The 57,671-nt window shown below is 41.6% G+C and carries 16 protein-coding genes and 1 pseudogene (1 of these 17 running past the window's edge); 16 read left to right on the forward strand and 1 reads right to left on the reverse strand.

Translation table 11 applies throughout. The annotated features are described in order from the left end of the window. Positions 1–128 precede the first annotated feature (128 nt). Positions 129–488: pseudogene (locus CDG79_RS13720) on the reverse strand (IS4 family transposase); the annotation flags it as partial. Between the two features lie 406 nt (positions 489–894). Between CDG79_RS13720 and CDG79_RS44830 the strand changes: the two are divergent. The 16 genes from CDG79_RS44830 to gntC all read left to right on the forward strand — a co-directional run. Beyond that, complete coding sequence (locus tag CDG79_RS44830) at positions 895–960, forward strand: transposase family protein (protein WP_262985799.1); 66 nt, start codon at positions 895–897, stop codon at positions 958–960. Next, positions 950–1,420, forward strand: a complete 471-nt coding sequence (locus CDG79_RS43725; RefSeq protein WP_223278135.1) for a transposase family protein — start codon at positions 950–952, stop codon at positions 1,418–1,420. Before CDG79_RS44830 ends, CDG79_RS43725 begins: the two co-directional genes overlap by 11 nt. A gap of 170 nt (positions 1,421–1,590) precedes the next feature. Next, entirely contained in the window at positions 1,591–3,063 is a 1,473-nt protein-coding gene (gene tnpC, locus CDG79_RS13730; RefSeq protein ID WP_094342608.1) for an IS66 family transposase, read from the forward strand. Between the two features lie 324 nt (positions 3,064–3,387). Next, a complete protein-coding gene (locus tag CDG79_RS13735) occupies positions 3,388–4,317 on the forward strand; it encodes a transposase family protein (RefSeq protein ID WP_094342609.1) in 930 nt (309 codons plus the stop codon). 130 nt (positions 4,318–4,447) lie between these two features. Beyond that, complete coding sequence (locus CDG79_RS13740; protein WP_094342610.1) at positions 4,448–4,945, forward strand: helix-turn-helix domain-containing protein; 498 nt, start codon at positions 4,448–4,450, stop codon at positions 4,943–4,945. Between the two features lie 19 nt (positions 4,946–4,964). Further along, positions 4,965–5,651, forward strand: coding sequence for a transposase (locus CDG79_RS13745; RefSeq protein ID WP_223278136.1), 687 nt, complete (start codon positions 4,965–4,967; stop codon positions 5,649–5,651). A 396-nt stretch (positions 5,652–6,047) separates the two neighbouring features. Then, entirely contained in the window at positions 6,048–6,278 is a 231-nt protein-coding gene (locus CDG79_RS13750; RefSeq protein ID WP_094342611.1) for an MbtH family protein, read from the forward strand. A 357-nt stretch (positions 6,279–6,635) separates the two neighbouring features. After that, on the forward strand, positions 6,636–10,532 hold the full coding sequence (locus CDG79_RS45160) for an AMP-binding protein (RefSeq protein WP_189524989.1): 3,897 nt from the start codon (positions 6,636–6,638) through the stop codon (positions 10,530–10,532). Between the two features lie 2 nt (positions 10,533–10,534). Further along, positions 10,535–22,909 carry a hybrid non-ribosomal peptide synthetase/type I polyketide synthase gene (locus CDG79_RS13760; RefSeq protein WP_094342613.1) on the forward strand — a complete coding sequence of 4,125 codons (12,375 nt, stop codon included), beginning with the start codon at positions 10,535–10,537 and terminating at the stop codon, positions 22,907–22,909. Positions 22,910–23,121: 212 nt separating this feature from the next. Further along, positions 23,122–24,177: a TauD/TfdA family dioxygenase gene (locus tag CDG79_RS13765; protein WP_094342614.1), complete on the forward strand. Its 1,056-nt coding sequence runs from the start codon at positions 23,122–23,124 to the stop codon at positions 24,175–24,177. Positions 24,178–24,210: 33 nt separating this feature from the next. Then, entirely contained in the window at positions 24,211–27,468 is a 3,258-nt protein-coding gene (locus CDG79_RS13770; RefSeq protein ID WP_094342615.1) for a non-ribosomal peptide synthetase, read from the forward strand. Positions 27,469–27,601: 133 nt separating this feature from the next. After that, positions 27,602–36,850 carry a non-ribosomal peptide synthetase gene (locus CDG79_RS13775; RefSeq protein ID WP_094342616.1) on the forward strand — a complete coding sequence of 3,083 codons (9,249 nt, stop codon included), beginning with the start codon at positions 27,602–27,604 and terminating at the stop codon, positions 36,848–36,850. 11 nt (positions 36,851–36,861) lie between these two features. Beyond that, a complete protein-coding gene (locus tag CDG79_RS13780; RefSeq protein WP_094342617.1) occupies positions 36,862–47,778 on the forward strand; it encodes a non-ribosomal peptide synthetase in 10,917 nt (3,638 codons plus the stop codon). Positions 47,779–47,971: 193 nt separating this feature from the next. Beyond that, positions 47,972–48,586 carry a glycosyltransferase family 32 protein gene (locus CDG79_RS13785; protein ID WP_094342618.1) on the forward strand — a complete coding sequence of 205 codons (615 nt, stop codon included), beginning with the start codon at positions 47,972–47,974 and terminating at the stop codon, positions 48,584–48,586. A 119-nt stretch (positions 48,587–48,705) separates the two neighbouring features. After that, positions 48,706–57,309: a non-ribosomal peptide synthetase gene (locus CDG79_RS13790; protein WP_223278137.1), complete on the forward strand. Its 8,604-nt coding sequence runs from the start codon at positions 48,706–48,708 to the stop codon at positions 57,307–57,309. A gap of 286 nt (positions 57,310–57,595) precedes the next feature. Continuing rightward, positions 57,596–57,671: the 5' end (the start) of a guanitoxin biosynthesis PLP-dependent (S)-gamma-hydroxy-L-arginine cyclodehydratase GntC gene (gene gntC / locus CDG79_RS13795; RefSeq protein ID WP_094342619.1), read on the forward strand. 1,055 nt of this gene lie beyond the right edge of the window; only the first 76 of its 1,131 coding nucleotides appear in the window; it begins with the start codon at positions 57,596–57,598; the stop codon falls past the right edge of the window.

Below are 57,671 nucleotides of genomic sequence, written 5' to 3' on the forward strand. Positions count from 1 at the left end.
ACAGATATATTTGATAAATCCCAATATTTCCGACATAGCAGCGTCTGCATTCTTCACAGCCTTCAAGGAGTTTCAAAAATCTCAGCAAATCAGAGCATTTTTCTCTCACCAGAGACATAAAAGAGCGCTAATACCCATAACAATTTACTTGTGAGAGTAATAATTGTTGAATCTATTGGACAAATTGCATATTTATCGTGTAACTTTTTTTGAACTTTCTTCTGTACTAATTCATTTAATTTTTGGTAAATGTCTTGAAAAGGTTTTTGGCTTCGATGTAAGTTTGCTTTAGAGAAAGTAGAAATATCTACCTCAAATCCTGTGTTGTTTAATCTGTTAAACAAATCTCGCATACTTGTTAAGCTGTTATCCATAGCATAAGATAGCCAGCATTCAAAGAACAGACGACTGTTCAATACTGGATAATCGTTTTTTGGCAGTCCTCTCAAGATATCTTTGACAATCTTGGGAAATGAATTTATAATCACTATCAAATAGATATACTTTAATCTTCCGCCCAAAATTTAACATATTTTGGGCTGTTCTTATCGGATTTTTCTTAACATTCAACACTTTTGAAATCTGATAACTATTTTTTATAGAATGAGTATTAGACATCTCCAAAATAGTAACATTCTGTGGTAAAAGAACATCATAGAGCTTTTTTGACACAGAAATATGAGCGATATACTGAACCACATTGAAGATAATCCTAAACAAACACAGCGTTTAATTGGTCTGGAGTATGAACAGTTACAACAGCTAATCGAAAATGCGGAACGATTACATCACTAAAAACAAGCGACCTTAGAATCAAAAAAAGTTAGAATTATTGCTGGTGGTGGAGGTCGAAAATCAAAACTATCTGTTGCCAAACAAATAATTTTAACCTTGGTGTATCTCAGATACATGACGACATTTCAACTTCTTGGTATCCAGTTTGGAGTGAGTGAATCGTGAATCGACAGCAAATAATATATTTAATTATTGGTTACCAATACTGAGAGAATTACTACCATCCAGTTTAATTGAACAAGTAAAAAAAAACGAATCTGACTTGATGGTAGTTAAAGAAATACTCACAGAATATGAATTAATTGTAGACAGCTATGAACAAGTCAGGGAAAGACCCGGAGATAATGAGGAACAAGAAAAATATTTTTCTGGTAAGAAAAGTAATCATACATTTAAAAGCCAAATAATTATCATGCCAGATGGTAGAGATATCGTTGATGTTGTGGCAGGAGAACCAGGGCCAAAAAGCGATATAACTTTGTTCCGAGAAAATCGTGATAACTTTGACCCAAAACAAAGTTTTCAGGGAGATTTGGGTTATATAGGAGAAGATTTAATTGATACTCCGATTAAGAAACCAAGAAATAAAGAGTTAACAACTAAACAGAAAAAATCAAACAAATAGTTTTCATCCAAACGAGTATTTGTTGAACATCGAATCCGTTCGGTAAAAATTTTTCGAGTTGTTCAAGATAGATTTAGGTTGAATCCTAAGAAGTATGAACAAATTATATTGTAAGGATTCAGGTGGCAGAGTATTGACAAGGGGGACACTTGAGGGGGAGTATCACAAATATGAACCAAAACCTGCCTCAAGATTTAGACCGAGAAAGCTTGAACCAGTTATCAAAAGAAGAACTGGTAGAGATAATTATTGAGCAGGGCAAGGCAATATGTGAGTTACAGGAAACAATCTTAAAACTACACCTTGAAGTAGAACGTTTAAAAGTCAGCCGAAATTTGGATAGTTCTACCTCATCGAAACCACCATCTGGGGACATCCTCAAAAAAAGTGAAAACAAAAAAGCACACTTGGAGGAAGAACCGAACCAGCCCAAAAGAAAACCAGGTGGGCAACCAGGACATACTGGAAAAACCCGTAAGGGCTTTGGTAGAGTAGATCGTTATGAAATCTTACGACCGACTGAGTGTGCGTGTTGTGGTCAAAAAGCATTTGCGACCTTGGCAGTAAAAATAGAAAAGCAGTCTGTAGCGCAATTAGTGGAACGTCCCATTGAAATAGTGGAGTATCAACGTCAGACGTGCGTGTGTGAATGCTGTGGAAATGTACAAACAGCCTCATGGTCGCCAGATATCGTTCCAGGGCAAGATTTAGGAGTTAGATTACAGGCGTTCTTAGGATGGGTAAACAATTATGCACACATGCCCTATGAAAAACAGCAAGAAATGTTGTGGGAACTGGGGCAAGTTGAAATTGGGCTAGGAACAATAGTAGCAACCAATGAACGAATAACTCAAGCAATTGAACCGAGCATTATTGAGTTAAGTAGTTGGGTAAAACAGACACAACCCAATGTTCATGTGGATGAAACGCCTTGGTCAGTTAAAGGGATAAAAGAATGGTTGTGGGTAGTTGCCAATTCTGATTTCTGCCTGTTTACTGCTGCTGACACTCGTTCACGATCCGAATTATCAGCCATTTTAGGGACTGAATATACAGGGGTACTTAGCAGTGATGATTTTAGCGTTTACAATGGCTATCCAGCTTTTGCCCAGCAGAAATGTTTGGCTCATCTACGCCGACACTTCAAAAAACTAATTATTCTTCCAGGTCTTCACAACCAAGCTATCGGTGAAACGTTTGTTAATTTAATTGATGAAGCTTTTAGCAATTATGCTCGATGGTTTGAAACTCTTGATTCAAGTAGTTATGACGATTGGGTCAATCAATTCAAAGCTAAGTTGCACTCCTCACTCAATCAGTGGATTGACAAAGCAGGAGCAACAGCAGGTCAGCTTTTACGTTCTTTGCGCGATAAAGCAAGCCAATGGTGGTATTTCCTTGACCATCCTGAAGTTCCTCCTGATAATAATCAGGCTGAACGATCGCTGCGTTTGGCTGTGACAAAACGTAAAGTTAGTGGTGGTTCCCGTTCAATGGAGCGGTTTCAACATACTGCTAATTTGTTGACCGTGGTACAGACTTGTCGCCGTCAAGCTAGGTCTGTGATTGATTTTTTTGCACAGGCTTTAATTGCTAATTCTAGTAACTCCCTGTCTCGCCCTTCTTTACTTCCTCAATATTAGACCTGAATCCTTACATTATATTGACTATTTGTGGACTAGTAAGATTACGAATTGTATCGCTAATATTACCAGTCGAAATATATCCTATGCCGTCAGGCTAAAATTAATGCATATAACTACATATTTTTGCCTTGTTATTATCAGCAAGTATCTCAAATCCCTATTTTATCGTATTGATTAGCTAGTTTTTGATGTTTGCATCGGCATCTTATAAGCTATCTACAGCAAAGCTTTGATAGTTTTCGGAGATGTCTATTAGACATCTCCAAAATAGTAATATTTGATGGTAAAAGAATATTACATGATGTTTTTGGGTGCTAAAACATGAGTTCTATACTGAGCCATATTGAAAAAAATCCTCAAGATGCACAGCGCTTGATTGGTCTTGGGTATCCTGAGCTACAACAGTTAATTCAAAATGCAGAGCAATTACACGATGAAAAACAGGTCTTGCTAGAATCAAAAAAAATAAGAATTATTACAGGTGGAGGTGGTAGGAAACCAAAATTACCAATACCGGAACAAATAATTTTAACTTTGGTTTACCTCAGACATCTGACTACATTTCAACTTCTTGGTATCCAATTTGATGTAAGTGAATCGACAGCAAATAATATATTCAACTATTGGCTACCAATACTTCGAGAATTACTACCATCTAGTTTAATAGAACAAGTAAAAAAAAATGAATCTGATTATGAAATACTTAAAGAAGTACTCACGGATTATGAATTAATTATAGATAGCTATGAACAAGTCAGGGAAAGACCAGGGGACAACAAAGAACAAGAAAAATATTTTTCTGGCAAGGCACATAAACATACATTTAAAACCCAGATAATTATTTTACCAGACGCCAGAGATATTGTTGATGTTGTTGCAGGTGAACCTGGACCAAAAAGCGATATAACAATGTTTAGAGAAAATCGTGATAGCTTTGATCCAAAACAAAGTTTTAAGGGAGATTTAGGTTATCTAGGAGAAGATTTAATTGATACTCCAATTAAAACACCAAGAAATGGGGAATTAACAACTGGCCAGAAAAAAGAAAACAAGGAGTTTTCATCAAAACGAGTATTTGTTGAACATCGAATTCGCTCAGTAAAAATTTTCCGAGTTGTTCAAGACCGATTTAGGCTAAAACCTAAAAAGTATGAGCAAGTAATTTTGACAATTTGTGGATTAGTAAGATTGCGAATAGGAGCGTTGATATTACCAACAAAAATAGACCTAGTAGCATTCGCCTTAAGTTAATGCATATAACTACATATTTTTGCCTTATTACTATCAGTAAATATCTCAAAGCCTTATTTTTTCGTATTGACTAGTACACTGCGGCGTAAATTGAGTTAGGGTATGAATGACGAGATTAATTTGACGACTCATGCCCTGCCAACCGCTGACAATCACCCTGAGTGATACTGACCAGCAAGCCCTGGAAAAGTTAGTGAATCGACCCAGTACGCCGCAGCAAATCGCACAACGCGCCCGGATTGTGCTAAAAGCCGCGTTGGGGCAAAACAATGCCGAAATTGCTCGAACGCTCGATATAAGTATCAAAATGGCGCGGCACTGGCGACACTATTGGGTTGAGACCACCGAGCAATCCAAGACAGTGATGGAGCGATTGCGCGATCGCCACCGTCCTGGTTCGCCGTTAAAATTTACCCTGGAACAGCAAGTTGAATGTATGGCGATGGCGTGCCGTGACCCGATGGAATACGGTCGTCCCATCAGTCATTGGAGTTCTCATGAACTGGCGGATGAGTTGATAAAGCTTGGTATTGTGGAGCAAATATCCCCCCGCCAAGTCGGACGATGGTTAGCTGAAGCAGAACTCAAACCGCACCAGTCTCGTTACTGGCTTTTTCCCCCCGTATGATCCAGAGTTTGAAGTCAAGGTGGAAGACATCAGCCAACACTATCTGAGTGCCCCAATCCGAGCGATCGCGGGAGAACGCACGATCAGCATTGATGAAATGACTGGCATTCAAGCCCTAGAACGCGCCCTTAAGAGTTTACCAATGCGACCAGGCAAAGTCGAATGTCGAGAGTTTGAATATATTCGGCATGGAACACAGACTTTGATTGCTAACTTTGATGTTGTTACAGGTCAACTTGTAGCTCCTACAATTGACAGTCAGCGGACGGAAGCCGATTTCTTGGGGCATTGCCAGCGCTTAATTGCCTCTGATCCGACTGCCAGCAAGTGGCATTTGATTATGGACTGTTTGAATATCCATCAATCAGAATCCTTGGTACGATGGATTGCCGACATTGAAGGCATCCCCTTTGACAACTTAGGTGTTAAGGGTAAGTCTGGGATACTCCAATCGATGAGTACCCGCGCCCAGTTTCTAGCCAATCCCGCCCATAAGGTTGTTTTCCATTTTACCCCAAAGCACTGTTCCTGGCTCAATCAGGTTGAAATCTGGTTTAGCATCCTCACACGCAAACTCTTGCGTAGAGGCAGTTTTTCCTCTCAGGCAGATCTCAAACAGCAGATATTGAATTTTGTTGACTACTTTAACCAAAAGTTAGCTCATCCTTTCCAATGGACTTTTAAGGGGAAGCTTTTGGCGGTATAAGCCTATCTAAACTTACGCCTCAGTGTACTAGCTAGTTTGAAATGCTTGCACTTGCGTCTTATAAGCTAGCCGCAGTAAAGCTTTGATAGTTATTGGAGATGTCTATTGTATAATACTTGCTTCTCTGCATTCATTTATTGGTGATATCTCCTGTATCCCTAGTGTTTCGCCCTTTTGGGAAAACTTTTTGGTTTACTGAATAGAAAATTATTTTTATTTTTACAGAGCATAAAACCAGCAAATATATAGCTAAAAAGGTGGTAGTATTTTATGGAATCAATATTTGTGGATTTGTAGCTTTATAAAGATTGTAAAACTGTTACCTTAACAGAGAGCCTGTAAAGATTGGTCTCAAAGCCTTGTAAATAGCTGCTTGTAAGTTTTAGGAAGGGTCTAATGAACGCTCAAGAAGATAACACTATTTATTTAGTTGTAGTCAATCACGAAGAACAATATTCTATTTGGCCAAAATGGAAAAAAGAGATTCCAGCAGGGTGGAACTTTGTTGGGAAAGAAGGGTTTAAAGAAGAATGTTTGACTTACATCAAAGATGTATGGAAAGATATGCGACCTCTTAGCTTACGTCGAACTATGATGGAACATGCGGAAAAACCATTCAATAATTAAAAATTAGGGATCTACCGCTCCCTTTATCCCACTTTCAGCCCCTGGTCTGTCTTATTGGTATGTAGCAACGGATTTGAAAGTTTGAACCCCACCATAATCGTTGAAAGGTAAGCACGAATATACTAATTAGACAGTCAGGGCTTTCAGCACTTCATAAATTGGCTATAGATAGTTTTAACTTGACAATGTCCAGCAATTCTCATTTTGGAAGTTTTGCGCGGGCTATTAGAAATATTTCTCAATAGATTTCTCTAAAAACCCTATTCTCTTGTTCAAGTTTTTTCAACTGAGATGGATTTCAGTCCAAAATGAGAATTGCTGGACAATGTCAACATTAAAGTTACCAAGGGACTATTTGTGTTATCTGATATATTACTACAAAGGGTTCAAATCCATCCTGATCAAAAAGCCTATATCTTCCTCCAAGATGGAGAAACTGAATCAGAGAGTCTTACCTACGGAGAATTAGATAGACAAGCAAGAACGATCGCAGACCATCTCCAATCTTGGCAAGGAGAAAGGGCTTTATTGTTATATCCAGAAGGATTAGAGTTTATTACAGCTTTCTTTGGCTGTTTGTATGCTGGGATAGTGGCGGTTCCAGTTTATCCTCCCAGACGCAATCAAAAGTTATCTCGGTTACTTTCTATAGTTAATGATGCCCAAGCTAAGGTAGCACTGACAACCACATCAATACTGACTAATATCGATGAAAGGTGGGAAGAAGAACCAGAGTTAGCCCGGTTAAAGTTGGTAGCTACGGACACCATTGAAGCTAATCCTCAAGAGTTTGTACTTAAATCAGTCACACCGGAGAGTTTGGCATTTTTGCAATATACTTCCGGTTCTACAGGAACACCCAAAGGGGTGATGGTGACTCATGGAAATATCATCCACAACCAACAGTTGATTCAACAGGCTTTTGGTCATAGTGAGCAGAGTGTCGTTGCAGGTTGGTTGCCTTTGTTCCATGATATGGGGCTGATTGGTAATGTTTTGCAGCCAATGTATCTGGGAATTCCCTGTATTCTTATGCCCCCAGTAGCGTTTCTCCAGAAGCCGATCCGTTGGTTGCAGGTGATTTCTAAATATAGGGCAACTACCAGTGGGGGACCAAATTTTGCTTATGATTTATGTGTCAAAAAAGTTCAACCAGAACAATTAGGTGAGCTTGACTTGAGCAGTTGGGATTTGGCGTTCAGTGGAGCAGAACCAGTACGAGCAGAAACTCTGGAGCAATTTAGTAAAAAATTTGCTCAGTGTGGTTTTAACTACAACGCCTTTTATCCTTGCTATGGCATGGCGGAGAGTACGCTGTTTACTACGGGTGGGGATAAGAATCAAAAGCCAGTGATTCAGGGAGTTAAAACTGGGGAGTTAGAACAAAATTTGGTAGTAGAGAGTGAGATTTCATCGGCAGAAAGTCGAATGTTTGTGGGATGTGGTCGTCCTTACGCAGACACGGCAGTTACTATTGTTAATCCTGAGTCGTTAACTCGCTGTGAAAAAAAGCAAGTAGGAGAGATTTGGCTGTCTGGTGGTAGTGTTTCTTCTGGGTATTGGAATCGCCCCCAGGAGACAAAAGAAACTTTTCAAGCATATCTGGCAGATACAAAGGAGGGTCCATTTATTCGTACAGGAGACTTGGGATTTTTACTCGATGGGGAGTTGTTCGTTACAGGGCGACTCAAGGATGTGATTATCATCCGAGGGCAAAACCATTATCCTCAAGATATCGAACTGACAGTTCAAGAGAGTCATCCAGCACTACGACCTAATTGTGGGGCAGCTTTCTCTGTGGAAGTAGAAGGGGAAGAAAGGCTAGTAGTAGTGCAAGAAGTAGAACGGAGTTACCTGCGCCAAATCAACGGAGATGAGGTAGTTGAAGCTATCCGTAAAGCCGTCTCACAGGATCATCAGCTACAAATTTATGGAATTGTCCTGCTCAAAACTGCCAGTATTCCCAAAACTTCCAGTGGTAAGATTCAACGTTATGCTTGTCGTCAGTTCTTCTTAGAAGGTGGTTTCCAGACAGTAGCAACCTGGATAGCTGACAACGTTTCTTCCTCTTCCCAGTTATCAGTTAATATTCCGTCGATATTAGAGCAGAACTCTTCTCAAAATCAACAAAACGTCACTAGCAATACGGTGAATACGGATCAAGCCGCATCAGTTGAAATTAGCCAAATACGAGCTGATACACTGATTAACTGGCTGCGGGAATATAACAATGACCGCATTAACTCACGCTTGATTGACGAACATCGTTGTATTCCACCATACATTGTCTTGGATTTTGGCAATCAGGGCATCATGGGAATGCAAGTTTCCGAAGCCTATGGAGGATTGGGGCTGAGAAACATTGATTTAGTCAGGGTCATGAGTCAGCTTGCTGTTATCGATCTTTCTCTTGCCACCTTTGTGAGTATTAATAATGCTCTGGGAATTCGACCGATCGCAAAATATGCCACCCAAACAGTCAAGGATGAACTGTTGCCTATTCTAGCTAAAGGTCGTCAGTTAGCTTCGTTTGCAGTAACAGAACCGGGTGCAGGTTCTGCTGTCAGAAGCATTTCTGCCCAGGCGATACCAGATGGTAAAGGTGGTTGGCACTTGCATGGGACTAAAATCTGGAGTGGTTCTTCTTCTTGGGCAGGAGCAATTAATACCTTTGTACAGGAGTATGATGCTGAGAATCAACCCCTAGGCATGATTGGCTTTGTGGTGCGTCAGGGAACATCAGGCTTGCGTCCTGGTCCTGAAGCTATAACTATGGGGATGCGGGGTATGGTGCAAAATACTATGTATTTCAATGGCGTACCTGTAACTCCAAAAGATTTATTAGGTGAACCTGGAAAGGGCATGATAGCAGCTCAAGATACTATGATGTTTGCCCGACTGGGTATTGCTGCTATGAGTATTGGTGCCATGAAACGTTGCGCTCAACTGATCCAACGCTACGCTAGTCGTCGTGAGATAACTACGGGTATTCTTTTAGATAATCCCTTCACCTTTGCCTGTTTAAGTAATCTCACTGCGGCTACTACAGCAGCAGAAACCTTTGTCAATACAGTCGCTAATTTCCTGGATGCAGGCAAATTGGTGCCAGAAGAAGCCTTTATTGTCTGTAAAACCTCTGCTCCAGAATTTCTTTGGCAAGCAGCAGATTGGACGTTGCAACTTTTAGGTGGTCGTGGATATGTAGAAACTAACACGGTACCGCAAATTTTTCGAGATGCCAGACTATTTCGGATTTTTGAAGAGCCAACAGAAACTCTCAATATGCATTTAGGTTGCAGTATTATGCATGAGAGCGAATCCCTTTTTACATTTCTAGTTGAGGGTTTGCAAGCATCTGCAATAGCAAACCGCTTACGAGATGTTGCCGATCAAATCAAGGGTCGCTGTTTAGGCGTTAATGCTCCATTCTCAAAGCGTTCGTCAGCAATACGTTGGGCACAAATACTTACTGGTGAGATAGCTACCTATGGATTTCTCCTAGCTGCGGTAGAATACCAATCGGCTAATTTTTCCTCACCAGAGTTGCATCGTGCGGCTGAATGGACTAGGTTACAGTTTGAGCAAATCATTAAAAAAGCTTTGGTTGTTAGTCCAGCAGAGTCAGTCCTACTCAATGCAGAGACACTGACAGAGGTGATTTCTAATTATACTCAAACTATTGGGGATCTCGAACAGACTCTTGCAGGGGAAGACCACGAAATCAATGAACTGCTGTGCAAGTCACCTGTAGATGCTCACAAAGGAACTAAGCCCCTCGAGCTAGATACACAGGATTTGGACAGTACCAAAGTCGTTGTAGATACACGGGATCTGGACAATACCAAAATTGATTTGTTGCCACAAACTACTTACCCAGAATCAGAATTGCCAACCAGTGAGTCGATTAAACAGTGGATAGTTGAGTGGTTAGCAAAAGAATTAAAACTCACATCTCAAGCCATCGATCCTAGTAAATCTTTTGCTGAATACGGTTTGGATTCAGTTGTAGCAGTGGAGTTAGCTCAAGATTTAGGAGACTGGTTAGGAGAAAAATTAGATGCAACTATTGCTTGGAACTTCCCGACGATTGAATGTCTGGCAATTCACCTTGCTAGTAAATCACAACCCGATTTGTCGCCACTGCTAGATCAAAAAACATCAGAATCAGAGATGAAGAACCTTTCTGAAGATGATATCGAATCCTCAATTGCTGAGGGACTGCAAAAACTAGAAACTTTATTGATGGGTAAATAAACATGAACGACAAAAAAGTTGAGCCAACTTACTCATCACAGCGCCTGCTTCTATCCCTAAATGAAGCAATTAAAAAACTAGAAGCAGTTGAACGCGATAAATCTGAACCGATCGCTATTATTGGAATGGGATGCCGTTTTCCTGGCAAAGTGAATCACCCTCAAGCTTACTGGAATCTCCTAGATAATGGGATCAATGCGATTACTGAAGTTCCCTTAGATCGCTGGAATAACAATGCATACTATGATTCTAATCCAGAAGCTCCGGGGAAAATGTACACTCGATATGGCGCTTTTTTAGAGGACATAGACCAATTTGATCCTCAGTTTTTTGGTGTTTCCCCTAGAGAAGCAGAAGCTATTGACCCTCAGCAAAGACTATTATTAGAAGTAACTTGGGAAGCTCTAGAACATAGTGGGCAGGCTCCAGAAAAACTCAGGGGTAGCCAGACAGGAGTATTTCTTGGCTTCTTTATGGAAGACTACTCACGCTTATCAGTTAATGGCGATTACTTGAGCATTGATGCCTACAATAGTTTAGGAAGTCTGCGACCCTTAGCCGCAGGACGTTTAGCATATATGTTTGATTTGCAAGGGCCGGCTTTCCAAGTCGATACTGCTTGCTCCTCTTCTCTATTAGCTATGCATCTTGCTTGTCAAAGCTTACGCGCTAAAGAGTCCAATCTTGCCTTAGCTGGTGGAGTCAACCTGATTCTCACTCCAGACATAACAATCGGTCTTTGTAAACTCAAAGCCCTATCTCCAGACGGCCATTGCAAAACTTTTGATGCTACTGCTAATGGCTATTCGCGGGGAGAAGGATGTGGCATGGTGATACTAAAGCGTTTGTCTGATGCTTTGGCTGACAAAGATAATATTCTCGCTGTAATTAGAGGTTCGGCGGTTAATCATGATGGACGTAGTAATGGCATTACTGCTCCCAATGGTACTGCTCAAGAGGCAGTAATTCGTCAGGCACTCAAAAATGCCAAGGTCGAGCAAAAGGATATTCAATATGTAGAAACTCACGGAACAGGAACACCTTTAGGAGATCCTATTGAGGTTTTGGCTCTGAGCAAAGTATTAAGTACAGGACGAACTCAGGACACTCCTCTGCACATTGGTTCAGTCAAGACTAACTTTGGCCATTTAGAAGGAGCCGCCGGAGTCGCATCTTTAATGAAAGTGGTTTTGGCTTTGCAACATCAGAAAATTCCACCCCATCTTCACTTTCAAACTCCCAATCCTTATATCCCTTGGGAGGAAATTCCTGTTAAAGTCCCGACGATCGCCATTCCCTGGCCAGAAAAAGAGGGAAGTAGATTAGCCGGAGTAAGTTCCTTTGGGATGAGTGGAACCAATGTTCATCTGATTCTCGAACAAGCACCGCAACTTCAAACAGCGACACCCACAACTGAGCGTCCCTGGCACATTCTCAACCTCTCAGCTCAAACTCCAGAAGCTTTGCAATCTTTAGCTAACAGCTATGAAAGCTTTTTAGAGGCTCATCCAGAAATTTCCCTTGCTGATCTCTGCTTCACTGCTAATACTGGGCGCTCCCACTTTAACCATCGTTTAGCGATTATTACATCTGATAAACAAGAATTAGCTGATAAATTAGCAAAATTTAGGGCTGGAGAAGAAGCTAATCATGTATTTTCTGGAAAAATATCTAGTAATAGTAAATCACCTAAAATTGCCTTCCTGTTTACCGGACAAGGTTCTCAGTATGTCAACATGGGAAGACAACTTTATCAAACCCAACCCGTTTTCCGTCGAGCCTTAGAACGCTGTGAGCAAATTCTCGAATCTTATTTAAAAAAATCTATTTTAGAGGTTATTTATCCTGAAAATAACCAAAATTTAAATAGTTCTCTTATTGACCAAACTGCTTATACTCAACCTGCCTTATTTGCCATTGAATATGCTCTTTTTCAGTTATGGCAAAGTTGGGGAATAAAACCAGATGTGGTTATGGGTCATAGTGTAGGAGAATATGTCGCAGCAACAATAGCAGGAGTATTTAGTTTAGAAGATGGCTTGAAGTTGATTGCTACTCGCGGCAAATTAATGCACCAGTTGCCTAGTGGTGGGATAATGTTATCCCTAATGGCTCCTGTGGAGGAGGTGAAAGCAGCGATCGCAGGCAAGCCAGATGTTTTTATTGCTGCTTTCAATGGGCCTCAAAACACAGTGATTTCTGGTGTAGAAAAGGTTGTTCAAGATGTTGCCGCTCAGATGGAAGCGAAAGGGTTCAAGAGTAAAGAACTAGAAGTCTCTCATGCCTTCCACTCACCTTTGATGCAACCAATGGTGGCAGAGTTTAAACAAGTAGCCGAGCAGGTGAACTACTCTCAGCCTCGAATTAAGTTGATTTCCAATGTTACGGGGCAGATGGTTACAGAGGAAGTGCTAACCCCTGAGTATTGGTGTCGTCATATCCTCTCCCCTGTTAACTTTGCAGCCGGAATGCAAACTTTGCACAAACAGGGGTGTGAGGTATTCTTGGAATGCGGCTCAAAGCCAGTTTTGCTGGGAATGGGAAGGTGGTGTATACCGGAGAATGTAGAGATATGGTTGCCTTCGTTGAGACTTGGACAGGATGATTGGCAGCAGATGCTCACCAGTCTGAGTCAACTACACGTCAGAGGGGTGAAAGTCGATTGGAAAGGCTTTGACTTAGACTATCCTCAACGACGCAAAGTAATTTTACCTACTTATCCATTTCAAAGAAAAAGCTATTGGTGTAACAAAAAAGAGTCTAGAACCATGACCGAAGATGGATTATCATCTACTTTGTCTGCAAAATCTGGGGTTCAGCCCGAACAGCAGTCCGAGCAGAACACTCTTCAACTGCGAGAGAAAATTTTAGCAAAATTGCGATCGCTCATCGGCAGTATCCTACACCTTGCCCCAGAGGAAGTAGAAATTGATAAACCTTTGCTGGAAATGGGGGCAGATTCTATTGTCTTTTTAGAAGCAGCACAAAACTTAAAGCAAAGTTTTGGGGTTGACTTAACTATTCGTCAGCTATTTGAAGACCTAAACACCTTAGATGCCCTTGCCAATTATATTGCCAGTCATCTGCCTGATGGGTTTGAGTTAGAAGAACCATCACTAGATAAGCCAAACACTGCTGCCGATCCAAATGACTCACCTATTGAACCAGAATCTTTTAGCCATGCTTCAACTTCCAACATAGATCGTGAGTCAAGAGAATTAAGCTTTACAGAAAACATCAATCAACAGTTGAATCTTTTAAATTCTTCCGGCTCCAGTCAAGTTGGCACAACGGGTTTAGAACTAATTATGAGCCAGCAGCTGCAAACTATGGCTCAAGTTTCTGAGAAACTAATTGCTCAGATGTCTCAGCTAATGACAGAGCAACTTTCAGTTTTAAGAAATCAGGGTATAGCAACTGATGCCCAACCAGCGACTCAAACCCCTCAAACCAGAACAACAGTCTCTTCATCTCCTGAGCTTGTTAAAAGCAACCCGATTATTCAAGAACAAGCTTCTCAAATCAACCCGACTCAATCCAAAGAATTTTTCGGGAAGCAACGCGATCTCAAATCGGCTTCGGTAAAGCGCCAGCAACGCCCCTCAGAGGGGAAAGCCAGTTTAGAGGTGGATAAATTTATCCAGTTTAGTCTGTATTATTTTGGCAACTACGAGGCAAAATTTTCCAAAGATAAGTATACCCTTTTGTTTGAAGGCGCGAAATTTGCAGATCGGAATAACTTCACGGCTATCTGGTTCCCAGAGCGACACTTTCATGCTTTTGGGGGATTTTCGCCCAATCCATCTCTGCTGGCGGCAGCTTTAGCTCGAGAAACCAATACGGTTCAGCTACGAGCTGGGAGTGTTGTTCTCCCTATCCACCATCCGATTCGCGTCGCCGAAGACTGGGCTGTAATTGATAATATTTCTGAGGGACGAGTGGGGGTTGCTTTTGCCTCTGGTTGGCATCCCAATGACTTTATTTTTGCTCCAGATGCCTATAATCGCCGCCGTGAAATCATGTTTGAGAGCATTCAAACAGTCCAAAAACTCTGGCGAGGGGAGCCGATTGAGTTTATTAACGGAGTCGGCAATCCCATGCAGATCAAAACCTTTCCGATGCCCCTACAAAAAGCCCTGCCAACTTGGGTGACAATCGTTAATAATCCAGAAACTTACATTAAAGCAGGCGAAATTGGTGCTGGAGTTTTAACCAATCTCATGGGTCAAACCATTGAAGAACTTGTTCGCAATATTGGACTTTATCGGGAAGCTCTGGCTCAACACGGCCACGACCCAAGCACTGGTCAAGTAACAGTTTTACTACATACTTTTGTTGGTAATGACTTGCAGGAAGTTCGAGAACTTGCTCGTCAACCTTTTTATAACTACCTCTCTTCATCCCTGGGATTATTCCAATCATTGGTCAAGAGTCAGGGCTTATCAGTGGCAAACTTTGAGCAGCTTTCTGAGGATAACAAAAACTATATCTTGTCTGCTGCATACGATCGCTATGTTAAAACTAGTGCGCTAATTGGCACACCTGAGTCTTGTGCTCAAATTGTAGAAAAACTACTTGCCATTGGTGTCGATGAGATTGCTTGCCTGATTGATTTTGGGGTAAAGCCAGAAAATGTTTTAGCAAATTTGCCTTACTTGAATGCACTAAGGGAAAATTTTCAAACCCCTCAAACTTTTACAGAGGTAACGCCAGATCCAGATTGGTTGTATACCCTTGAATGGCAAAATCAACCAAGTTCTATTGCTGGGGATAAAGTAGACTTAACCAAAGAAACTGGGCGCTGGTTAATTTTTGCAGATGAACAGGGTATTGGAAATTCCCTAGCCGATGGACTCAGTGCGCGAGGTCAAACCTGTTCGCTGATTTATCCCTCAAGTAACCACATTGCATCAGATATTCATAATACTCACATAATTGACCCAACAGACTCTAATGCTTTTAGTCAGCTTTTAGAAAATTATACATCAAGCAATCAATTGCCAATTCAAGGGATTGTCCACCTTTGGAGCCTAAACACTCCTGCGATCGAGAACTTAACTGTTGATGTTCTTGAGGATGTTCAACAACTGATTTGCGGTAGTGCCCTTTCCCTGGTGCAAGCTGCTATCAGCAAAATTGATTCTAAGGGTATTCCTCCTAAATTCTGGTTTGTTACCCAGCAAGCTGTTATGCCCACTAACATCGTCCCCACTGGATTTGCCCAAGCTTCTTTATGGGGATTTGCTCGCACCGTGGCTATGGAATATCCTAATAATTGGGGTGCTTTGATTGATTTAGATACCCATCACTCTGTTGCAGAGCGAGCCAGAGCATTATTGATGGAACTAACCACTTCTCAAGGTGAAGATCAGATTGCGCTACATCAGGGAGAACGCTATGTTGCTCGTTTAGTTCGCTATTCAATTGCTGATGAAGTCAATCGCGCCTCAGATTCTGGTAACGGCTTTATTGGTCGTTCGAGCAATTTTTTGCAACCATCTGGGACGTCAACACCTAGCAAGGAATTGGTAGGAACTAGTTTAATTACCGGAGGATTTGGGGTACTCGGCATTAAGTTTGCTCAATGGCTAGTTACTCAAGGAGTTAAGCATCTGATTCTTTGTGGACGTCGAGCCCCTTCACCAGAGGTTCAGCAAACCATAGCCGAATTAGAAAAGGCAGGGATAAAGATTAAGGTGGCGCAGGTAGATATTACTAATGCTACTGAGGTATCTGAGTTATTGGCTCAAATTAAAAACCAACTGCAAGAAAGCTGGCCGCCCCTTCGCAATATTTTCCATCTGGCAGGGGTTATTGATGATAAAGGTTTGGCTAAGCAAACTTGGCAGCAGTTTAAGACTGTCTTAACTCCTAAGGTTTCGGGGACCTGGAATCTACATATCTTGACCCAAGACTTACCTCTTGATCGCTTTGTAGTCTTTTCCTCGATCGTAGCTTTATTGGGCTCCTTTGGTCAAAGCAACTATGCGGCTGCCAACGCTTTTATGGATGCTTTAATACACTATCGTCGATCGCAAGGACTTCCAGGATTAAGCCTAAATTGGGGAGGCTGGAGTGAAGCTAAGGTGGCTAGTCACTTTGATTCTCATACTCAGCAGCTTTGGAAAGACTATCTCAATCAGCGTTGGCAAGAGGCTGGTATTGAGTTAATTGCTCCTGACCAAGGCTTTCAGGTTTTGCAACAATTGCTCAGGAGCGCAATCGCTCAGGTTGCTATTATACCTATTGATTGGTCGCGGTTTTGTCAAACTCCTGGCATTAATCAACAGCCACTCTTGTCAAATTTTATTAAGCGGTTAACCTCTTTAGATAGCACGCCCATTAAAATTCCTCTCAGTGAAGCGCAAAAGCAACTCTGGCTTTTAGCTCAAGTTTCAGAATCGGGGTCAATAGCTTACCATACGAGCGCCTACCTGGAGTTGCGGGGTCAGCTAGAGCTAGAGATGCTGAAGCAGGCTGTTGAGCAAGTTGTTAACCGCCATGAAGCCCTGCGAATTACAATCGATTCCCAAGGAGAATGGCAGAAAATTTTGCCCAGTATGACCCTTGAGGTACCTTTGATTGACTACTCTTCTGACTTGGCAAAGGCAGAAAATGTCCAGCAAACACAACTAAATATGTGGCTGAGGCAAAGAAATTCCCAACCTTTCGATCTCACAACCGGCCCTTTACTGCGGATTGAGGTGCTTAAGCTCGCACCCCGACGCCATATTTTTGTAATCATTGGACACCATATTGTGGTAGATGGGTGGTCTGCGGAAAATATTTTGCAGGAAATTGGACTGTTCTATTCTGCCCTGTGCAATGGTTCAGTAACTTATCTTGAATCACCTCTACAATTTCGAGAGTTTTTAACCTGGCAAAACAAGCATTGTCAAACGGAAGCGATGACAGCGCACAAGTCTTTTTGGCTAGCACAGTTTGCAACAAAACCACCTGTGCTGGAGTTACCGACAGATCGAATTTGTCCTCCTGTCAAAACCTATAGAGCTAGTCGTCAACAATTAGAACTCGACCCAAGCTTCTGTCAACAGTTGCGATCGTTCAGCCAGGGACAAAAATGTACTTTGTTCATGACTCTGTTAACGGGTTATCTCATCTTGCTCCATCGCCTTACCGGACAAAATGAGATTATTGTTGGGATTCCCACTAGTGGGCGATCGCTCCCTGGAAGTCAAACAATGGTTGGTTATGCCTCCCATTTATTGCCGATTCAAAGTTGTCTAGGAAAAGATCCCATAACCGTCCAAGACTTTTTGGCTGGTAATCGCACCAAGTTGCTGGATGCTTACGAGCATCAGGACTATCCCTTTGCTGAACTTTTAAATCAACTCGATCTCGGAACCGATCGCAGTCGTCCCGATTTAGTGTCTGTAACCTTTAACCTCGAACCACCGATTCCCACTGCGCCAATGGGCAATTTAGATATAAAGCTGCTCCCAAGGCCTTTGGATTTCAATCATTACGATCTTGACTTCAACCTCATTGACCTCAAGACACATTTGGTGTTGGAAGCTGGTTACAATAAAGACTTATTTGAGGACACCACAATCCAGAGGTGGCTGGGGCATTTCTGTACTGTATTGAAGGCTTTTGTTCATAACCCCCAGCAAGATGTAGCAAATTTACCCTTGTTAACTGAGCAAGAGCGTTATCAAATGCTGGTAGAGTGGAACAACACGGCAGTGAAATATCCTCAGCACCAGTGCATCCATCAGCTATTTGAAGCCCAGGTAGAACGAACTCCCGATGCCATAGCGGTAGTTTTTGAAGATGAGAAACTTAGCTATCAGGAGTTAAATGCCCGTGCCAATCAGTTAGCTCACTATCTCCAAAGCTTAGGCGTGGGGCCTGAGGTACTGGTGGGTATTTGCGTGAAACGTTCCATTGAGATGATGGTAGGACTGTTGGGGATACTTAAGGCAGGTGGCGCTTATGTCCCCCTTGACCACAATTATCCTCAAGAGCGGTTGAGTTATATGTTGGCTGATTCGGGTGTTGAAGTGTTATTGACCCAACAGTCATTGCTCGAATCTTTGCCACAAAACCCAGCAAGGGTAGTTTGTTTAGATCGAGACTGGGGGGCAATAGAGCAATACAGTCATGAGAATCTAGATGTTGGGGTATCTCCAGATAATTTGGCTTATGGGATCTACACTTCTGGTTCTACCGGACAACCCAAGGGAGTATTAGTTACACACCAGAATTTAGTAAATCATAGTAGTGCGATTGCATCTGAATACAATCTGAGTTCATGGGATAAAGTGCTGCAATTTGCCGCTTTGAGTTTTGATGTTGCAATTGAAGAAATCTTCCCTTCTTGGTTAAGTGGTGCGACAGTGGTGTTACGTTCTCAGGAGCTATTTGCTTCTTTTGCAGACTTGGTTGAATTTATCAAGACACAAAGCTTGACTGTATTAAACTTACCAGCAGCATTTTGGCATGAGTGGGTTTTGGATTTATCCCAATTCCAGGAAAATTTACTAAGCTTTTTGCGTTTGTTGATTGTCGGTAGCGAACAAGTCCAATGGTCAAGAGTTGCTATGTGGCAAAAATACGTTGGTAGCCACATCAAACTATACAATGCTTATGGCCCAACGGAAGCAACGATTACAGCAACAATTTACCAAATAGATTTGAGCAACCAAGAAGAAAAAACTGGTATTGTACCTATTGGTCGTCCCATAGCTAATACCCAAGTTTACATTCTAGACAGCAATTTGCAACCAGTGACCGTTGGTATTACGGGAGAACTCTATATCGGAGGTGATAGTTTAGCCAGAGGCTACCTAAACCATCCAGAACTAACCGAAGAAAAATTTATCCCAAATCCCTTCTCTGATTCCAAATCACAACGGCTTTACAAAACAGGCGACCTTGCTCGCTACAGTAGTGATGGTAATGTCAAATTTGTTGGTCGCATTGACCATCAAGTGAAGATTCGGGGATTCCGCATCGAACTAGAGGAAATTGAAACAATCCTCAATACCCACTCTCAAATCCAACAAGCTGTAGTCATTGCGACAGAAGATATTCCTGGGAATAAACGCTTAGTTGCCTATGTAGTTACGATAGATCGATTGCTAACCAGCAACCAACTAAGTGAATTCCTCAGGTCAAAGCTACCAAAATACATGATACCTAGTGCTTTTGTAACTTTAGAGACTTTACCTGTAACAGCCAATGGCAAAATAGACCGTAAAGCACTACCAGCACCAGATGGGGAAATCATCCGAATTCAGGAATACGTAGCACCAAGCACAGCCATAGAACAAACCTTAACTAACATCTGGCAAAAACTGCTTCTAAAAGAAAAAGTTAGTATCCACGACAACTTCTTTGAAATCGGTGGTGATTCCATCCTCAGCATTCAAGTAGTTTCCCATGCCAAAAACTTAGGAGTGGAAATCACTGTTAACCAAATATTTCAAAATCAGACCATCGCCGAACTAGCACGAGTTGCCAATACAACAGTTAGTGTAACTGCTCAACAAGGTCTAGTGACAGGAGTGGCACCTTTAACACCAATTCAACACTGGTTCTTGGCACAAAATACACAAGAAATACACCATCACAATCAATCAGTTTTATTACATGTACCTAGGGATATAAAACCTCAATTGCTCAGAAAAGCTGTAGAAAAATTACTAGAGCATCACGATGCTCTACGGTTAAGATTCACATCAAAATCTGAGTACAAACAAATAAACCACGGCTTAGATGATACCGTACCATTTGACCTAGTAGATATATCATCAATTCCCAGACTTGAACAACCACAAGCCTTATCAAAAATCGCCACAGAATTTCAAGCTAGTTTAAACCTGTCAACAGGACCGATAATGCAAGTGGTGATGTTTGACTTGGGTAGTGAAGGTGACGCCCGTTTATTAATTATCATTCATCACCTAGCAGTAGATGGGGTGAGTTGGAGAATTTTATTGTCAGATATAGAGACAATCTATCAACAACTGATCGCCGAACAACCGATACAACTAAATGCTAAAACAACAGCATTTATTGATTGGTCAAAAAAATTAAACAATTACGCACAATTAGAAATAATCAAACAAGAGTTAGACTATTGGCTCAATCAACCTTGGTCTAAAACAACACCACTACACTTAGATTATGCTTGTAACAACCAAGAAAATACAGTTGGTAGTGCTGCTTCTGTGTCAGTGAAATTGAATGTAGAAGAAACCCGCGCGCTGCTGGGGTCAGTAAACGAAGCTTACAACACACACATTAACGATATACTGCTAAGTGCATTAGTAATTTCATTGGCAGAGTGGACGGGAAATTCAACGGTAGTAATTGACTTAGAGGGACATGGCAGAGAAGAACTATTTGAAGATGTAGACTTATCGAGGACGGTAGGTTGGTTTACCAGTTTGTTTCCAGTATTATTGCAACTACCGACCTTAGAGCGACCAGCAGAAGTTATCAAGTCAATTAAAGAACAATTACGAGGAATTCCCAATCGGGGCATTGGCTACGGCATATTGCGTTACTTGTGTGAAGATACTACCGTTAATCAACCACTACAGACAATTCCCACTCCAGAAATTTGTTTTAACTACTTAGGACAATTCGACCAAATCCAATCTCAAATGGGTTGGAAATTTACCTCTGAATCCACTGGAGCTAACTATAGTTTGAAGCAAATTCGCAGCCATATATTGGATATTAATGCTCTAGTTGTAGAAGGGGAATTACAAATTAATTGGACTTACAGTAGTAATGTTCATACTCGTGCCACAGTGGAAAATTTGGCACACAGCTATATTCAAGCAATCAGGTCAATAATAGAAAATTGTCACTCAGAAGATGCTTTTGGATATACACCTAGTGATTTCCCTTTAGCACAGTTGAATCAAAAAGAACTCGATGAGTTATTAGCTGCGTTAAAAACTAAAAAAATTGAATCAATTTATCCACTTTCTCCCATGCAACAAGGGATGCTATTCCACAGTCTTTATGCTCCTGAAAGTGGGGTGTATTTTGATCGGACAACCTTTAATATTAAGGGTAATATTAATTCTGCTGCTTTTGAATCAGCTTGGGAAAAAGTTTTAGATAGACATTCAGTTTTACGTACATTCTTTGTTTGGGAAAATTGCCAAGCTCCATTACAAATAGTAGTGAAACAGGTTAATTTACCTTGGAATAATGTTGATTGGCAAGAATTGTCTCCAACAGAGCAACAACAGCAATTAAAAGAGTTGTTGCAAACACAAATGGAGCAAAGTTTTCAATTCAACCAAGCACCATTGATGGAGTGTACGTTAATTCAACTAAGTGAAGATATTTACACTTTCATCTGGAATCATCACCACATCCTTATCGATGGATGGTGTTTGTCGATTATCTTTAAAGAAGTTTTAAGTTTCTACGAAGCGTCACTTAGAGGTGAAACTTTGTGTTTGCCAACACCACGGCCCTACCAAGATTATATTGCTTGGTTGCATTTTCAAGACAAGGAAGCTGCAATTGAGTTTTGGCAACAAAATTTGCAAGGTTTTAAGGCTCCTACTTCCTTAGTAGTAGATAAGCCTAAGTATCAAAAACAACAACAGCCATCGGATTATAAGAAACTTAAATTACGTTTGTCTGCTCACGTGAGTCACCAGTTACAATCTGTAGCTCAACAACATCATGTGACTTTAGCAACTATAGTAAAAGCTGCTTGGGGATTACTATTAAGTCGTTATAGTGGTGAAAAAGATGTAGTGTTTGGGGTGACGGTTTCTGGTCGTTCTATCAGTTTGTCGGGAGTGGAAAATATGGTAGGATTGTTGATCAATACCTTACCATTACGTCTGCAAATATTTCCCCAGCAGCAACTAATACCTTGGCTCCAACAAATACAACAGTTAATTTTGGAATTACAGCATTACTCTTATACACCCCTTGTTGAGATTCAAGCCAGGAGCGAGATACCTGTAGGAATACCTTTGTTTGAGAGTCTTGTGGGGTTTGAGAATTATCCAATTGATAGTTCTTTGTTCGATGAGGGTGGTTTGCTACAGCCAAGCAATATAGAGAGTTTTGGGCAAAATAATTATCCACTGACTGTAGTTGCAGTGCCTGGGGATGAATTGTTAATCGAGATTCGTTACGATACTCTTCGTTTTGAAGAAGATAAGATTGGGTGGATGTTAGGGCATTTGCAGACTATTTTATCGGCAATTGTGGAAAATCCCCTACAAACTGTAGGAGAAATACCTTTACTCAAAGAATCAGATAAACAAGAACTGTCCAAAAAATCTCTGAAAAAGTTAAAACAAATCAAGCGCAATTTAATTAAGATAGAAGCTGATCAGCATAACTACTCCAATTCAGCAAATCCATAGACATCTAGAGATATCCGCCATATCATCAGGTTGAAATTAACGCATATAACTATATATTTTTACCTAATTATCAACAGTAAATATCTCAAAGCCTTATTTTATCGTACAGAGTCACTAAGTTAAGATAATTGCATTTACGGGCTACATACTAATCACAGAAAGGCTTTGATTGTTTTCGGATATGTCTCATGTAGAAAAACTCAACTCGAACAATGAAAGAACAAAATTCACAACTAAAAGCATCCGGGTTGCCTCAATTAAAAAATTCCAAGCGTCGGGCTGTGGGTTTATCTTCAGAGAAATTAGTTGAAACCGACTTTATTTCCCCCCAACACGCAATGCCTCTTGTTGTTCAACCCGTAATTGATGGACTAGATATTGCCCAATGGGCTAAGAGTAACCGAGACTTTATAGAAGCCAAGCTGCTGCACTATGGAGCCATCCTGTTCCGTAATTTCAAAGTCAATTCTGCGGTTGATTTTGAAGGTTTTGCTGAGGCGGCTTGTCCAACATTATTTGGTGAGTATGGCGATTTGCCTCGGGAAGGAGTTTCCGGTAAAGTTTACGGTTCTACTCCCTACCCTCAAAACCAAGCTATCTTATTTCATAATGAAAGTTCGCATATGCACTGTTGGCCGCAGAAAATCTTGTTCTTCTGCGTAAAACCAGCCCAAGAAGGAGGAGAAACACCAATTGTTGACTGTAGAGAAGTATTTAAACTGCTTGACTCAAAACTGCGAGAAAGATTCGAGCAAAAGCAGTTAATGTATGTCCGCAACTACGTAGGTTTAGACGTAAGCTGGCAAGACTTTTTTAATACTAGTAACAAAGTTATGGTGGAACACTATTGTCGTCAGGCGAGAATCGACTGCGAATGGTTCTCAGATAATGGTCTGAGAACGCGCCAGGTTCGACCAGCAGTTGTTCGGCATCCGAAGACTGGTGAGCAACTATTTTTTAACCAGCTGCAGTTGCACCATGTCTCAAGCCTGGAAGCAGCAGTTCGCGAATCCTTATTGTCAATGCTTAAAGAAGAGAATCTGCCGCGTAATGTCTATTACGGTGATGGCTCTCCGATTGAAGATTCAGTAATGGCGGAAATTAGCTCAATTTATCAAGAAGCTAAAGTATGTTTCCCTTGGCAGCAAGGAGACATATTAATGCTTGACAATATGCTGAATGCGCATGGACGTAATCCTTATGTTGGTTCGCGCAAAATTGTAGTGGCAATGGGGGAAATGATTAGTAGCGAAAACATTTTTTCATAACACAGGTTTTTTCATAGCAGAGGATAAAAAACTATGACAATGATTGAAGGCTTTGAATTATCATCCCAACAAAAACACCTTTGGAAACTGCAAGACTCTTCACCAAATCTTCCGTATCGTGCCCAGTGTGCTGTACAAATCAAGGGCAAAATCGAGTCAAATGCTTTAAAAGCTGCGATTGAACAAGCAATAGTGAATCATGAGATTCTCCGCACTACTTTCAATCGCGTGTCTGGAATGACTTTACCATTACAGGTTATCTCTCCTGATGCTACTTTTAATTTTACTGAGTACGATTACACGGGAATAGAATTAGAAGTACAATTGACTCAACTAGAGTTTTTGTTGAGAGAATATAGGCAAATTCCCCTTGATTTTTCCCAGAACTTACTTTTTCATGCTGTATTGGTGACTCTTTCTGAGGAAGAATCACTATTAGTGCTCAACCTGCCTGCCCTATATGTTGATATTAAGGGACTTGATAATTTAGTACTAAAAATTAGCAGTTATTATAGCGCTCACTTAAAAGGGGAAGAAATTCTTGACGAAGTGTTGCAGTACGCAGATATATCCGAGTGGCAAAATCAATTACTTGATGATGGAGATGAAGAACTAGTTCTTGCGAAAGGTTACTGGAGCAAGCATAATATTATTGATTATTTAAGTATAAAACTGCCTTTTGAAAAACAATTTTCTCGGAAAATTGGATTTGAACCTCGTTATTTGAAGTTTACTATTAGCCATATTCAAGTAGAGCAAATTTCAGAATTTCTTCAAAAAAAGAAAGTTAAAATTGATACGTTTTTCCTGGCTTGTTGGCAATTACTTCTGTGGCGTATAACTCAACAATCAAAAGTAGTTGTTGGAGTTGGTTGTGAAAATCGAAAGTTTGAAGAATTGCAAGATTCTGTTGGGTTGTTAGCGAGATACGTACCACTCATATCTAATTTGCAAGAAGGCTTATTGTTTGAGGATATTCTTAAGCAGATACAGTTAGAATTAGATAATGTTTATTTCTGGCAAGAACGTTTTGGATGGGAGTTAATCGTTGATGAAAACAAAAGTTATATCAATACTGCTTTTATTCCCTTCGCTTTTGACTTCAATAAACTAGACAATCATATTGCCGATAATATTTACTTTTCCATCGTTAAACATGACATATGTTTCGACAAATTTAAAGTCAAACTCAGTTTGACTTTAAATCAGGACAATTTGGTTGCACAGCTATATTACGATTCCAAGTTATTTGATGAAGATTATATTCAATGCCTAGCCGGACAGTTTGAAACCTTATTATCCAGTATTTTGAATTGTCCTGATACGGTTATTGAAAAAATAGGAATTCTCAGCGACGTTGAGCGAGAGGAAATTTTGCTCCAATTTAATGCTACGAGTTGCGATTACCCCAAAGATAAGTGTATCCATCAGTTATTTGAAGAGCAGGTAGAAAAAACACCAGATACTATAGCAGTAGTGTTTGAGAACCAGCAATTGACTTACCATCAATTGAATCAAAGAGCCAACCAACTAGCAGCTCATCTGCAAAGCTTGGGAGTCGGGTCGGATGGATTGGTGGGGATTTGCCTGCAACGCTCTCTTGAGATGGTGGTGGGATTGTTAGGAATTTTAAAGTCTGGCAGTGCATACGTACCCCTCGATCCCAATTATCCCCAAGAACGGTTGAGTTATATGTTGGCTGATTCTGGTGTTGATGTGTTATTGACGCAACAGTCGTTACTTGCAACTCTACCAGAATCCCAGGTAACGGTAGTTTGTCTGGATGATGACTGGGGGGTGATTGAACAAAAGTGTGGGGATAATCTTCAAGCATTGGTGAAGTCAGATAATTTGGCTTATGCGATCTACACTTCTGGTTCTACTGGACAACCTAAGGGTGTTGCTATTGAACACAAATCACTTGTAAACTATGTTTGTAGTATTATTGCAACGATAAATATTGAGCCCAGGAGTAACTTTGCTTTGGTGTCTACAATTAGTGCAGACCTGGGCAACACTGTAATATTTCCTTGTTTATTGACAGGTGGTTGTCTTCACGTAATTTCTCAAGAAAAAGTCTTTGACCCAAATGCTCTGAGCGAGTATTTTAGCCGTTATGATATTGGCTATCTCAAAATCGTCCCCTCGCATTTAGCATCTCTACAAGCATCATTAGATTCCGCTGCATCCGTTCTGCCGAGTAAAACACTTATCCTTGGTGGTGAAGCATCTAGTTCAGATTGGATAGAGACAATCCAAGTTCAATCTCATAATTGTAATATTATTAACCATTACGGACCTACAGAAGCTACTGTAGGGGTACTCACCTATGCTCTGGAGCAAAACTCCCTGCCTCTGAGTTCCCCTATATTACCCATCGGTCGCCCGATCGCCAACACCCAAATATACATCTTAGATAAACAGCTCCAACCATTACCTATTGGGTTTTGTGGAGAATTACACATTGGAGGTGATTGCTTGGCCAGAGGATACCTTAATCATCCAGAACTAACCCAAGAAAAATTCATCCCCAATCCCTTCCATAATTCAAAGTTATATAAAACTGGAGATTTGGCTAGATATTTGCCTGACGGTAATATTGAGTTTCTTGGTCGCATAGACCACCAGGTAAAGATTCGTGGCTTCCGCATCGAACTGGGAGAAATCGAAGCTGTCGTCAATACCCACCCTCAAGTTCAACAAGCTGTAGTTATTGCCACAGAAGATACTTCTGGTGACAAACGCCTAGTTGCTTATATAGTTACTATAGATCGGACAGTTACCCCCACAGAAATACGTGAATTCATCTTTTTAAAGCTACCAGAATACATGGTGCCCAGTAGTTTTGTCATCTTAGACGCTTTACCCCTAACACCCAACGGCAAAATAGACATAAAAGCCTTACCTGCACCTGATGGTAAAATTACGCGAGTCAAGGAATACATAGCGCCACGCACGCAAAATGAAGAAATAATAGCCAATATATTTGCTGCTGTTCTAGGTGTACAAAATGTAAGTATCCACGACAACTTTTTTGAATTGGGAGGACATTCTCTACTGGCAACCCAGGTCACTTCTCGTTTAAGGCAAACATTCTCTGTTGAACTATCCATACCACAAATCTTTGAATCACCAACTGTAGCGGGATTAGCTGAGGCTATAACTCAATTACAACTTCAGGATGCAGAGGATGAAGATATTGCCGACTTGTTAGTTGAATTGGAAGAACTATCAGATGAAGACGCACAACGGATACTAGCCCAAGAAAACCAGTTATTAGTACAGAACTAATAGGTGAAGGTCGAGGTTGTTAATAGCCTTTACTATTAACAACTTTTTTTAGCTTATAGTTATTCCTATGAAATGCCTTTTCCGTTTTACTTGCAACTTTTTGTCCTGTACAGAGAATTAATAGTTATTAGGTATGAACAGTATTAACCAAAAAATTGCTAGTCTTTCACCAGAAAAGCGGGCTTTACTAGAACTAAAACTTAAAAATAAGAAAAATAATAAATATCTTAATACTCCGCAATACGAGGAAATCCCCAAAAGGAGCAATCATGACTCAGTTCCCTTGTCTTTTGCCCAACAACGGTTATGGTTTTTGGATCAATTAGAAACCAATAATCCCTTCTACAAAACCTCTGGGGCATTTCTTCTGCAGGGTAATCTCAACTTACAAGTCCTGCAACAAGCATTATCAGAAATAGTACGCCGCCACGAAGTACTACGCACTAGCTTCCAAACTGTGAATGGCACACCAATACAGGTAATTCACCCAGAAGCCACCACAAACATAAATGTGGTGAACTTACAACAACACTCAGAAAAAGAACGCCAAACTTTACTACAGCAGTTAGTACAACAAGAAGCAATTACCCCCTTTGACTTAGAAATAGCACCATTCATCAGGTGTAGTTTGTTGCAGTTAGATGCCACAGAATATGTATTGTTACTAACAATGCACCACATTATCTCTGATGCTTGGTCAATTGGAGTATTAATCCAAGAAGTATCTAGTTTATATCAAGCTTTTTGTGCAGGAGAACCATCACCCTTACCAGAATTACCTATTCAGTATGCAGACTTTGCAGTTTGGCAAAGACAATGGTTGAGTGGCTTAGTCCTAGAAACTGAACTCAATTATTGGCAAGAGCATTTAGCAGGTGCGCCAGAATTCTTACAATTACCTACCGATCGCCCTCGTCCAAGCGTACAAACTTACCGAGGTGCTACTCAAAGTTTTACTTTAAATACCGATCTAACCCAGAAGTTGCAAACCCTGTCTCGTAAGTCGAATAGTACCCTATTTATGACCCTGCAAGCGGCATTTGCCACTTTACTATATCGTTACAGTGGTCAATCAGATATTTTAATTGGTTCTCCGATTGCCAATCGCAACCGCACTGAAATTGAGTCGTCGATCGGCTTTTTTGTAAATACCTTGGTGTTGAGAACCCATTTTGAAGATAATCCTAGTTTTGAGAGCCTACTTGCACAAGTTAGGAAAACCACACTAAAAGCCTACGAACATCAGGATGTGCCTTTTGAAAAAGTAGTAGAAGCATTACAACCACAACGTTATTTAAGTCATTCTCCCTTGTTCCAGGTGATGTTTGTGTTGCAAAATGCACCCATTGGTAAAGTAGAATTGCCTAGTGTGACTTTGAGTAAGTTAGATATAGAAAACACAACTGCCAAGTTCGATCTAACACTATTGATCGCCGAAACTGACCAGCGATTGGTGGGTCAATGGGAGTACAACACTGACTTATTTGATGGGTCAACTATTGAACAGATGGCCGGTCATTTCCAGAACTTGTTGTCAGCGATTGTAGAAAATCCCCAACAAAAGGTAAGTGAATTACCCCTGTTGATTGCAGCCGAACGTCACCAGTTGTTAACCGAGTGGAATGATACTGCAAAGGAATATCCAACTGATAAATGTATTCATCAGTTGTTTGAGCAGCAGGTAGAGAACACACCAGATGCTATAGCAGTGGTGTTTGAGAAGGAGCAGTTAACTTATCGGCAATTAAATCAAAGAGCCAACCAACTAGCACATCACCTGCAAGGTTTGGCAGTCGGACCAGAGGTGCTGGTGGGTATTTGTGTAGAACGTTCTATTGAGATGGTAGTAGGACTATTGGGGATACTTAAGGCTGGGGGTGCATATGTACCACTTGACCCCAATTATCCCCAAGAAAGGTTGAATTATATGTTGGCGGATTCGGGTGTTGAGGTGTTGTTAACTCAGCAGTCTTTACTCGAATCTTTGCCACAAAAGCACGCACAAGTGGTTTGTTTAGATACAGATGGGGAGACGATTGAGCAACACAGTCAGGAGAATCTTGATGTTGGGATATGTTCAGATAATTTGGCTTATACGATCTACACTTCTGGTTCTACTGGACGACCAAAGGGAGTTTTAGTTGAGCATAAAAATGTGGTTCGTTTATTTGCAGCCACTAAATTTTGGTATCACTTCAATGCAAATGATGTCTGGACTAATTTCCACTCCATTGCTTTTGACTTTTCTGTCTGGGAAATCTGGGGAGCCTTATTTTTTGGCGGACGGCTTGTAATTGTCCCCTACTGCATAAGTCGAGATCCTCAAAGCTTCTACGAATTGCTGTGTTCCAACAATGTAACAGTACTCAACCAAACACCTTCTGCTTTTCGCCAATTAATTCGCGTTGAAAAAGAAGCAGGCGATCAATTAGCCTTGCGCGCAGTGATTTTTGGTGGAGAAGCCTTAGAGTTACAAAGCTTACGTCCTTGGATTGAAAGCTATGGCGATCAGTCCCCGCGCCTGATTAATATGTATGGGATTACAGAAACTACCGTACACGTTACCTATCGCCCCATTGAGCTAAAAGATATTGCAGAAAATTGCGGGAGTGTGATTGGAACCCCGATTCCCGATTTATCCCTATATATACTGGACGAACAATTCGAACCAGTACCATTGGGAGTTCCAGGAGAAATGTATGTTGGCGGTATAGGGGTATCTAGAAACTACCTTAACCAGCCGCAGATAACAGCACAACGTTTTGTCCCTCACCCTTTTAGTGAGAAACCTGGAGCTAGACTTTATCGTACTGGTGATTTAGCTAGGCGTTTAAGAAATGGTGACTTAGAGTATCTGGGACGCAGCGACCAACAGGTGAAAGTACGGGGTTTCCGGATTGAACTGGGAGAAATAGAAGCAGCACTAGCAGCGATTCCCCAAGTCTCGGAAGCTGTAGCGATCGCCTACTCGCAAAACGAAGATGATAAACGTCTGGTTGGCTATGTTGTTCCTAACGGTGCTCCCCCTGAATCTAGCGACTTACGAGCTAGTTTAAAAGAATCGTTGCCAGACTACATGATTCCAGCGGCTTTTGTGTTTCTCGATGAAATGCCTTTAACCGCTCAGGGTAAAGTCGATCGTAAAGCACTACCGACACCGGATTGGAGTCATGGTGTTGCTAAAGGTATCCTGGTACTCCCACAATCAGCAGCAGAAAAAATAATTTGTCAAGTTTGGCAGAAAGTTCTAGGTATTGATGCTGTAGGGGTTGAAGATAATTACTTTGAATTGGGGGGCGACTCAATTCTAGCTCTGCAGGTGGTTACAGAAATGCGCCGTCAAGGCTGGGAAATGAAAGTAAAAGATATATTCGCAGAACAGCGTGTCAAAGAACTCGCTTTAGTGGTGAAAAGATTAGAATCTATTGCGTCTATTTCTGAAAAAGTTGGCGGTGAAACTTCTCTGGTTCCCATTCAAAAATGGTTTTTTGACCTTAACATTCCCAACCCCAACCATTGGAATCAAGCAGTGCTTTTAGAGGTGAATCAATCCCTGGATGTGCAAGTCATCCAAAAAGCCATCAAAACAGTTTCCTTGCATCATGATATTTTTCGGTTACGGTTCCAGCAACAAGCTGATGGCTGGCGACAATTTTATACTGAAAATGACTGGAGTTTTGCCTGGGAAAGCATTGATTTAAGCGCTCAGAGCCAGCAAGAACAGAATATAACGATGCAGTCACATTGGGATCGCCTGCAACAATCCCTAGATTTGAGTCAAGGACCATTAGCAGGTGCAATTCTGTTTCAATTGGGAGGAAAACGCCCCCATCGGCTGTTGATTGTGATTCATCACCTGATTATTGATGGTGTTTCTTGGCGCATCCTCCTGGAAGATTTAGGGGATGCAATTAAGGGCAAATCTCTGACACTACCCACAAGTTCTTTTCAACATTGGAGTAATTTTCTCCAATCTTTTACTCACTCCCGATCTATCCAGCAAGAACAAAAGTTTTGGTTGGCGATGATTAAGGATACCCAGTTCCAACTCCCATTAGATTTTGGCGATCGCAGCAGTAATTTAGAGTCTTCTGTGAAAACTATAGCGCTAGAGTTTACAGAAGCAGATACCAATAATTTTCTTACCCAAGCCCACAAAGCTTACCGTACCTCTCCGGAAGAGTTGCTGGTTGCGGCTTTGAGTCAGACAATTTCCAATTGGGCTGGAAACGAAGTTATCCAGGTGATGATGGAAGCTCACGGAAGAGAAGAACTAACCAATGATGTGCAGCTATCTCATACCCTCGGTTGGTTTACAGCACTTTATCCTTTGCGCCTTGACCTCTCATTGTGCAACGATCATCAAACTTTGCTCACCAGGGTAAAAGAACAAATGCGTGCTGTACCCAGACGAGGATTGGGGTACGGTCTTTTAAGATATTTGCAAAATAGAGAAACTACTGATGAATTAACTCTTGCCTGTGTTGGGGATATTAGCTGTAACTATCTCGGTCAGGTGCGCGGGGACAATTGGCAAGGAAATGATTTATTTCGCTTACTTCAGAATGAAGATACTGGACTTTTACATGACCCCAACGGTTTACGTCCCCATTTACTTGACATTATTGCCATTGTAGTTAATGGGAAACTCCAGGTTAATTGGTTGTACAGTTCTCATTTACATCGTCAAGAAACTATTAATAAGTGGACACAAGGCTTTCAACAAAATCTGCTAGCAATTCTTGCACATTGTACAGAACCTGGTGTAGGAGGATATACACCCTCAGATTTTCCCCTGATTCATATCGAGCAATCTTCCCTCTCTCACCTAGAAGCCAAGTTTCCGAATTTGGAAGACATTTATCCTCTTTCCCCCATGCAAGAGGGAATGCTGTTTCATACAGTGTATTCCTCAGAAGATGGAGTGTATTTTGAACAAGGTATAGGAAGAATCACTGGATTAAAAGATGTTGCTGCTTTTAATCTAGCTTGGCAAACTCTTGTGGAACGACATCCCGTACTTCGCAGTGCTTTTGTGTGGTCTGGTCAAAAACAAGCCGTGCAAATTGTCAACAAATCTGTTGAGTTTGGGATTATTGAATATGATTGGCGTGATTTATCCCCCCAGTTGCAAGAAGATGAACTAAACCGATATCTCACCACCACACGCAAGCAGGGATTTGTGTTAGACCAAGCGCCTTTAATGAGTTTTGCCATTATGCGCTTAGATGATAACACTTGGCAGTGGGTATGGAACCATCACCATATACTTGTGGACGGATGGTCTTTACCAATCCTGTTTAAAGAAGTCCTGATTATCTACCAATCCATACTCCAAGGAGTTTCCCCCTCCCTAGCTCCTGTTACCCCTTACCGTCATTACATCCAGTGGCTAGTATCCCAAGATGAGCAGCAAACACAACAATTCTGGCGGGAAAACCTCGCAGGTATTGATAAACCAACACGTTTATTATCTAGTTTCCTTAAAGATGCAGAGGTAATAGAAAATCAACGCCCCTATGATAAAGCAGATTTACATCTGAGTGAGAAAGAATTTGCTAGCTTGCAAAAGATGGTGCAAAAACAGCGATTGACCCTGAATACTTTAGCTCAAGGAGCCTGGGCGCTGATTTTACACAAATATGGTGCAGGAGAAGATGTATTGTTTGGTGTCACCGTTTCTGGACGCCCGCCGGAATTGGGTGATATTGAGAATATGGTGGGTCTATTTATTAATACTTTACCCCTGCGAGTGCGCTTTAACCCCACACTGACTGTTACTGATTGGTTGCAAGAGATTCAACAGCGCCATTTGCAGATGCGCGAATATGAACATAGCAAATTGACACATATCCATCAGACCATTGGATTTCCGGCTGGGGAACCTCTATTTGAAAGTATTTTAGTCTTTGAAAATTACCCTATAGATCAGTCTTTAAAAACCCAAGGTGATGATTTGCAAGTAGACAATATTCAGTTTTACGAGAGAACCAATTACCCATTAACTATCGCTTTTCTTCCAGATAATGGGTTGGTTTTGAGACTGAATTATGAAACCAAATTCTTATCTGCAGCAGCAGCCAAAACCATGCTGCAAAGATTGAAGCATCTACTGTTGCAACTGGCTGAAAATCCCCACTCTCATCTGGGTGTCATCGAGCTGTTATCAACGACAGAGAAACAGGAAGCGATCGCCCTAGGAAACGGACCGAAGATTGGTTGGGGAGATTTTCAAGGAGCCCATCAAATTTTTGAAGAGCGTGTTGAGCTTAATCCAGATGCTACAGCACTGGTGTTTGAGGATGAATCTATTACTTACAAAGAATTGGAACAACGCGCTAACCTACTAGCTTCCCAATTGCGAGAGCGAGGAATTAGCTACGAATCGGTGGTGGGATTGTATCTAAATTCGTCAATTAATTTTATTGTCGGGATGTTGGGAGTTCTAAAAGCTGGAGCAGCATTTTTGCCCCTAGATCCCAACTATCCCCCAGAACGGTTGAAATGGATCTCACAAGATTGTCAAGTAGAACTATTTATAAGCGATCGAGAAACCAAGGGGTTTTTCCAAGTAGATGCAGACAAAGTGATTAATTTAGCCGAAATTGACTGGAATAGACAAGTAACTCGCCTCAACTTACCAATTTTTGCTTCTCATCTTGCTTATCTAATTTATACTTCCGGTTCCACAGGAAAACCCAAAGGAGTGATGGTTACTCATGCAGGGGTTCAAAATCTAGTGCGATCGCAAACTGAGGCTTTTGAGGTAACCGCAGCAAGTCGAATTTACCAATTCGCTTCGGTAAGTTTCGATGCGGCAATTTCGGAGATTTTCATGGCTTTGGGTGCGGGAGCAACCCTATATATGAAAAACAAAGCCTACCGATCGCCTAGTCCGGCACTATGGCAAGCCTTAACCGCCTGGAAAATCACGCATATTACCCTCCCACCATCCCTGCTAGCTGCCATTAAGCCAGAGGATTTACCAGAGTTAAAAACCACGATCATAGCTGGCGAAGCTGCTTCAGGGAACTTACTGGAGCGTTGGAGCAAGGAAAAGGATTGCCGCATCTTTAACGCTTACGGGCCTACAGAAGCAACAGTTTGTGCCAGTCTTGTCGATTGTAGCGATTTAGTCGGAGAACCCAGTATTGGCAGAGCGATATTTAACGTTGAAATGTACTTGCTCGACTCTAATTTAGAACCAGTGACTGTTGGAGTTCCCGGGCAAATATATATTGGCGGAATTGCCTTAGCTCGAGGCTACTGGAACCGACCAGATTTAACCGCAGCTGCTTTTATTCCCCATCCTTTCTCTACAGAAGCTGGAGAGCGTCTTTACTGCACTGGAGATATGGGCGTTAGCGATCACTTTGGCAACATTCGCTTTTTGGGTCGCCAGGACAATCTGGTCAAATTGCGCGGACATCGCATAGAGCTAAGAGAAATTGAAGCAGCTTTGCTAGGTTACGAAAAAGTAGATAGTGCGGTCGTACTTCTGCGAGAAGACTTACCCGGAAAACCCCAATTAGTAGCATATGCTCTCCCTCGAGTAGAGACTACCACTTCCAAAGTCTTAACCCATTTATCTGAAATTTTGCCCTCGTATATGGTGCCTAGCACGGTAGTATTTGTCGAGGAATGGCCCCTAACTCCCAACGGCAAGATAGACCGGAAGGCACTGAAGTGCCCCGAACTGCCCGCCGTTAAACCAGCAACATTTAACAGCCAAACAGAGCAGATCCTGGCACAAATCTGGGCTGAAGTGCTTGGAAAAGAAGCAGTGCATCCAGAAGACAACTTTTTTGAGATTGGCGGCGACTCAATTATTAGTTTGCAAATTGTTTCTCACGCTCGCGAAGCCGGATTAGAGATCGACCCCAGAGATATTTTTGAGACTAAGACCCTCAGCAGACTGGCAGAGGTTGCTCGCTCCCTGAGTAAGCAAGTAGTAATATCCGAACCCGTAACGGGTAAAGTTCCCCTCGCGCCAATTCAACGTTGGTTTTTCGAGCGCAACTTACCCCATCCCCATCACTGGAACCAACCCCTAGCCCTAGAAGCGAAAGAGCCGCTCGATCTAGCTGCATTGCAAGTAGCTTTAGCAAATGCGATCGCCCATCACGATATCTTCAGATTGCAGTTTGTCTGGAATGGGAAGGTATGGCAACAATCTTACTCCGTCCCTGCGGCAAAACCTCCTTTGCGGGTTGAGGACTTCGCTCTTTGTCCGTTTGATAGGCAAGCCGAGTTACTCGAAAAGACTGTAGCAGAAGAACAAACACTTTTTAGTCTGGATCGTCCTCCTTTACTACGGCTTCTTTATGCCAAAAACCTGCAAGAATATGGCAACGTACTTTATCTACTTGCCCACCACTTAATTGTAGATGTTGTCTCCTGGCGCATTCTGGGGGAAGATTTCGAGCGAGCTTACAAGTCAGCCTTACTGGGTGAACCTGTTTCTTTACCTCCTCGTACTTCTTCTTACCGACAGTGGACAACCAGCCTAGAAAAACTGGCTAATTCACCAGAAATTGCAGCAGATATTTCATTTTGGCAAGAGCAAATCTCCCATTCTCATAGTACTCTGCCAGTTGATCGTCAAATTCGGGGAAAGAATACAGTAGATAGCCTGGCTATTGCATCGGTACAAATGTCGGGCAATCGCACCCGAGCTTTACTAACGGAGGCAACTACTAATTATCGTGCCACTATACAAGAGATCCTCCTTGCTAGCCTCCTTGTTACCATAACCCAATGGAACGGTTGCGATAATTTGTTAATAGATTTAGAAAGTCACGGTCGCGAGGATCTTGGCAGCAAACTTGATTTATCTAGAACTGTAGGTTGGTTTACCTCCCTTTATCCCGTTCTCTTGCGAGGGACAAAAAACACTAACCAAGAGCAATTGCTCAAACAAGTCAAAGAACAAATGCGAGCTATTCCCCATTCCGGTCAAAGTTACGGTATGCTGCGTTATTTGTCTTCAGATCCGAGCGTCAGAGAAAAACTTTGCGGACAAAAAGCTCAAATAAGTTTTAATTATCTCGGACAAATAGATAGTACACAAAAGAATAGTAAATTTTTTCAACTCAGCAATGCTCCCACGGTCGCGGGGATGTTTGCAAGACAAGAACTGCCCCATCTTTTAGCTGTTAATGCTTTCATTCAAAATGAATCTCTACAAGTGAATTGGTACTATAGTCATAATATATATCGCTCTGAAACTATCGAGGACCTAGCGCTAAATTATCTCGACCGCCTTGGTTTTTATTTAGAAAGCGTCAACTGTAGCTCTGATTCTTATAGCGTCAGCGATTTTTCTTTAGTGGAACTGAGCGATAGCGAACTAAATTCTATTCTGGAAAATCTAGATAATTAACTAAAAAAATTATGAACGTAAACTTAAAAGAAAAAATCGAAGATATTCTGCCTCTAACTCCTTTACAAAAAGGTTTGCTATTTCATTCTCTTTACGAACCTGAATCTGCGGTTTATTTTCAGCAATTAAATTGCCGCTTAGAAGGAAATGTTTCTGTAGATGCGGTCAATCAGGCATGGCAAACCTTAGTTGATCGCCATCAGATTTTGCGAACCGCGATCATCATCAAAGGACAAAAAGAACCAGTACAAGTATTGTTCAGGGATCTGACTTTTCAGATAGAGCAACAAGACTGGAGCGGTTTGAACCAAACAGATTTAAATAAGCGCTTAGAGGATTTTTTAGCAGCAGATCGCCGCAGAGGATTCGTACTCGATCAACCTCCATTGATGCGAGTTAGTTTGATTCGTCTGAACCAAACATCTTGGCAATTAATCTGGAGTCACCATCATTTGCTTCTCGATGGATGGTCGCAAACCCCATTAATGCAGGAGTTTTTGCACTTACATCAAGCAGTACAGCAAGGAAAAGATATTTCTTTGCCACCAGTTCGCCCTTACAAAGATTTTCTGGCCTGGTTAAAACAAAAAAATCCCCAGGATGCAGAAAATTTTTGGCGCAGCTATATAAAAGGATTTAGCAGTCATACTCCTTTAATGATGATGCCAGCCAGACAACAAACCACTTCGCGAAGCAAAGCGGAACTGAAACTAAAATTAGATCCTGCTGAAACTGCTTTAATCCAAAAATTAGCTCGTCATTGTCAAGTTACCTTAAACACGATTATTCAAGGGACCTGGGCTATCTTGCTTAACCGTTACAGCCGCAACGAGGATATTGTTTTTGGGATTATAGTGGCAGGAAGACCGACGGATCTGAGGGGGATAGAAAGAACTGTTGGTCCGTTTATTAATACTTTGCCATTAAGAGTTTTAGTCTCTGGAGCAGAAAGACTCGATCAATGGTTACAAATGCTGCAACAAAAGCAAGTGGAAATGCGTCAGTTTGAGTACTCCAGTCTCTCGAATATTCAAGAATGGAGCGACGTACCTCGGGGACAACCACTATTTGAAAGTCTGCTGGCCTTTGAAAATTTTCCCTTCGATAAATCTTTAAAAGCAGAAGATTTTGGTTTGGATGTGGCAGAGATATCTTTTTGGGAAACTACCCACTATCCCCTCACTGTGGTAGTAATTCCAGGAGACGAACTGTTATTTAAATTAACTTACAGATCGGAAAGTTTCGATCCGGTAGGAATGGAACTACTCCTACAACACTGGAAGAATCTTTTAATTAATGCTGCAAATAATAATGAAGGGCTTTTAAGTTCTTTGTCCCTTTTTCCTTCGAGGGAACTTCCCGTTGCAGCTAAACCCCAGACAGAAATTAGAAGCGCGGGGGCAACTTTAACGAGTCGTTTTGCTACTGCTGCTAGCAAATATAGCCATCGAGTTGCCCTTGCTTGGGAAGAAGACAATCTTACTTATGAAGAAATAGACATTCTTTCTAACCAAATTGCTCGCTTTTTGCAAAAACAAGGCATAGAACCAGAAAAACGAGTAGTTCTGTGTTTAGAACGCTCTTGGGAACTAATTGTAGCCATGCTCGGCGTAGTTAAAGCAGGGGGGGTTTACATTCCAGTAGATCCCGCTTATCCGAAAGAAAGAATTGAATTTATCGTTTCTGATTGCCAAGCAGAACTAATTCTCACTTCTACCGCATTTGCTTCTCTACTGCCAAAATCCGTATCGGCAATTTGTCTCGATCAAAAAAATGCCCCCTACAAACAAGTAAGTAGCGAACCAGTTGTAACAGCATCTCTGCAATCAGAAAACGGTGCTTATGTAATTTACACCTCCGGTTCCACCGGCAAACCAAAAGGAGTACTCATCACGCAAAATAACGTTACCCGTTTGTTTAGCAGTACGGAACATTGGTTTGAATTCGATTGCCAAGATGTCTGGACATTTTTCCATTCCTGTGCGTTCGACTTTTCTGTCTGGGAAATTTGGGGAGCGTTGCTTTACGGAGGGCGTTTAGAGATTATACCCTATCAAGTTAGCCGCGACTCGAAACGCTTTTTAGAACTCATTCGCGATCGTCAAGTTACCGTACTCAATCAAACTCCATCGGCATTCGTGCAATTATTGCTAGCCGAAGAGCAGTTACCAACTTTAGAACCGACTACTTTGCGTTTGATTATCTTTGGCGGTGAAGCGCTCAATTTATCTACTCTCCAACCCTGGTTTGAGCGCCACGGCGAAGCCAAAACACATCTCGTGAATATGTACGGCATTACTGAAACTACCGTACACGTTACCTATCGCCCGATTAGCCATCAAGATGTAGAAAATACCTCAGCTAGCGTCATCGGCAAGCCAATTCCAGATATTTCCCTTTATGTCGCCGATGCCGATGGTAACCTTCTGCCTCCAGGGGTAGCCGGAGAAATGTATGTCGGAGGAGCTGGAGTGGCGCGGTGTTATCTCAATCGACCAAAAGAAAATGCTTTACGCTTCCTGCCCGATCGCTTCTCTGGAGATGTTAAAGGGCGTTTATATCGTACTGGAGATTTAGGTCGCTTTCTTCCCGACGGTGATCTAGAGTATTTAGGCAGGATTGATCGACAAGTCAAAATTCGCGGTTTTCGGATCGAAATTGGCGAGATCGAAGCGGCGATCGCTAGGGTTTCTGAGGTAAAAGAAAACATCGTTGTGGTTCGCAGCGATGCAAATAACGAAAAACATTTAATTGCTTATTTAGTTTGCTCGACCGACAGTAAACCCACGATTGAAAGTTTGCGCGATCGTCTTCAGCAGCACCTACCAGATTACGCAATTCCCTCTTATTTTGTCTATTTAGAGCGATTGCCCCTCACAGCTAATGGCAAAGTTGATCGTCAAGCACTACCAGATCCTGAGATGGATAGAGCCAATCTCAACACGACTTTTGTCGCTCCAGTCACTCAAGAAGAACTAATACTAGCTCAAATCTGGCAAAAAGTTCTGGGAGTAACCAAAGTAGGACGCTTTGATAATTATTTTGTCTTAGGAGGGGATTCGATCCGCAGCATTCGAGTTTGTTCTTTAGCAGAAGCAGAAGGATTAAAGGTAGAACTTTCACAAATATTTTCTTTTCCCGTACTGGCTAATTTAGCCTCAGCAATTACCCCAGAAGCAGAAAAAGCTGCGATCAATAAGCTCGAACAAGAGCAACCTTTCACGCAAATTGCTCCCGAAGATAGAGCCCAACTTGAAAAGATGGGTGTAGTAGATGCCTATCCCTTAGCACAATTGCAAGCTGGGATGCTCTTTCATAGCAATTACACTGCAAAAGCAACTGCCTACAACGACGTTTTTAGTTTTCGGATTCGCATTCCTTTTCACCTCGAAATATGGCAGCAGGCCTACGATCAAATGTTAGCAAAACATCCAATTTTGCGGACAGCCCTTTATCTGGGAGAATTCAGCCAGCCATTGCAAGTAATTCTTGATCGAGTCTCAGCCAAGATTCAATTTGCAGATTTAATCTCTCAGAGCGAATCGGAACGGGAAAACTACTTGCAATCCTTTATTACCCAAGAACGTCAAACTCAATTTGATTGGCAAAAAGCTCCATTAATGAGGTTTCACCTTCATCTGCTTGATCGCAATCTGGTGCAAGCAACTTTAGCCATACACCATGCTATTCTCGACGGTTGGAGTCTGGCTAATTTTATTACCCAACTTACCACTTTATATTTTCATTTGCTCAAAGGCAAAGTCCCCCTAACCCCTCCTTTGCCACGGAACCTATCCTACGCTAAATTTGTTGCCTTAGAACGACAAGCTATTGCCGACGCCAAACAAAGAGAATTTTGGCAAAAACAACTGGCAGGGATTCCTTTTACTAGGCTACCGCGCCTCCCTGAAACAAAGAAATCGGGAATCTGTAAAATCAATCTCACCTTAAACGATGAAGTTGCTCAGAAGTTGCGATCGCTAGCTCGTCAGTTGGGAATTCCAATTAAAACAATTTTGCTAGCAGTTCATTTGCGTCTTCTTTCTTTCTGTGGGGGAGAAAATGAAGTAGTTACAGGATTGGTAACTAATGGCAGACCAGAAGTTGCAGATGGCGATCGCCTTTTAGGATTGTTCCTCAATACTATTCCTTTTCGCCTCGAACTTCCCAAAGGCTCTTGGCTTGACTTGATTCGTGCTACTTGGAGCGTCGAACAAAAGTTAATGCCTTACCGTCGCTTTCCTTTAGCAGAAATGCAAAGGATTCATCACAATCAATCGCTTTATGAAAGTTCTTTTAACTTTGTCCACTTTCACGTTTATCAAGGACTGGTAGATTTTCCAGAGATGGAGTTAATTGGGACACAATCTTTTGATGAAACCAATATTCCTTTTAGCGTCAGTTGGAGTGAAGAAGTTAGCACTCAAGGGCTGAATTTTAATATAACTTACGATGGCAACGAATTTGACGAAAGTCAAGTCGAGGCAATGGCCAATTACGTATCGAGAATGTGTGCTGACTTAGTTGCCAATCCAGAAGCTAACTATAGCGCAGCAAAAATAATTACTCCAGCAGATAAAAATGTCATTCTTCGAGACGATCTCGACTTGGACTTAAGCCCGCCACCTACTCAAAGGGTGCATGAAATCTTCGCACAAGTTGCAGCCATAAACCCAAATTTACCAGCGATCGCTTACGAAGGGGAAATCTGGACGACCAGCCAATTAAACCAAAAAGCCAATCAATTGGCGAGATTGCTGCGCGATCGCGGTGTAGGTAGCGAGTGCAATGTAGGCATCTGTCTGGAACGCTCTTTAGAGATGGTGTGGGCAATTCTGGCAGTTGTCAAAGCGGGTGGTTGTTATGTGCCGATCGACCCCGACTATCCTGCTGATCGTACCCAGGTCACGATTGCAGATGCTCAAATTAAAATTATTCTCACCAGATCAAATCTAGCAGTAGATTATGGGGATGAGTCTAAAGATCGAGTTATATCTTTAGATCTTCATCAGGACGAAATTGCCAGCCATTCGGCAGAAAACTTAGACATACTAATTCGGGGAGAAAATACAGCTTATATCATTTTTACTTCTGGTTCGACGGGAAGAGCCAAAGGGATTGCTATTTCTCATCATGCTTTAGCTCGGCATATGGAGTGGTTTGTGAAAACCTTTACAGTTGATAAAACTGACGTAATTTTGCAAAAAACTCCATTTAGTTTTGATGCTTCTGTGTGGGAATTTTGGGCAGCTTTAATGACTGGAGCTAAATTAGTGATAGCCAAACCCGGAGGTCATCAAGATAGCAACTATCTGATAAATACGATCAAAGCCAAAAAAGTAACTTTGTTACAAGTAGTTCCTACTCTGCTAGAAATTCTGCTGCAAGAACCTAACTTCCCTCGATGTTCAAGCCTGAGATTGGTATTTAGCGGCGGCGAAGCGCTCAAGCAAAGAGTATGGCAAAAGTTTCACTCAACTCTACCCATTCCTTTAGTCAATCTTTACGGACCAGCAGAAACAACTATTGACGTTGCTTATCACTTTTGTCGAGAGGGAGAAGATACCGATACTATCCCGATTGGCAAGTCAGTACCCAATACTCGTTTATACGTTTTAGACGCCAATCTCGAACTCCTACCGATCGGAACTCCTGGCGAACTTTTTGTTGCTGGAGAGCAATTAGCTCGAGGTTATTGCGATGCTCCCCAACTCAGTGCGGTAAGTTTCTTACCCGATCCATTTTCCGAGCGCCATGGGAGTCGGATGTATCGAACTGGAGATCGCGCCAGATATTTGCCTGACGGTACGCTCGAATTTCTCGGTCGTTTGGATCGACAAATGAAAATTAGGGGTTTTCGCATCGAACCTGGGGAAATTATCGCAGCGATCGAAGCTCAATCTTGGATCTTGCGTGGGGCAGTTAAGGCTGTAGTTTTAGAAGAAGGAGTAAATCGCTTAGTGGCTTATGTAGAGCTAAAACAAGCTCCCGAAAATTGGCAAGTAAGATTGCGTTCTGCACTCAAGCAAGTTCTTCCCGATTTTATGATGCCATCGCTGTTCGTACCGTTGCAGAATTGGCCTTTACTTGTCAACGGCAAGATCGATTTAAATGCTTTGCCCCTCCCAGAATTAGAAAATACGGCGCTGCAAAGAAACTATATTGCACCCCAAAACGAAACCCAAAGAATTTTGAGCGAAATTTGGGAACGAGTGCTGAGAATATCGCCGATCGGTATCGAGGACGATTTCTTTGAACTTGGAGGAGATTCCCTCTTGGCCATGCAAATTGTTGCCAAAGCTCGTGCAATTGGTATTTATTTTACGCCAAGGGATTTATTCAACCATTCGAGAATAGGGGAACTAGCTACACAGACCCGGCGCTCGCAGACTGTAGGCGATACTCAGACAATTCCTGTTACTGGCGAGATTCCCCTCACCCCGATCCAAGAATGGTTCTTTAAACAGTCTCTAATTCGTCCCGCACATTGGAATCAGGCAGTTTTACTAAATTTAAAACCTCAATTCCCTCTTGATCGATTAGAAAAGACTTTGCTGCAAATTGCCAAAAATCACTCAGCCTTTAGCTTGCGATTCTCCAAAACTGCCAACGGCTGGAAACAGCAATTAGTAGCAGAATCAGACTTATTTGGTTTCGATAAGATCGATCTTAGAGCAATTTCCGAGGCAGAAATACCAACACAAATTACGACGATCGCTAGTAAATTTCAGGCTCAACTCAATTTAGAACGCGGGCCTTTATTTAGAGTAGTCCATTTTCAGACTAAAACACAAGATAAACTACTGCTGATTATTCATCATTTAATTGTAGATGGGGTATCTTGGCGCGTTATTTTACAAGACCTAGCTATGTCTGAGGAGGTCATACCTAGCAAATTTGCCGGATTCCATCAATGGGCCTTGCGACTCGATTATTTGACTCAGAATTACCAAGATCGAGAAAATTTGCATTTCTGGCAGCAACAAAGAGTAGATAATCCCTCTTTACCTCTAGATTTTCCTGACGCCTTGTCAGAAAATAAAGAAGCTTCCGCCGGGGAAATTCAATGTAATTTTAGCAAGCAAGAAACCTCTAGTTTACTTTACGAACTGCCTCGCACTTGCCAAGCCCGAATTCAGGAAGTTTTATTAACAGCACTCCTAGCAGCAATAACCGATTGGACTAATCGCTCAGAGATGGCGATTGCCCTAGAGAGCCACGGACGAGATAGTGATTTAAGCGACCTTGAAGTTTTTGATGCGGTGGGATGGTTCACTTGCCTTTTCCCGTTCCGATTAGAAAAAAGCAGCAATGACCCCCTAGTAAACCTGGCAACCGTCAAAGAGCAGTTTCAGAAACTACCCTACAACGGATTAGATTATGGAATACTGAGTTGCCAACTGCAATTGGCTCCTACTTTGCCGCCAATTCCTCAAGGGATCATCTTTAATTATTTAGGACAATTCGACGATAATTTTCCCACAACCGCACCATTCTCTCCTGCTGACGAAGATACTGGCTTCTCTCGCGATCAAGAAGCAATACGTCCGTTTCAACTAGAAATTATTGGTTTAATTGTTAACGGAAAACTACAAATCCGCTTTGTCTACAGCAAAAATTTACATCGTCAAGCAACTATTGAAAAGTTAGCAGATAACTTTTATCAACATTCACTCGCTCTGTTAACAGCAAGTCGTTTGCAAGAATATACTTCCACTCTGACAGAAGTAGAAGATATTTATCCCCTGACATCGGTACAAGAGGGAATTTTATTTCATAGCAACTACGAATCCTCAAACGGTCTTTATTTGCAGCAGTTGACTGGTGAAATTGAGGGAATTGTAGGTATCGCAGCATTTCAACGAGCTTGGCAGTGCTGTGTTGATCGCCACCCCAGTCTGCGTGCTGCTTTTATTTGGCGAGATTCACCTCAACCCCAGCAGCAAATCCAGCGACAAGTAATTTTGCCTTTTGTTTCTCAAGATTGGTCTGCCATCACCGAAGACGAAATTGAGAAGAAATGGGCTAAATTGCTAGAAACAGATCGCCAGCAGGGTTTTTCTCTCGAAATAGCACCCTTAATGCGGCTCGTGTTAGTCCAACTTGAAGAGAGAAAATGGCGATTTTTATGGACTCACCATCATCTACTTTTAGATGGCTGGTCTTTGCCCATTGTTTTTCGCGACGCGATCGCTTTTTACCAGGCAGAAATCACAGGAATAAGCGCTCGACTTCCCCAACCGCCCCTGTATCGCAAATTTATCCACTGGTTACAGCAACAAGAATCTACCTCGGCTGAGTCTTTCTGGAAATCGATTATGAAGGGTTTGTCAGGAGCAACCAGTTTAGGATTAAAAGCTACCTCAGCAGAAGATAGAACCTACTCTCAAACCTTATCTCAACAAACTTACGCCCAACTTCAAACCACGGCTCGCAAGTATCGAGTTACGATTAACGTTCTAGTGCAAGCAGCTTGGAGCATTCTTTTAAGCAAATATAGCAGTTCTGAAGATGTAGTTTACGGCATTACAGTGTCAGGGCGACCTCCACAACTGGCAAATTCTGGAGAGATGGTCGGTCTGTTTATTAATACCTTGCCCTTGCGAGTGCAATTAAATAATGCTAAAGCTGTCGCTGATTGGTTGCCAACAATTCGCGATCCCCAGTTGGAAATCAATCAATATTCCTTCAGTCGCTTGGTAGATATTCATGGCTGGAGCGAAATCCCTCGGGGACAACCTTTGTTTGAGTCAATCCTCATTTACGAAAATTATCCAATCGCCGATACTTTGGGAGAAAATACCGGAGACCTGGCGATAGTTTCGGTTCGCTCTTTAGAGAAAAACAATTATCCCGTTACCGTTTATGCCCTACCCGGACGAGAATTTACCTTCGAAATTGCCTTCCAACAAGGAATAGGTAGCCCAGAGCAGCGACAACAACTACTCGATCGTTTTATCGATATTCTCGAAAAACTAGCCGCTCCTGACCTAGAATTTCTTGGGGAAATAGGACTATCAAAAATTCAACTAGAGCCAGCAAGCAAACAATTTGACTCAAATCTCTCTGCTTCCCCAGCGATCACCGTCAACGAACTTTTTAGTCGGCAAGCCTCTTTAACTCCAGATGCTCCAGCAGTTCTGTGGGGGATAACCTGGTTAACTTACGCTGAACTGGAGCGCCAATCTAACCAAGTTGCCCATCGGCTTCTTCTTTTGGGAATAAAACCAGAAACTCCAGTGGCAATATGCTTAGAGCGGCACTCCAAGCTCCTTGTCGCCCTTTTCGGTATTCTCAAAGCCGGAGCTGCCTTTGTGCCTCTCGACCCGGCATTTCCCCGCGATCGCTTAGATTTCATGCTCTCGGATAGCGGTGCGGCAGTTATCGTCACCGAAACAAGCATTGCTCCTGAGCTCCCCGAATCTTCGGCATCGATACTTTTAATCGACTCGGAAGAATTAACAGTTCCAGAAGCAGAGCATACACTACCAGAAATTACCCGCAGCGATCGCCTCGCTTACATCATTTATACTTCTGGTTCTACGGGACAACCCAAGGGAGTGCAAATATCTCATAGTTGTTTAATTAATTTCCTCCTCAGTTTCCAAAAACAACCCGGAATTACCTCTGCCGATACTTTAGTTGCAGTTACTACTTTATCCTTCGATATTTCTCTGCTAGAACTGTTTCTCCCTTTAATATCTGGAGCGCGTCTAGTGATAGCTGATCGCGAAACGGCTAGAGATGGAGGGAAATTGGCTCGATTGCTAAAATCTTCTGGAGCGACGGTAATGCAAGCAACTCCAACCACTTGGAGACTGCTTCTAACTGCCGATTGGCAACCCAACCTTCCCTTCAAAGCTTTTTGTGGTGGAGAAGCCATGTCCGTAGAACTAGCAACATCTTTACTTAAAGAAGGAGTAGAGTTGTGGAATGTTTACGGCCCAACTGAAACCACCATCTGGTCTGCTATTAAGGTAGTTAAACAGCCAGAGGACTCAGTTTCAATTGGTCGGGGTATTGCCGAGACTTCTCTCTATATTCTCGATTCTGCCGGCCATCCCGCTCCAGAAGGGGTTGTAGGGGAGTTATTTGTTAGCGGAGCCGGACTGGCAAGGGGTTATCGTAACAGACCCGATCTGACTGCAGAACGGTTTGTTCCCAATCCTTTTGGCAGCCAACCAGGAGAGCGAATGTATCGCACTGGCGATCTAGCCAGGTTTTTAAGCGATGGAACAATAGAGTTTTTGGGGAGAGTCGATTTTCAAGTAAAAGTTCGCGGTTTTCGCATCGAACTCGGAGAAATTGAAACCGTTTTAGAAACTCATCCAGCAATTTCCCAAGCGATCATATCGACAATAGCAGATGTGGCAGGAGATAAGCGGCTGGTTGCTTATTTGGTGGCTACATCCTCCAGAGAACAACCAAGCCCTGAGGTTCTGCGATCGTACTTGTCAAATAAACTGCCTGATTATATGCTGCCATCGGCTTGGATCTTCCTTGATCAGATGCCTTTAACTCTCAATCAAAAAGTTAATCGTCGCGCTTTGCCTCTACCTTCTGTCCCAGATACTAGTGCTAATTACATCGCCTCTAGAAATGCTATAGAAGAAGCACTGGTGCTGATTTGGCAAGAAATTCTTCAGGTTCAGAAAGTAGGAGTTAAAGACAATTTCTTTGAACTGGGGGGACACTCTTTGATAGCTGCTCAAATTTACGCTCGAATTGAGAAAATTTTTGCGATCGATCTTTCTTTAAGAGAGTTATTTGAGTCTCAAACAATTGAAAACATAGCGCAGCTTATTGTCAGGAGAGAAAAGGCATCGAATCAGACTGAAAAAGTAGCCAAAGTGTTTTTAAAGATGAAAAAAATGACCCCTGAAGAAAAAGCTGAAATTTCACAAAAGAAAAAACACCAAACTAACTAAATAGTTTTTGTTTTAACGATTTTTTCTTAACAAGATTATTTTAGGAGTTTCTAAATTATGAACAAGATTCCCAAAATTATTCATCAGATATATTATCAAGGCGAAGCAGCTATTCCCCCCAATTATCTTAGTTATCGCCAAACTGTTTAGATATTCACCCAGATTGGAAATATTATTTCTGAGATGAGAAGAAATGCCGAAGCTTTTGGAACAGAATTATCCTTGTTTTTTAGAAGTATATGATGCTTATCCATATTTCATTCAACGTTGCGATGCTATTCGCTATTTTCTTCTGTATCATTATGGAGGTTTTTATATAGATATAGACATAGAATTTCTCAAACCTATAGACGATTTGCTAGAAGACTATGAATTAATATTTTCAAAACTTGTGGGATTTAATAATGCTATTATGGGCAGTATTCCTCAAGACCCAATTTGGACGAAAGTCTTTGAAGAATTAGATAAACGTAAGTCAGGAAGACGTGAAAAAATCAATCCATTTATTTTATTTGGTAACAGTGAAAACTACGTGTGCTATAGCACCGGATCTATATTATTAAACGATTGCCTGGTTGCAGAAAAATATCACGAAAAAAGTACAGTTTGTCTTTGTCCTGGATATATTTTTGAACCAGATTTACCTATGGAAATAAATGGAGAAATTGTCAAATGGAAAGACAAGAGAAACTCTTATTCTATTCATCATATGACTGGCAGATGGCTTTTAGCATACAGTAAATTCATCAGCTTAATTTTTGACATTTATGCCAATATATATTGGAAAATTAGTGGATTATTTTTTTAAAATGAAGCACAGGGTGTATAAATTTGTCTTAAGATTGAAGTAGTTAATGCCGAACTTTTACGTCTAACCTAAACACAAAACAACAACAATTATTGTGTTCAATATTTGAGCGAGGAATAATGAATTTTTCAGAAATAAATGACTTAGAACTTTTAGAATTGCTCTTAGAAGAAGAAGGAATTGAATTAACCTCAGAGCAATCGCCGATCTTGCGGCGTGGATTGACACGAACTCCTGCTTCTTTTCAACAAAGACGATTGTGGTTTCTTTACGAGTTAGAACCAACTTCTTCGGCTTATAATATATGCTCCATTTTTCGATTGGACGGTTCGCTACAAATACAGGCTTTAAAACAGGCATTTAAACAATTACAGCAGCGACATGAAAGCCTTCGTACCACCTTCGTAGCAATCGATGGCGAACCGTGGCAACACATCCATCCTGAAGTTTTAAGCGAACTAGAGATTGAAAACTGGAGCGAACTTCCCGCAGATGAAATCGGAAAACAGATATCGACAATAAAAGCTTCTGAAGCAGGATATTCGTTCGATCTCCAAGCAGGTCCGCTGTTTCGAGCTAGACTCTTGCAACTCGAACCAGAAAAACACTTGTTGAGTCTAACTCTCCATCATATTATTGCCGATGGATGGTCGATCGGTATTATTCTCGAAGAATTTGCGTCTCTCTATGAATCGATTCTCAAAAGAGATAAAAGTTCACTGCCAGAATTAAGAATCCAATACCCCGATTACTCGATTTGGCAACAAGAGAAAATAGCTGATTCAGTTTGGGAAGAACATCTTTTTTATTGGAAAAAACAACTGGCTCAATTACCAATCCTCCAATTTCCCACCGATTTTCCTCGACCTGCCTTGCAATCATTCCAAGGTGATCTGGTTGAGTTTACTATAGCTCCAGAATTGACAAATGCGATCCGCAGTTTTAGCCAAGAAGAGAATGTCACCCTTTTTACGACTCTCATGGCTGCTTTTCAGACCTTTCTGGCACGTTATTCCGGGCAAGAAGATATTACTGTCGGTACTTCCATCGCCAATCGTCCGGGAATTGATACCGAAAGACTAATAGGTTTTTTTGTAAATACCTTAGTAATTCGCACCGATTTGTCTAGAGAACCTAGTTTTCGGACTCTGGTAAGCAGAGTTAAGAAAACAGTCCTAGAAGCGTTTGAACGTAGTGAAGTTACTTTTGAAACCTTGGTTGATCGCCTGCAAGTAGAACGAGATACCAGTCGCAATCCTTTATTTCAGATCGCCTTTACCCTGTTAAATGCTCCCAAACCTAAGTTCGATCGAGGCAATTTAGAAATAACTTCTATAGGAAGTCAAAATGCTGCTCGTTTTGATTTAGAACTTTTTGTTATCGAAGCTGAAGACAGTTTGAGCGCTGTTTTATCTTACAACATTAATTTATTTACCCGAGAGACCGCAGCACGTTTCGCTCGTCACTTCTGCGAATTACTAAAAAATTTAGTAGCCCAACCAGATACACCAACCTGTCACTTACCAATTTTACTTCCTGAGGAGTACAAGCAATTAATACCTTCTGGGCCCCGTAAGAATTTTCCTGTAGACTACTGTCTGCACCAAGCCTTCAGCCAACAAGTAAATTTGCATCCTGATCGTCAAGCTGTCAGTTTTGGAAACCAATCTTTAACTTACAAACAACTAAACGAACAAGCCAATCAATTAGCCCTTTATCTGATCGATCGCGGTGCTAAACCAGAATTGCGAGTGGGATTGTTGGTAAATCGCTCTCTAGAAATGGTAATAGCCATCCTAGCCATTCTCAAAGCTGGTGCTGCTTACGTTCCCATCGATCCTCAATCACCCCAAGAGCGAATTGCCTACATTTTAGAAGATAGCGGGGTATCGTTTTTGCTAACTCAGGTGGAGTTTGCATCCCAACTTCCATCCCAGAAGACTCCCTTGATTTTATTGGAAAATTGCCAGCAAGAGATTTCCAAACAAAAAACTACTGATCCAGAAATAGCAATTAGTTCAGATAACGCCGCTTACGTTATTTATACTTCTGGTTCTACAGGAAAACCCAAGGGAGTTATCGTCACTCATCGCAATGTGGTGCGTCTGATGTTGGCAACTCAAAAATGGTATAACTTCAACAACAAAGATGTCTGGACTCTATTTCACTCTTGTGCTTTCGATTTTTCTGTGTGGGAAATTTGGGGCGCTCTCTTCTTTGGCGGACATTTAATTATAGTTCCTCATTCAGTAACTCGATCGCCAGAAGAATTTTACAATTTACTTTGCGACGAGGGTGTAACAGTTTTAAATCAAACACCTTCTGCTTTTCGCCAACTAATTCAAGCCGAAGAAGTACTTTGTCGGGAAAGCGAAGTCAACTTGCGTTATGTCATTTTTGGCGGAGAAGCCCTAGATTTATCAAGTCTCGAACCCTGGTTTGAGCGCCACAGCGATGATTTTCCCCGTCTGGTAAATATGTACGGAATTACCGAAACCACGGTTCACGTTACTTATCGTCCCATTCGTTGGCGCGATGTCAAAAAAGCTAGAGGCAGCATTATTGGCGAACCAATTCCCGATCTTTGCCTTTATCTTCTTGATCGCTACGGTCAACCAGTTGCTACAGGAGTTACGGGGGAAATTTACGTAGGTGGAGCAGGAGTTGCTCGGGGTTATTTAAATCGACCGGATTTAACTGCGGAGCGCATGGTGCCTAACCCAGCCAGTTCTGAAGATCAGGATCGCCTCTACAGAACTGGGGATCTGGCGAGATATCTTGCTAATGGGGAATTAGAATATTTAGGACGTAACGACCATCAAGTTAAGATTCGCGGTTTTCGCATCGAATTAGAGGAAATTGAAGCAGTTTTACAAACTCATCCTGGGGTTCGCCATAGTTGCGTTATTCCTTGGGAGCAACACCAAGATGATGTGAGAGTGATCGCCTACATCGTACCCCAAACTGACCCAGCTAAAATCCCTGGATACGAAAATTTAATTACAGAACAAATCCAAGAATGGCAATATACTTTCAACGAAACTTATCGAAGTAGGGAAACTGAGATCGACGCAGCATTTCATATTGCAGGTTGGAATAGCAGTTATGATGGCAAAGCTATCCCTGTTGGAGAAATGCGCCAGTGGCTCGACAACACTTTAGCTCAGATAAGATCCCTAAAACCAATTAAAGTGTTAGAAATTGGTTGCGGTACGGGTATGATTCTCCTCAACATTGCCGCCGAAGTTGATTCTTACTGGGCTACGGACTTTTCTTCAGAAGCAATCGGTAGGTTGCAAAAAATCCTGCATCAAGGTCAATGGAATCAAGTTCGCTTGCAACAACAAGAAGCGAATAATTTTAGCGGTCTTCCCCAGTCATACTTCGACACTATTATTATCAATTCGGTAGCTCAATATTTTCCTTCTCTAAAGTATTTGCAGCAGGTAATTGCTGGAGCATTGGATTTACTAGCTCCAGGAGGAAGTTTGTTTATCGGTGATAATCGCCATTTATTGCTCTTAGATTGCTTTTATGCTAGCGTTGCTTTCAAGCGGGAAGCAGATGATACTAACCGAGAAGATTTTAAGCAAAAGGTGCGACTAATTGCCGAGAATGAAAACGAATTAACTCTCGATCCGATTTTCTTTGCTGATTTGCCGCGAACTTTTCCTGCCATAGCTGGAGTAGAAATTTACTTGAAACGGGAAAAGACAAATAACGAAATGACTAAGTACCGTTACGACGTAGTATTACACAAGCAAGGAGAGCGCAAAGATAACAAAGATGCAGTCAATCCCATTTGGTTTGATTGGCAGACCGAAAATTGCCGATTGAGCGACGTGCGTGATCGGCTACGCCGCACCGAAGGTGATAGCTTATCCAAAGAACAAAATTTTGCTATTGGTTGGCGCGCTATACCAAATGCTCAGTTGGTGCGAGACGAAAAAATTTGCCATTGGTATCGCGATCTAGAAGATTGCGCTACCGTACGAGAGTTGCGGAATTTGCTTGATCGCGATACCAATACAGGTGTAGTTCCTGGAGACTTCCACGATCTGGCTGTAGAAATTGGTTACGAGGTAATTATTACTTATTCTGCCGATGGCGATCCTAGTTATTTTGATGTTTGCTTTTATACAATCAGAGAGGGATTAGAAAAACGTCGCTGTCCGATTATTATGCCTCTGGTGACCAGAGACAGTAGCGATCACTCTAATTATTACCTCAATCCTCTCAAAGGACGTTTTGCTAAAGCTTTGATTGACGAGCTAAAGGAGCAAGCCAGCAAGCAACTTCCCGAATATATGAGACCTGGGGCTTATATGCTGTTAGATCGCTTGCCCATAACCTCTAACGGAAAATTAGATCGTCGTTCTTTACCCTTACCAACTCCAACCAGAACAATTGCTCGGAAATCTTTTGTTGAGCCACAGACTTCAACTCAAAACAGGTTGTGTCTGTTGTGGAGCGACGTTCTCGGCCTCGATCATCTCGGCATTACAGACAACTTTTTTCAGTTGGGTGGTCACTCCCTCTTAGCTACCAAGCTAGTTTCTCGGATTCGAGAACTGTTCGACATAGTCTTGCCTTTGCGAGCCATTTTCGAGCATCCTACGGTTATCGAGCTAGCCGAAGAAATCGATAAGCTGCTATCTCAGAGCGATCAAGATGACAATCTAGCAAAAGACGCGATCTTGCCGATTAAAAATCGCCATAACCTGCCTCTTTCTTTTGCACAACAAAGACTGTGGTTCCTCGATAAATTAGAACCCCATAACCCAGCTTATAACATTGTTGTTGGCTTCCGTATCGACGGAGATTTAAATCAACAAGCCCTACACCAAAGCTTACAAGATATCATCAACCGCCACGAAATATTACGCACCAACTTTTCTCAGGATAATTACGGTAATCCGGTTCAAGTTATTCATCAGTCAAATCAAATACCGCTTGTTACGACCGATTTAACCCACATACCAGAATCCGAACAAGAAAAGCAGATCCAAGAAATAGTTTCACAACAAGCTTTACATCCATTCAACTTAGAAACTGATTTCTTACTGCGCTTATATCTCTACAAATTAGACGAACATACCCATGTATTTGTAGCGGTGATGCATCACATTATTTCCGATGCTTGGTCATTTGGAATCATAGTTAAGGAATTATCTCAATTTTACACCGCCTTCTGTCAAGGTAAAATACCATCCTTACCACCACTTTCTCTACAATATGCTGATTTTGCGCACTGGCAACGCACCACCTTTGAACAAACCCAGCTACAGCAACAACTTGATTATTGGAAACAAGAACTCGGTGGAGACATCCAACCCTTAGAATTACCGATAGATTACTCCCGTCCGACGATTACCAGTTACCAAGGAAAGGGAATATCCTTTGTCGTTGAACCCCAGCATTACCAAAGTTTAAAAAAATTATGCGAATCCCAGCGTGCAAGCATATTTATGGGATTGTTGGCAGTATTTAAAATCTTGTTAATGCGGTATTCCGGACAACACGACATCTTAGTAGGAACCCCAATTGCTAATCGCAATAATCGGCAAATAGAAGATATCATAGGCTTTTTTGTCAATACTTTAGTTATTAGAACTGACCTCAGCCATAATCCCTCATTCACAGACTTACTCGCTCAAATCAAAGAGAAAACCTTACAAGCTTACACTCACCAAGATATGCCCTTTGAAAAACTTGTAGAAGAACTGCAACCGGAACGAGATATTAGCCAAAATCCTTTATTTCAGGTAATGTTTGTTTTGCAAAACACCCCCATAGGAAACATGGATTTACCTGGTTTAAGTTTAACTCCCCTAGAAATGGAAAGCACCACCGTTAAATTTGATTTGAGCTTATCGATGTCGGAAACAGAAGCAGGACTAGAGGGAATATGGGAATATAGCACCGATTTATTTGATAGTGCGACAATTACTCGGATGATAGAGCATTTCAAAACTTTGCTCGCGGGAATTGTCAGTAATCCTCAATTGCAGTTACAGGAATTATCTTTATTAACAACCACAGAACAGCATAAGTTACTACGAGAGTGGAATAATACTCATAAAGAGCGTTTGCAGAGTTTATGTATTCATCAGTGGTTTGAAATACAAGTAGAAAAAGACCCAGATGCTGTTGCGGTAGTGTGGCAAGAACAAGAATTAACCTATGGAGAATTAAATACTAAAGCCAACCAATTAGCGCACTACCTGCAATCTTTGGGAGTAAAACCAGAAATGCTGGTGGGTATCTGCGTCGAACGGTCATTGGAAATGGTTGTGGGATTGCTAGGAATTCTCAAAGCTGGTGGAGCTTATTTACCTTTAGACCCCAGCTATCCCCAAGCGCGTTTAGCTTTTATGTTAGAAGATTCTCAGGTATCGGTGTTATTGAGCCAACAGAAGCTAATTGCTGAACTTCCAATACATCCAAGCCGCGTAGTTTGTTTAGATGCAAACTGGGAAGCCATTTCTCACCAAGCTACAAAAAATCTAAATTGTCAAGTTGAACCAGGAAACTTGGCTTACATAATTTATACCTCCGGCTCTACCGGAAAACCCAAAGGAGTAATGATTCAACATCAAGCTTTAGTTAATTATACTGAGGCAAGAATCATTGAATGCGAGTTGAGCATTGGAGACAAAGCCCTAAATTTTGCTTCTATTAGCTTCGATGGCGCAGTTGCGGAAATCTTTTCCGCCCTGGTTTCTGGTGCAACCTTAGTACTGCGTACCGATAAAATGTTAAGTTCCGTATCTACATTTATCCAAAAGTGTCGGGATTATCAATTAACAGTAGTGGAATTACCGACAGCGTACTGGCATCAACTAACTTTTGAACTAGGAAAAGGCAACTTAGAACTACCACCATCGTTAAGAATGCTAGTAATTGCAGGGGAACGAGCAATTCCAGAACGGGTAAATTTGTGGAAAAAAACTGTTGGCGAATATCCCCGACTTGTGAACGAGTATGGTCCTACAGAAGGGACTGTATCAGCAACAAGCTGTAACTTATCCACATTCAACTTAATAAGACTTGATGGACGACAGGTTCCTATTGGCAAACCACTACAAAATTATCAAGTTTACCTACTAGATAAAAGTTTACAGCCAGTTCCCATTGGCGTACCTGGAGAATTGTATATCAGCGGTATTGGACTTGCAAGAGGTTATTGCCATAGAGCAGATTTAACTGCCGAGAAATTCATTCCTAATCCCTTTAGCGAGCAACCAGGAAGCCGCCTTTATAAAACCGGCGATTTAGCCCGATACGAAACCGATGGTAATATTGAATACATCGAACGGGTTGATTATCAGGTAAAACTGCGCGGCTTCCGCATCGAATTAGGAGAAGTTGAAGCTGCATTAAACCAACATCCACAAGTACAGGAGACTCTAGTTGCTATCCGAGAAGACGAACCAGGTAATAAACAGCTTGTTGCTTATATTGTCCCTTACGAAAATGCGCCTAACTCGATTACACTGCGCCAATTCCTCAAAGATAAATTACCTGCATATATGGTACCTGATGTATTTGTAATTATATCAATCTTACCATTGACTCCACACGGTAAGATTGATAGAAAAGCATTATCTGTAACCACTTTTAATAATCTTGTAAATTCTGGAAACTGCATTCTACCTCGCACAGGATTAGAACATCAATTAGTGAAAATATGGGAAGAAGTACTTAAAATCAGCCCTATTAGCGTCACCAATAATTTCTTTGACTTAGGCGGACATTCTCTGTTAGCAATCCGTTTAATTACAGAAATAGAAAAGCAGTTAGGTTATACCCTTCCTGTATTGAGCTTTTTCCGAGAAGGAACCATAGAAAAGATTGGATTATATCTAGAAAATAATCGAGAATCGGCTGATTCTGATGTTTTACTTCCCCTGCAAATAAAAGGAAATCAAACACCCCTATTTCTAGCTCCTCCGGCAAGTGGGTATGGTTTAGTTTATTCGTATTTAGCAAATCGATTAGGTATCAATCAACCAGTTTATGCTCTACAATCCCCAGGTTTGGATGGCAAACAACGGACTTTAAATAGCATCGAAGCTATGGCTTCCACTTACATCAAAGCAATTCGAGAAATACAACCTTCAGGTGCTTATTTAATTGGAGGTCATTCTTTAGGCGGATTAATAGCTTTTGAAATCGCCTCTCAATTAGAAGCAGCAGGTGAAAGTGTAGAAAATCTCCTGATTATCGATACTCATCCCCCATTACCTGATAGTAAACCTGAGATAATCGCAGATGATGACATTGCTTCACTCATCATTTTTGTCGAAAAAGTTGGACTTCACTTTAACGCAAAAATCAAACTTAATTACGAAGATATGTCAGTTTTGGATGAAGTACAAAGATTAGAATATGTGCTGCAAATTTTGCGACACTATCAACTTGTGCCTCCCAATTCAGGTAAAAACCTTGTTTCCGGATCAGTTAACGTTTTTAAAGCTAATTCTCAAGTAAGTCTTAGTTCTCAACCCAAAGCAATTAACGCTCCAATCTCCTTATTTAAAACCGAAGCGCTAGCAAAACAATTTCCAAACAACTTAACTTTAGGTTGGGATGAATTAACCACCCAACAAGTTTACATCCGAACAGTAAAAGGTACTCACGATAGCCTTTTGCAAGAACCATCAGTTAGCGAACTCAGCGCAGCTATCCAAGAGATTTTAAAGGCTAATTCTGGATTTTAACGGAAGTTTCACGGAATTCCCCGTCTTCTGACTGAAGACGGGGATGGATAGTGGGTAATGACGAATTGACCCCCAACCCAATACTACGTAGGATTTGCAGGGGAAGCAGGGGAGGGGATTGAGGGAGGGTTCGCAAAAATTCAACCAGAGGCTTCCATTTCTCCCCCTGCTCTTATACTGCTTGCCTCAACTAAGAAATCCCAAAACCTACGCAGTATTGGCTCCACAATTCTTTTGATTATTCACAAAGCATTCACTTGTCCAGGTTGTATTATTTAAGTATGTTATGATCAAGAACATTCCTTCTTTCCTTGAAATTTGGCTAAGTAAGTACGAACAAGCATCTTACAATCTTGGTGAAA

The sequence above is a fragment of the Nostoc sp. 'Peltigera membranacea cyanobiont' 232 genome (genome assembly GCF_002245985.1).
Lineage (GTDB): Bacteria > Cyanobacteriota > Cyanobacteriia > Cyanobacteriales > Nostocaceae > Nostoc.

Bases quoted from the DNA above. Each gene is read 5' to 3' on its own strand.
- tnpC (WP_094342608.1), top strand. From the start codon at position 1,591: ATGAACCAAAACCTGCCTCAAGATTTAGACCGAGAAAGCTTGAACCAG.
- CDG79_RS13735 (WP_094342609.1), top strand. From the start codon at position 3,388: ATGAGTTCTATACTGAGCCATATTGAAAAAAATCCTCAAGATGCACAG.
- CDG79_RS13740 (WP_094342610.1), top strand. From the start codon at position 4,448: ATGCCCTGCCAACCGCTGACAATCACCCTGAGTGATACTGACCAGCAA.
- CDG79_RS13750 (WP_094342611.1), top strand. From the start codon at position 6,048: ATGAACGCTCAAGAAGATAACACTATTTATTTAGTTGTAGTCAATCAC.
- CDG79_RS13760 (WP_094342613.1), top strand. From the start codon at position 10,535: ATGAACGACAAAAAAGTTGAGCCAACTTACTCATCACAGCGCCTGCTT.
- CDG79_RS13765 (WP_094342614.1), top strand. From the start codon at position 23,122: ATGAAAGAACAAAATTCACAACTAAAAGCATCCGGGTTGCCTCAATTA.
- CDG79_RS13770 (WP_094342615.1), top strand. From the start codon at position 24,211: ATGACAATGATTGAAGGCTTTGAATTATCATCCCAACAAAAACACCTT.
- CDG79_RS13775 (WP_094342616.1), top strand. From the start codon at position 27,602: ATGAACAGTATTAACCAAAAAATTGCTAGTCTTTCACCAGAAAAGCGG.
- CDG79_RS13780 (WP_094342617.1), top strand. From the start codon at position 36,862: ATGAACGTAAACTTAAAAGAAAAAATCGAAGATATTCTGCCTCTAACT.
- CDG79_RS13785 (WP_094342618.1), top strand. From the start codon at position 47,972: ATGCCGAAGCTTTTGGAACAGAATTATCCTTGTTTTTTAGAAGTATAT.
- CDG79_RS13790 (WP_223278137.1), top strand. From the start codon at position 48,706: ATGAATTTTTCAGAAATAAATGACTTAGAACTTTTAGAATTGCTCTTA.